The sequence below is a fragment of the Phenylobacterium sp. genome (genome assembly GCF_041913825.1).
Lineage (GTDB): Bacteria > Pseudomonadota > Alphaproteobacteria > Caulobacterales > Caulobacteraceae > Phenylobacterium.
This window is the reverse complement of sequence record NZ_JAYSEO010000017.1, coordinates 54,362-110,600: the sequence shown is the minus strand read 5'-3', so window position 1 is coordinate 110,600 and position 56,239 is coordinate 54,362. Positions and strand designations below refer to the sequence as shown.

General features: G+C 73.1%; 48 protein-coding genes (2 of these 48 cut by a window edge). 25 read left to right on the top strand and 23 right to left on the bottom strand.

From position 1 onward, the window contains the following. A protein-coding gene (locus tag ACE3Q8_RS15425; RefSeq protein WP_374471174.1) for a chemotaxis protein CheX crosses the window boundary here: on the top strand, nt 1-527 show its 3' portion. The gene continues 70 nt to the left of window position 1, outside the view; only the last 527 of its 597 coding nucleotides appear in the window; its start codon lies off the left edge, out of view; the stop codon is at nt 525-527. 4 nt (nt 528-531) lie between these two features. On the opposite strand, the gene ACE3Q8_RS15420 is transcribed toward ACE3Q8_RS15425, so the two are convergent. From ACE3Q8_RS15420 to ACE3Q8_RS15375, 10 genes are all read right to left on the bottom strand, one after another. Next, nucleotides 532-2,808, bottom strand: coding sequence for a PAS domain S-box protein (locus tag ACE3Q8_RS15420; RefSeq protein ID WP_374471173.1), 2,277 nt, complete (start codon nt 2,806-2,808; stop codon nt 532-534). 1 nt (nt 2,809) lies between these two features. Continuing rightward, nucleotides 2,810-3,460, bottom strand: a complete 651-nt coding sequence (locus ACE3Q8_RS15415; protein WP_374471172.1) for a chemotaxis protein CheX — start codon at nt 3,458-3,460, stop codon at nt 2,810-2,812. After that, entirely contained in the window at nt 3,457-3,837 is a 381-nt protein-coding gene (locus tag ACE3Q8_RS15410) for a response regulator transcription factor (RefSeq protein ID WP_374471171.1), read from the bottom strand. The genes ACE3Q8_RS15415 and ACE3Q8_RS15410 overlap by 4 nt, the downstream gene beginning before the upstream one ends. Continuing rightward, complete coding sequence (locus ACE3Q8_RS15405; RefSeq protein WP_374471170.1) at nt 3,834-4,166, bottom strand: hypothetical protein; 333 nt, start codon at nt 4,164-4,166, stop codon at nt 3,834-3,836. The genes ACE3Q8_RS15410 and ACE3Q8_RS15405 overlap by 4 nt, the downstream gene beginning before the upstream one ends. Beyond that, entirely contained in the window at nt 4,163-6,094 is a 1,932-nt protein-coding gene (locus ACE3Q8_RS15400) for a chemotaxis protein CheA (protein WP_374471169.1), read from the bottom strand. The genes ACE3Q8_RS15405 and ACE3Q8_RS15400 overlap by 4 nt, the downstream gene beginning before the upstream one ends. Next, nucleotides 6,091-6,933 carry a protein-glutamate O-methyltransferase CheR gene (locus ACE3Q8_RS15395; RefSeq protein ID WP_374471168.1) on the bottom strand — a complete coding sequence of 281 codons (843 nt, stop codon included), beginning with the start codon at nt 6,931-6,933 and terminating at the stop codon, nt 6,091-6,093. Before ACE3Q8_RS15395 ends, ACE3Q8_RS15400 begins: the two co-directional genes overlap by 4 nt. Next, on the bottom strand, nt 6,930-8,033 hold the full coding sequence (gene cheB, locus ACE3Q8_RS15390) for a chemotaxis-specific protein-glutamate methyltransferase CheB (RefSeq protein ID WP_374471167.1): 1,104 nt from the start codon (nt 8,031-8,033) through the stop codon (nt 6,930-6,932). Before cheB ends, ACE3Q8_RS15395 begins: the two co-directional genes overlap by 4 nt. Beyond that, nucleotides 8,030-9,454, bottom strand: coding sequence for a chemotaxis protein CheW (locus ACE3Q8_RS15385; protein WP_374471166.1), 1,425 nt, complete (start codon nt 9,452-9,454; stop codon nt 8,030-8,032). The genes cheB and ACE3Q8_RS15385 overlap by 4 nt, the downstream gene beginning before the upstream one ends. A gap of 5 nt (nt 9,455-9,459) precedes the next feature. Next, entirely contained in the window at nt 9,460-11,349 is a 1,890-nt protein-coding gene (locus ACE3Q8_RS15380) for a methyl-accepting chemotaxis protein (RefSeq protein WP_374471165.1), read from the bottom strand. A gap of 195 nt (nt 11,350-11,544) precedes the next feature. After that, a complete protein-coding gene (locus tag ACE3Q8_RS15375; protein ID WP_374471164.1) occupies nt 11,545-12,864 on the bottom strand; it encodes an NCS2 family permease in 1,320 nt (439 codons plus the stop codon). A 128-nt stretch (nt 12,865-12,992) separates the two neighbouring features. Here ACE3Q8_RS15375 and ACE3Q8_RS15370 point away from each other — a divergent pair, with 128 nt between their 5' ends. After that, nucleotides 12,993-13,895: a 5'-methylthioadenosine/S-adenosylhomocysteine nucleosidase gene (locus ACE3Q8_RS15370; protein ID WP_374471163.1), complete on the top strand. Its 903-nt coding sequence runs from the start codon at nt 12,993-12,995 to the stop codon at nt 13,893-13,895. Here the strand turns inward: ACE3Q8_RS15370 and ACE3Q8_RS15365 are convergent. Beyond that, on the bottom strand, nt 13,892-14,908 hold the full coding sequence (locus ACE3Q8_RS15365) for an adenosine deaminase (protein ID WP_374471162.1): 1,017 nt from the start codon (nt 14,906-14,908) through the stop codon (nt 13,892-13,894). The genes ACE3Q8_RS15370 and ACE3Q8_RS15365 overlap by 4 nt on opposite strands. Nucleotides 14,909-15,153: 245 nt before the next feature. Between ACE3Q8_RS15365 and upp the strand changes: the two genes are divergently transcribed. Further along, on the top strand, nt 15,154-15,783 hold the full coding sequence (upp, locus tag ACE3Q8_RS15360) for a uracil phosphoribosyltransferase (protein WP_374471161.1): 630 nt from the start codon (nt 15,154-15,156) through the stop codon (nt 15,781-15,783). 4 nt (nt 15,784-15,787) lie between these two features. On the opposite strand, the gene ACE3Q8_RS15355 is transcribed toward upp, so the two are convergent. Next, the gene (locus ACE3Q8_RS15355; protein WP_374471160.1) at nt 15,788-15,943 is read right to left on the bottom strand and encodes a hypothetical protein; all 156 of its coding nucleotides are present in this window, start codon (nt 15,941-15,943) and stop codon (nt 15,788-15,790) included. A 379-nt stretch (nt 15,944-16,322) separates the two neighbouring features. Here ACE3Q8_RS15355 and ACE3Q8_RS15350 point away from each other — a divergent pair, with 379 nt between their 5' ends. The 3 genes from ACE3Q8_RS15350 to ACE3Q8_RS15340 all read left to right on the top strand — a co-directional run bounded on the left by ACE3Q8_RS15350 (nt 16,323) and on the right by ACE3Q8_RS15340 (nt 19,053). Beyond that, nucleotides 16,323-18,167: a transglycosylase domain-containing protein gene (locus ACE3Q8_RS15350; RefSeq protein ID WP_374471159.1), complete on the top strand. Its 1,845-nt coding sequence runs from the start codon at nt 16,323-16,325 to the stop codon at nt 18,165-18,167. A gap of 113 nt (nt 18,168-18,280) precedes the next feature. After that, nucleotides 18,281-18,658 carry a hypothetical protein gene (locus tag ACE3Q8_RS15345; RefSeq protein ID WP_374471158.1) on the top strand — a complete coding sequence of 126 codons (378 nt, stop codon included), beginning with the start codon at nt 18,281-18,283 and terminating at the stop codon, nt 18,656-18,658. Nucleotides 18,659-18,723: 65 nt separating this feature from the next. After that, entirely contained in the window at nt 18,724-19,053 is a 330-nt protein-coding gene (locus tag ACE3Q8_RS15340) for a hypothetical protein (RefSeq protein WP_374471157.1), read from the top strand. A 12-nt stretch (nt 19,054-19,065) separates the two neighbouring features. On the opposite strand, the gene ACE3Q8_RS15335 is transcribed toward ACE3Q8_RS15340, so the two are convergent. From ACE3Q8_RS15335 to ACE3Q8_RS15325, 3 genes are all read right to left on the bottom strand, one after another. Continuing rightward, complete coding sequence (locus ACE3Q8_RS15335) at nt 19,066-19,311, bottom strand: DUF2061 domain-containing protein (RefSeq protein WP_374471156.1); 246 nt, start codon at nt 19,309-19,311, stop codon at nt 19,066-19,068. Between the two features lie 18 nt (nt 19,312-19,329). After that, the gene (locus ACE3Q8_RS15330) at nt 19,330-20,229 is read right to left on the bottom strand and encodes a manganese catalase family protein (protein ID WP_374471155.1); all 900 of its coding nucleotides are present in this window, start codon (nt 20,227-20,229) and stop codon (nt 19,330-19,332) included. A gap of 149 nt (nt 20,230-20,378) precedes the next feature. Beyond that, nucleotides 20,379-20,837, bottom strand: a complete 459-nt coding sequence (locus ACE3Q8_RS15325) for a helix-turn-helix transcriptional regulator (RefSeq protein WP_374471154.1) — start codon at nt 20,835-20,837, stop codon at nt 20,379-20,381. A 174-nt stretch (nt 20,838-21,011) separates the two neighbouring features. On the opposite strand from ACE3Q8_RS15325, the gene ACE3Q8_RS15320 reads away from it, so the two are divergent. Next, nucleotides 21,012-21,293, top strand: coding sequence for a hypothetical protein (locus ACE3Q8_RS15320; RefSeq protein ID WP_374471153.1), 282 nt, complete (start codon nt 21,012-21,014; stop codon nt 21,291-21,293). Here ACE3Q8_RS15320 and ACE3Q8_RS15315 read toward each other — a convergent pair. Both ACE3Q8_RS15315 and ACE3Q8_RS15310 read right to left on the bottom strand, forming a co-directional pair. Beyond that, entirely contained in the window at nt 21,290-21,544 is a 255-nt protein-coding gene (locus ACE3Q8_RS15315) for a hypothetical protein (protein ID WP_374471152.1), read from the bottom strand. The genes ACE3Q8_RS15320 and ACE3Q8_RS15315 overlap by 4 nt on opposite strands. 336 nt (nt 21,545-21,880) lie before the next feature. After that, a complete protein-coding gene (locus ACE3Q8_RS15310) occupies nt 21,881-23,617 on the bottom strand; it encodes a P-loop NTPase fold protein (RefSeq protein WP_374471179.1) in 1,737 nt (578 codons plus the stop codon). Nucleotides 23,618-23,941: 324 nt separating this feature from the next. On the opposite strand from ACE3Q8_RS15310, the gene ACE3Q8_RS15305 reads away from it, so the two are divergent. The 6 genes from ACE3Q8_RS15305 (at nt 23,942) to ACE3Q8_RS15280 (ending at nt 29,881) form a co-directional block, all read left to right on the top strand. After that, entirely contained in the window at nt 23,942-24,154 is a 213-nt protein-coding gene (locus ACE3Q8_RS15305; protein WP_374471151.1) for a DUF4287 domain-containing protein, read from the top strand. A gap of 173 nt (nt 24,155-24,327) precedes the next feature. Continuing rightward, the gene (locus ACE3Q8_RS15300) at nt 24,328-25,098 is read left to right on the top strand and encodes a hypothetical protein (RefSeq protein ID WP_374471150.1); all 771 of its coding nucleotides are present in this window, start codon (nt 24,328-24,330) and stop codon (nt 25,096-25,098) included. Between the two features lie 9 nt (nt 25,099-25,107). Further along, nucleotides 25,108-25,698: a hypothetical protein gene (locus ACE3Q8_RS15295; RefSeq protein ID WP_374471149.1), complete on the top strand. Its 591-nt coding sequence runs from the start codon at nt 25,108-25,110 to the stop codon at nt 25,696-25,698. Between the two features lie 154 nt (nt 25,699-25,852). Further along, a complete protein-coding gene (locus ACE3Q8_RS15290) occupies nt 25,853-26,419 on the top strand; it encodes a hypothetical protein (RefSeq protein WP_374471148.1) in 567 nt (188 codons plus the stop codon). Between the two features lie 293 nt (nt 26,420-26,712). After that, complete coding sequence (locus tag ACE3Q8_RS15285; RefSeq protein ID WP_374471147.1) at nt 26,713-27,987, top strand: MFS transporter; 1,275 nt, start codon at nt 26,713-26,715, stop codon at nt 27,985-27,987. Between the two features lie 64 nt (nt 27,988-28,051). Further along, entirely contained in the window at nt 28,052-29,881 is a 1,830-nt protein-coding gene (locus ACE3Q8_RS15280) for a DUF885 family protein (protein ID WP_374471146.1), read from the top strand. A gap of 47 nt (nt 29,882-29,928) precedes the next feature. On the opposite strand, the gene ACE3Q8_RS15275 is transcribed toward ACE3Q8_RS15280, so the two are convergent. Further along, complete coding sequence (locus ACE3Q8_RS15275) at nt 29,929-30,423, bottom strand: RcnB family protein (protein ID WP_374471145.1); 495 nt, start codon at nt 30,421-30,423, stop codon at nt 29,929-29,931. A gap of 91 nt (nt 30,424-30,514) precedes the next feature. Then, nucleotides 30,515-33,274 (bottom strand): hypothetical protein, encoded by a 2,760-nt coding sequence (locus ACE3Q8_RS15270; RefSeq protein WP_374471144.1) that lies wholly within the window; start codon nt 33,272-33,274, stop codon nt 30,515-30,517. A 327-nt stretch (nt 33,275-33,601) separates the two neighbouring features. Here ACE3Q8_RS15270 and ACE3Q8_RS15265 point away from each other — a divergent pair, with 327 nt between their 5' ends. From ACE3Q8_RS15265 to ACE3Q8_RS15235, 7 genes are all read left to right on the top strand, one after another. Then, nucleotides 33,602-39,619 (top strand): hypothetical protein, encoded by a 6,018-nt coding sequence (locus ACE3Q8_RS15265; protein ID WP_374471143.1) that lies wholly within the window; start codon nt 33,602-33,604, stop codon nt 39,617-39,619. A gap of 144 nt (nt 39,620-39,763) precedes the next feature. After that, nucleotides 39,764-41,266: an AlkA N-terminal domain-containing protein gene (locus ACE3Q8_RS15260; protein WP_374471142.1), complete on the top strand. Its 1,503-nt coding sequence runs from the start codon at nt 39,764-39,766 to the stop codon at nt 41,264-41,266. After that, entirely contained in the window at nt 41,247-41,777 is a 531-nt protein-coding gene (locus tag ACE3Q8_RS15255; protein ID WP_374471141.1) for a methylated-DNA--[protein]-cysteine S-methyltransferase, read from the top strand. The genes ACE3Q8_RS15260 and ACE3Q8_RS15255 overlap by 20 nt, the downstream gene beginning before the upstream one ends. A 101-nt stretch (nt 41,778-41,878) precedes the next feature. Next, nucleotides 41,879-42,100, top strand: a complete 222-nt coding sequence (locus ACE3Q8_RS15250) for a hypothetical protein (RefSeq protein WP_374471140.1) — start codon at nt 41,879-41,881, stop codon at nt 42,098-42,100. A gap of 155 nt (nt 42,101-42,255) precedes the next feature. Next, a complete protein-coding gene (locus ACE3Q8_RS15245) occupies nt 42,256-45,048 on the top strand; it encodes a polar localization protein TipN (RefSeq protein WP_374471139.1) in 2,793 nt (930 codons plus the stop codon). Then, nucleotides 45,045-46,025, top strand: a complete 981-nt coding sequence (gene dgcA, locus ACE3Q8_RS15240) for an N-acetyl-D-Glu racemase DgcA (RefSeq protein WP_374471178.1) — start codon at nt 45,045-45,047, stop codon at nt 46,023-46,025. The genes ACE3Q8_RS15245 and dgcA overlap by 4 nt, the downstream gene beginning before the upstream one ends. Nucleotides 46,026-46,057: 32 nt before the next feature. Then, the gene (locus ACE3Q8_RS15235) at nt 46,058-46,819 is read left to right on the top strand and encodes an aldolase/citrate lyase family protein (RefSeq protein WP_374471138.1); all 762 of its coding nucleotides are present in this window, start codon (nt 46,058-46,060) and stop codon (nt 46,817-46,819) included. On the opposite strand, the gene ACE3Q8_RS15230 is transcribed toward ACE3Q8_RS15235, so the two are convergent. Beyond that, complete coding sequence (locus tag ACE3Q8_RS15230; protein WP_374471137.1) at nt 46,816-47,721, bottom strand: ROK family protein; 906 nt, start codon at nt 47,719-47,721, stop codon at nt 46,816-46,818. The genes ACE3Q8_RS15235 and ACE3Q8_RS15230 overlap by 4 nt on opposite strands. A gap of 121 nt (nt 47,722-47,842) precedes the next feature. Here ACE3Q8_RS15230 and ACE3Q8_RS15225 point away from each other — a divergent pair, with 121 nt between their 5' ends. Both ACE3Q8_RS15225 and ACE3Q8_RS15220 read left to right on the top strand, forming a co-directional pair. Then, complete coding sequence (locus ACE3Q8_RS15225) at nt 47,843-50,800, top strand: TonB-dependent receptor domain-containing protein (RefSeq protein ID WP_374471136.1); 2,958 nt, start codon at nt 47,843-47,845, stop codon at nt 50,798-50,800. Nucleotides 50,801-50,841: 41 nt separating this feature from the next. Beyond that, a complete protein-coding gene (locus ACE3Q8_RS15220; protein WP_374471135.1) occupies nt 50,842-51,252 on the top strand; it encodes a DUF2141 domain-containing protein in 411 nt (136 codons plus the stop codon). Here the strand turns inward: ACE3Q8_RS15220 and ACE3Q8_RS15215 are convergent. Together ACE3Q8_RS15215 and fni are read right to left on the bottom strand one after the other, a co-directional pair. Further along, nucleotides 51,231-52,514 carry a glycosyltransferase gene (locus ACE3Q8_RS15215; RefSeq protein ID WP_374471134.1) on the bottom strand — a complete coding sequence of 428 codons (1,284 nt, stop codon included), beginning with the start codon at nt 52,512-52,514 and terminating at the stop codon, nt 51,231-51,233. The two genes, ACE3Q8_RS15220 and ACE3Q8_RS15215, sit on opposite strands and share 22 nt — an antisense overlap. Beyond that, nucleotides 52,489-53,535 carry a type 2 isopentenyl-diphosphate Delta-isomerase gene (gene fni / locus ACE3Q8_RS15210; RefSeq protein ID WP_374471133.1) on the bottom strand — a complete coding sequence of 349 codons (1,047 nt, stop codon included), beginning with the start codon at nt 53,533-53,535 and terminating at the stop codon, nt 52,489-52,491. Before fni ends, ACE3Q8_RS15215 begins: the two co-directional genes overlap by 26 nt. A 131-nt stretch (nt 53,536-53,666) precedes the next feature. Here fni and ACE3Q8_RS15205 point away from each other — a divergent pair, with 131 nt between their 5' ends. From ACE3Q8_RS15205 to ACE3Q8_RS15195, 3 genes are read left to right on the top strand one after another with little or no spacing between them, the layout of a single operon-like run. After that, nucleotides 53,667-54,533, top strand: coding sequence for a polyprenyl synthetase family protein (locus tag ACE3Q8_RS15205; protein ID WP_374471132.1), 867 nt, complete (start codon nt 53,667-53,669; stop codon nt 54,531-54,533). 9 nt (nt 54,534-54,542) lie between these two features. Next, nucleotides 54,543-55,016, top strand: a complete 474-nt coding sequence (locus tag ACE3Q8_RS15200; protein WP_374471131.1) for a sterol desaturase family protein — start codon at nt 54,543-54,545, stop codon at nt 55,014-55,016. Further along, nucleotides 55,013-55,723 carry a fatty acid desaturase gene (locus tag ACE3Q8_RS15195; protein ID WP_374471130.1) on the top strand — a complete coding sequence of 237 codons (711 nt, stop codon included), beginning with the start codon at nt 55,013-55,015 and terminating at the stop codon, nt 55,721-55,723. Before ACE3Q8_RS15200 ends, ACE3Q8_RS15195 begins: the two co-directional genes overlap by 4 nt. Here the strand turns inward: ACE3Q8_RS15195 and ACE3Q8_RS15190 are convergent. Then, nucleotides 55,720-56,239: the 3' portion of a phytoene/squalene synthase family protein gene (locus ACE3Q8_RS15190; RefSeq protein ID WP_374471129.1), read on the bottom strand. 413 nt of this gene lie beyond the right edge of the window; the window shows 520 of its 933 coding nt (coding positions 414-933); its start codon lies beyond the right edge, outside the window — the gene reads right to left on this strand; it ends in the stop codon at nt 55,720-55,722. The genes ACE3Q8_RS15195 and ACE3Q8_RS15190 overlap by 4 nt on opposite strands.

Genomic DNA, 56,239 nt, shown 5'->3' with positions numbered 1-56,239 from the left:
TCGCCGTGATGTGCCACGAGCCGGTGACCCTGACGGTGCCGGCGATCTCCACCGTCACGCCCGAGCAGGCGGCCGAGATGATCGGCGGCGCGCGGGTGGGCAAGATGGTCGCCGTGGAGCAGGGCTACGTCGGCGACGTCTCGGGCCGGGCGTTGCTGATCTTCCCCGAGGTGAACAGCCTGGAGCTGGTCCGCGCGGTGGCCGGCGAGGACGTCGCCGCCCAGGACATCCCGGCCATCGCGCCGGAAGCCCTGCTGGAAACCGGCAACATCGTCCTGCAGTCGTGCCTGGGCACGCTGGCCAACATGCTGCAGGGGCAGCTCGACATCAGCACGCCCAAACTCGTGGAGGGGCCGGCGCGGGAGATCTTCCCGCGCGTCGCCAAGGACGGGGTGCTGTTCGTCTACATCAACTTCACCCTGCGCGGCCGCCGGATCCGCGGCTACATCGCTCTGCTCATGGAGCTGGCGGCGCTCGGCGCCCTGAAGCGCCTGGTCAGCGAGTTCGTCCGGCGCGAGACCGAGTAGGGCCTCAGCCCTCGATCATCTCCCGCACCTTGTGCGCCAGGGCCTCCATGGCGAACGGCTTGGAGATCATCTCCATGGACGGGCCAAGGAACTCGGCGCGGCGGGCGGCGCCCGCGGCATAGCCGGTGATGAACAGCACGGGCAGGTCCGGACGCCGCTGGCGGGCGATCTCGGCGAGCTGGCGGCCGTTCATGCCGGGCAGGCCCACGTCGGAGATCATCAGGTCGATGCGCCGGCCGGACTCCACCACCTTCAGGGCCGCGTCGGTGTGCGACACCTCGATGGCCTCGTAGCCCAGCTCCTTCAGCACCTCGACGATCAGCAGGCGCACGGAGTCGTCGTCCTCCACGACCAGCACGGTCTCGCCGGCGCCGGTGGGCGCCTCGGCCGCGGCCCCGTCGGCGGCGGCCTCCGCGCCGTCGTCGTGCGCGCGGGGCAGGTAGAGCTTCACCGTCGTGCCGACCCCGGCCTCGCTGTAGATGCCCACGTGGCCGCTCGACTGGCGGACGAAGCCGTAGACCATGGAGAGGCCTAGCCCGGTGCCCTGGCCGATCGGCTTGGTGGTGAAGAACGGGTCGAACACCCGCGCCAGGACCTCGGGCGACATGCCCGCGCCCGTGTCGCTGACGCTCGCCACCACATATTCGCCGGGCTCCAGGCCCTCCACCGTGTCGGTGTAGCTGGCGTCCAGCCGCACGTTGCAGGTCTCGAGCGTGAGCTTGCCGCCTTCCGGCATGGCGTCGCGGGCGTTGATGGCGAGGTTCAGCAGCGCGTTCTCGAGCTGGTTCGCGTCGGTCAGCGTCGGCCAGAGGTCGGCGTCCAGCGAGACCGCCAGGTCCACCTGCTCCCCCAGCGTGCGGCGCAGCAGGTCTTCCATGGAGCCGATCAGCCGGTTCACGTCCACCGGCCGCGGGTCCAGGGTCTGGCGGCGCGAGAAGGCCAGCAGGCGCTGGGTCAGGGCGGCGGCCCGCTCGGCCGAGGCCACCGCGGTGTCGATGAACCGATAGGCCTCCTCGACCCGTCCCGACTGCAGCCGGCGGCGGACCATGTCGAGGCCGCCCAGCACGCCGGTCAGCATGTTGTTGAAGTCGTGCGCCAGACCGCCGGTGAGCTGGCCCACCGCCTCCATCTTCTGGCTCTGGCGCAACTGGTCCTCGAGCTGCTTGCGCTCGGTGACGTCGCGGCCGATGGCGTAGAAGGCCTCACCCTGCGGGATCACCGTCCAGTTCACCCAGCGCCAGCCGCCGTCCTTGGACCGCATGCGCGCGTCGGCGTCCTCCAGGGACGAACCGGGCGCGAGCCCCGCCCAGCGGGTCAGCCCGGCCTCGGCGTCCCCCGGCTCCACGAAGTCGCGGAAGTCGTGGCCGATCACCTCCTCCTCGCCGTAGCCCAGAAGGTCGCGCCAGGCGGGGTTCACCGCCCGGTAGACGCCGTCGGCGCCGACCACGCCGAACAGGTCGCGGGAGCTGTTCCAGATCCGGTCGCGCTCCTGGGTGCGGTCCTCGACCCGCTGCTCGAGGGTGAGGGCGAGTTCGCGCAGCTTGGCCTCGGCGGCCTTGCTGTCGCTGATGTCGTAGATCACCCCGATGAACCGCGCGCCGGCCTCGCCGTCGCGCCGCCGCTCGCCGCGCAGCGCCAGCCAGCGCTCGGCGCCCGTGTCGGCGCGGCGGATGCGCAGCTCGGTCTGCACCTGGCCCTCGAGGGGGCCGACCACCCCGATCAGCGGCGGGTCCTCGGGGTGGACCACGGCGTTGATGGTCCGCACCGGCAGGGCCTCGGCCACGTGCAGTCCGAGCAGGCGGCAGAACTGGTCGGAGACCGTCGCCGTGCCGAAGCCGTCCACATACTCGAAGGTGCCCACGCCGCCCGCGCTCTGGGCGATCCGCAGCCGCTCCTCGACGCGCTTCTGCTCGGTGATGTCCACCAGCACGCCGGAGAAGTGCGGCCGCGAGCCGTCGGCGGGGTGCTCGGCGCGGCCCCGGGCGCTGACCCAGCGGGCCCCGGCCTCGCTGGTGAGCCGGAAGTCGCGGGCGAACACCTCGGCCCCGTGCTGCACGCCGGCGATGGCGATGCGCAGGCGCATCCGGTCGTCCGGGTAGACGCGCTGGAAGAGGGTGTCGACGGGCACGCCGGCGGCCACCTCGGCCTTCGGCAGGCCGAGCAGGTCGGCGAAGCGGCGGTCGCCGCGCACGCGCTGGCCGGCGAAATCCCACACCCAGGCGCCGTTGGCGCCGGCCAGCGCCGCCGCCGCCATCAGATCGTTGTCGGGCCGCCCGTCCACGTCAGGCGTCCGCCGCGGCGTCCGGTCCGACGACGCGCACGATGAACTCGGCGATGAGCTGCTTCAGCGCGTCCAGCGACGGCAGGTCCATGAACACGGCGATGTAGCCGCGGATGTCCCGCTCGCTGATGGCGAAGTTGATGTAGAGGAACAGCACCACGCCGTTCTCGTCGCCCGTCCGGTCGAGGTCGAAGAGCTGGGCGCTCTGGTCGCGCAGGACGCCGGGCAGGGACATCTCCAGCGGCCGCTGCAGCATGTTGGCCATGGTGGCCAGGCAGTTGTTCAGCACCACGTTGCCCGTCTCGGCGAGCGCCTCCTCCTCGAGGTCGGCGACCTCGGTGTCGGACAGCTCGTCGCCGGTCACGGCGCGGACCAGGGCCAGGCTGTTGGCCTCTGGGAAGATCAGCAGGGCCTGGCCGGAGAAGGCGCCGGTGAAGTCCTGGCGCACGGCGACGAGCCGGCCGATCTCGCGCTCGGCCATCAGGGTGGCGGCGGCGCCGCGGCTCAGCACCTCCACGGAGGGCACCGAAAGGAACACCTGGCGGCCGACCATCTGGCGCAGGCTCGCCGCGGCGCGGCTCACGCCGATGTTCACGAGCTCGGTGAGGGCGTCGACCTCCAGCGGCTCCAGGAAGATCGGCGGCGTGCTCATGCGTCGGACGAACGCAGCTTCAGCGCCGCCCCCGAGATGAAGCCGCGCAGGCCTTCCTCGGTGATCGGCTTCGGCACGAAGGTGGCGCCGGCGGCGCGGGCGCGGGCGATCACCTCGTCCTGCACGTTGGCGGTGGCCAGCGCGATCGGCATGGCCGGGTGGCGGGCGCGCAGTTCCTCGGCCAGCTCCAGCCCGTTGCGGCCGGGCATGTTGAAGTCGAGGATCACCACGTCGACGCTCTGGGTCTCCAGGAGCGAGAGGGCCTCGTCGGCGTTGCCGGCCTCGAGCCGGGTCCAGTCCGGCTGCAGGGCCGCCACCGCCTTGCCCACGACGATCCGGGCGAGCTTGCTGTCGTCGACGATCAGTACTGCAGTCAAACCTGGGCTCCTTCACCCGTGCGGCCGCCGGCAAGGGGCCCAGCTTCTTCAATAACGCTCGTGGCGCCGATTGTCGCCCGCGCCGCCCCGTTTCGGGCGCCTGCCAGCGCGGGTGCCAGCCGCTCGCGCAGGAAGGCGTCGGCGGGCTCACCGCGCAGCTCGGGAGCGAAGGCGAGCAGCACCTGGGCCACCGCGGCGTGCAGGGCCGCGCAGGCGGACAGGTCCACCGGCCGCAGCTCGGCCTGCAGCAGGGCGGTCAGGGGCTCGGCCTCCTCGGCCCGGCAGGCGCCTTCCAGGCGGATGATCCCCTCGACCACGCGCACCGTCATCCGATCAGCTCCGGCATGTCGAGCACCATCAGCACCCGGCCGTCGCCCATCAGGGTGGTGCCGGCCAGGCCCGGGACCCGCGACAGCAGCCCGGCCATGGGGCGCAGCGGCGCCTCCAGGCGGGCGCCGAAGGCGTCCACCGAGACCGCCGCCACGTCGTCGCCGGCCTGGACGATCATCAGCTTCAGCTCGTCGCCGCGCGGAGCGAGGCCCGGCAGCCGAAGCAGGTCGGAGAGGTCGAGCAGGGGCACCGGCCGGTCGCGCCAGACCAGCGCCCGGCCGGCGCGGACCGGGGTCAGCCGGCTGGCCGCCACCTGGGCGGTCTCGACCACGGATTCCAGCGGCACGCCGAAGCTCTCGCCGCCGGCCTCCACCACCATCAGCCGGGCGAGCCTTACGCGCAGCGGCAGGACCAGCGCGATCCGCGTGCCCGCGCCGGCCGCCGTGGCGATCTCGGTGCGCCCGCCGAGCGCCGCCACCGCCGCGCGCACCGCATCCAGCCCGACGCCGCGGCCGGACAGGTCGGTGACCGCCTGGGCGGTGGAGAACCCCGGCGCGAAGATCAGCTCGGCCGCCGCGTCGTCGGACAGGGCCGCCAGCGCCGCCTCGTCCATCACCCCGCGCTCGGCCGCCACCCGCCGGACGCGCTGCAGGTCGATGCCGCGCCCGTCGTCGGAGACCTCGATGACCACCTCGTCGCCCATCGGCCGCGCGGCGATGCGCAGGGTGGCGGCGGCCGGCTTGCCGGCCGCGCGGCGGCGCTCGGGCGGCTCGACGCCATGGTCCAGCGCGTTGCGCACCAGGTGCAGCAGCGGCTCGAACAGGCCGTCGGCCACCGACTTGTCCACCTCCACGTCCTCGCCGGAGAGCACCAGCCGCGCCTGCTTGCCGAGACCGTCGGCGGTCTGCCGGACCAGCGCCGGGAAGCGGCGGAACAGCGGTGCGAGCGGCGTCAGCCGCAGACGGGTGACGCTGTCGTGCAGCCGGCCGATGCGCCGGTCGAGGTCGGCCTGGGCGGCGGCGAGCGCGCGCCCGAGGCCGGGGTCGGCGGCGGCCGCCGCCCGGCCGGTGAGGTGGGCGAGGGCGTTCTTGGCGACCACCAGCTCGTCCACGGCGGCGGCGAGCGCGTCGATCCGGCCGCTCTCCACCCGCATGGTCCGCACCGCCTGGGCCGGCGCGGCCGTGGGCTCGGCCTCGGCCGGGGCGGCGACCTCGGCCAGTTCCACCTCGTCGGGCGCGAACCGGAAGGCCTCGCGCACGGCGGCGAGGGGCGCGGCGGAGAGCCCGGTGAGCACCAGGTTGCAGGCGAACGGGTCGTAGGCGGCGAGGTCGCCGAACGGCGCGCGCGGGGCGAGCGCCAGCCGCAGCAGCTCCGGCGTCGCCGCGGCGGTCGCCACCGGGTCCTCGCCGGCGAAGTAGCTGTCGGCCCGCGGCGTGTAGCGGAAGGCGACGTAGGGGCCGGGCGCCTCCGGGGCCGGGGTCAGAAGCGCCTGCGCCCAGCCGGCGTCCCGCGCCGGCGCGGCCGCCGCGGGCGCTGGCCCGGCCGTGGCGTCGTCCGTCGCGGCGAGCGCCGCGGTCAGCGGACCAGCCTCCGTCCCGGCCGGCAGCCGCCCGGTCTGTGCGGTCTCCTGCAGCCAGCGCTCGGCCTGCCACACCGCCGCCAGCAGCGCCTGGGCGAGCCCGGGGCCGAGCCGGAGGTCGCCGCGGCGCACCTCCGACAGCCGGTCCTCGGCGGCGTGGAACAGCTCGCCCATCGGCCCGAAGCCCACCAGCCCCGCCGACCCCTTCAGGGTGTGCGCCGCCCGGAACAGGCTCTCCAGCGCGCCCAGGTCGTCCGGCGCCCGCTCCAGCGCCAGCAGGTCCTGGCCGGCCTGGTCGAGCAGCTCGCGGCCCTCGGTGACGAAGATGTCCAGCAGCTCGTCGCTCACCGGCCGTCCTCCGGCCGCTGGTAGACCACCGCGTCCTCGAACCGGCAGGGGCGGAAGCGGTCGTTGATCCGGGCCATGGACTCGGTGTGGCCGAGGCAGATGAAGCCGCCCGGCGCCAGCGCGGTGAACAGGTTGTCCGCCGCCCGGGCCCGCGCGGCGTCGTCGAAGTAGATCAGCACGTTGCGGCAGAAGATCACCTCGAATGGCCCCTGGCCGGCCAGGGTCGAGCCCTCGATCAGGTTGGCCGGCGTGAACCGCACCGACTCCTTCAGGTCCTCGATGATCTCCCGCTCGCCGTCCTCGGCCGGCTCGAAGTAGCGGTCGGCCACGTCGGCCGGCAGCCTCGCCAGGGCGCGTTCGCCGTAGCGCCCGCGGCGCGCCGCCTCCAGCGCGCCGGTGTCGATGTCCGAGCCGACGATCTCCACGTTGTAGGCGTCCACCATCGGCCAGTTCTCGAGCAGCCAGATGGCGATGGAATAGGGCTCCTCGCCGGTGGAGCAGGGGACCGACCAGATGCGGATCTTGTCGCCCGGCCCCTTGGTGCGCGCGATCGCGGGCAGGATCGAACGGCTCAGCGCCCGGAGCTGGTGGTCCTCGCGGTAGAAGTAGGTCTCGTTGACCGTGAAGGCGTTGATCATCGCCTCCAGCTCGGCCGGCTCGGTGCGCAGCCGATGGAAGTAGTCGCTGAAGCGCGGCTCGCCGGTGGCCCGCATCCGGTCGGCCACCCGGCGCTCGATGTAGTACCGCTTGGCCTCGCCGTAGACCATGCCGGTGCGCTGGTAGAGGTAGTCGCAGAACCGCTCCAGCTCGGCGGGATTGAGCGGCGCGCCGGCGTTCATGCCGCCAGCCCTTCCACCAGCCGCTGGGCCAGCAGTTCGAGCGGCGCCACCACGCTCGCCCCGCCGGCGCGGACCAGCTCGCCCGGCATCCCCCAGACCACCGCCGTCTCCTCGGCCTCGGCCAGGGTCAGCCCCCCGCCGGCCCGCACCCGCGCCAGGCTGGCGGCGCCGTCGTCGCCCATGCCGGTCATCAGTACGCCGGCCAGCCGCTCGGACGGGAAGGCGGCCAGGGCGCTCTCCACCATCCGGTCGACGCTGGGGTGCCAGCGGTGCTCCTGCGAGGCCGGGGCCGAGAGCGCGAACACCCCGTCCGGCCGCGCCGAGACGATCAGGTCGGCGTCGCCGCGCCCGATGTAGACGTGGCCCTTCTCGATCCGCACCGGCTGGGTCACCTCCACCACCTTCAGCGCGCAGAGCCCGTCGAGGCGGCGGGCCAGCGGCCCGGTGAAGGCCCGCGGCATGTGCTGGGCGACCCGCAGCGGCCAGGGGAAGTCGGCGGGCAGGGGGGAGAGCAGGGCGTCCAGCGCCGGCGGCCCGCCCGTGGAGCAGCCCACCAGCACCAGGCCGGCGGGCTCGCCCGGCGCCGGGACCCCGATCGCCGCGCGGGTCGCCGCCGCCTTGCCGGGCTGGCGCGCCGGGCGCGGCGCCGTCGCCGCCGCCCCGGCCAGGGTCCGCACCCGCTCCGCGAGCCGGTGGGTCCTGCGGATGCGCGCGCCGGCGGCCGCGCGGATCTTCTCCACCAGCAGCGGGCCCAGGGTGTCGATCTCCAGCGAGATCGGCCCGGACGGCTTGGCGATCACGTCCACCGCGCCCAGCGCCAGGGCCTTCAGCGTCTCGGCCGCGCCGGCCTCGGTCAGCGACGAGACCATCACCACCGGCGTCGGCCGCTCGACCATGATCCGGTCGAGGCAGGTCAGGCCGTCCATCTGCGGCATCTGCACGTCCAGGGTGATGACGTCCGGCCGGAAGCTCTGCAGCGCGTCCAGGGCCTCCAGACCGTTGCGCGCATAGGCCACCTCGAAGCCCTCCTCGGCCTCGAAGAGCTCGCCCAGCAGGCGGCGCACCAGCGCGGAGTCGTCGACGACGAGCAGGCGGGTCACGGGGCGGAGCGACCCTCGTCTGCGAGGCCGGCCAGCAGGTCCGCCTCGGCGCGGTCGAGCAGCTCCTGCGGATTGACCAGCAGCACCATCCGGCCGCCTGTCTCCAGGCTGGCCACCCGGTCGAACAGCCGGCTGGCGTCGGCGCCCAGCTCCGGCGTCGGGGTCACGCTGCCCTCCGGCGCCTCCAGGATCTCGGTCACCGTGTCTACCGCGAATCCCACCAGGGTCTCGCCCACGCGCGTCACGATCACCCGCGGCTGGCCGGCCGCCGCGCCCTCGACGCCGAAGCGCCGGCGCTGGTCGACCACCGGCAGCGGCGCCCCGCGCAGGTTCATCACCCCGGCCACGAAGGCGGGCGCCTTGGGCAGGCGGGTGATCGTGCGCGGCAGGGTGACGACCTCCTGCACCGCCTCGATGGGCAGGCCATAGCGCTCCTCGCCCAGGCCGAAGATCAGGAAGCGCTGGCCCGAACGGGTCTCGGTCGCGGTGGTCATCTGGCTTCCCTTCTGCCGCCCGTCCTCCAGGATCTGGGCCACCGTCTCGTCGCGGAACAGCCGCTCGGGCGCGAGCACCGAGACGAGGCCGCCCCCCGGCAGGCGCAGCATGGCGTCGATGTGGGCTTCGCCCGCCCCGCGGTTCAGCACCCGCGGCACCGGCCCGATAGCGCTTTCCGGCGCCCGCAGGATCGAGGTGAGCTGGTCCACCACCAGCCCGACCCGGGCGTCGCCGATCGCCGCCACCACCACGCGGGCGCCCGGCGCCGGGCGCTCGGCCGGCAGGCCCAGCAGCACGCGGGTCGAGACCACCGGCAGCAGGCCGTCGCGGAAGTCGGTCACCCCCAGCATGGCGGCGTCGGTGCGGGGCAGGGCGGCGATCGCCGCCGGCAGGGCCACCACCTCGCGCACCTGCTCCAGCGGCAGGGCGTAGGGCTGGCCGGCCAGCACGAAGCCGAGCAGCGCGACCTCCAGGGCGCCCGCCGCCGGCGCGGCGGTGGCCTTGGGCGCGGCCGCCCGCGTCCCGCGGGTGCGGGTCAGGCCGGCGAACTCGGCGTCCAGCAGGGCGTCCAGCGCCAGCACCCGCGTCTCGCCCGCCTCGGTCAGGAGCAGCCCGCCGGGCTCGGCCTGGCCGTGCGCCAGCCCCGTCACCTCGTCCACCGCCAGGCCGAGCGGCGGCGCGCCGTGCAGCACGATCACCCGGCTGCGTTCGGTGGCTTCCGCGTCCCGGCCGTCGAGCACGCGGCCGAGCGCCACCACCGGCGCCACCTCGCCGCGGATGCTCGCCACCCCGGCCAGGCCCGCCGGCGCATGCGGCACGCGGGTGATCCGCGGGCGGCGGACCACCTCGGCCACCTCCTCGGCGGCGACCGCCAGCCGGCGCTCGCCCACGCGGAAGGTCAGGACCGCGCCGTCGGCGGCCGCCATGATCCTCAGGCCTCCGCCGTCTGCAGGGCGTCCGCGAGTTCGGCGATCTCCTCGATGGCGGCGGCCAGGCCCTCGGCGCCCTGCGCCTGCTGCCGTGCGGCGGCGGCCGACTGCGCGGCGGCCCCGCCGGCCTCTTCGGCGGCGGTGGCGATCTGCTGCATCCCGCCCAGCACCTCCCGCACCGAGGCGAGGATGGCGTCGGCCGCCTGCAGGGTCTCCTCGGCGGCGGTGCGGACGGCGGCCACATCGCCCTCCACCAGGCCGAGGCGCTGTTCCACCTGGGTGTTCTTGGCGATCTCGGCGTCGGCGGTCCCGGCGATCTGCTCCAGGTCCCGGCGGGCCTCGGAGATCTGAGCCTGCAGGCCGCGGACCACGTCCTTCACCCGGTCGGCGTTCTCGGCGGACTCCCGGGCGAGCGTGCGGATGTCGCCCGAGACGGTGGCGAAGCCGTGCCCGGCCTCGCCGGCCCGGGCGGCCTCGACGGCGCCCGAGACCGCCAGCATGGTCGTCTGCACGGCGATCAGCGCGATGGCGTCGACCTGCTTGTCGATCAGCCGGCCGGCCTCCTCCAGCTCGCCGGCCCGGGTGACGCTGGCGCGGGTGTCGGCCAGCGCGGCGGCCACCCCCTGCGCCATCTGCGTCATGGCGGCGCGGGAGGCGGACAGGAGGCCCTCCACCGCGCTGGCCTGCTCCAGGGCGTCGGCGGCGGCCTGCCGGGCTCGGCCGGCGGCGCCCTCGATCTGGGCCATGGCCGCGGTCGCCTGCTGGGTGGCGGCCGCCTGCACCTGCGCCCCGCGGGAGATCTGCTCGATGGCCACCAGGATCTCGGCGGCGGCCCCCGACAGCTCCTGCACGGCGGCGGAGAGCTGCTCGGCCGCGGCGGCCACCTCGGCGGCGCGGTCGCGGCCGGCCTGACCGGCTTCCAGGCTCTCGGCCAGGTCGGCCAGCGCATGGGCGGTGCGATCGCTCTCCTCCAGCGAGGAGGCCTGCTGCTCCACGGCCCGCTGCGCCTCGGCGGCGGCGGCCGACTGTTCCTCGGCGGCGCTGGAGATGCTCTCGGCTCCGCGCTGGGTCTCGCGCGCGGCGGCGTCGGCCTCGACCGCCGCCAGCAGGATCGACTGGGCGCCTTCGCTGAGCTGCACCATCCGCTGGCGGATTTCGCCGAGGTCCCGGGTTATGGTCGAGCCGGCCTCGGCCTCGGTGGCGGCCCGCTCGGCGGCGGCACGCACCCGTTCGGAGAGCGCGCGCACCCCGCTGACGATCTGGCCGGCCAGGCCGCCCACCTCGCGCGCCCGCCGCTCGGCGGTCTCGGCGAGCGCCCGGACCTCGTCCGCCACCACGGCGAAGCCGCGGCCGTTGTCGCCGGCCCGGGCGGCCTCGATGGCGGCGTTCAGCGCCAGCAGGTTCGTCTGGTCGGACATGTCGCCCACCGTCCGGGTGATCTCGCCGATCTCGGTCGCCTGGGCCTCCAGCGCATCGATGACCCGGACCGAGGCGAGCTGGCGCGCGGCGTTGGCCTGCACCGCGCCCACCGAGCTCTCCACCTGGGCGGCCGTCTCGGCGGCCAGGGTCTGCAGCGCCTCGGTGCGCCGGCGCGAGCTCTCCGCCCGCTCGCGCGCCTGACCGAAGGCGGCGCCGAGCGCGGTGACGGCGCTCAGGGATTCATGGCTCGCGCCGGCGGCCTCGTCGGCGGCGGTGGCGATCTGTTCCAGCGCCCGGCGCAGTTCCTCCGCGGCCGAGGCGGCTTCCGAGACGCCGCCGGCGAGCTGGTGGGTGGCCGCGCCAATCCGCTCGGCGGCGGTCTGCCGGCGCGCGGCCGGGGCGCGGGTGCGCTTGGGGCGAGGCGCTGGCTGGGCGGTCTCAGCCGTTTCGATCTCTTCGGAAGGCTTGGTCACGGGGCGTCCCCGCGTCGCAAGCGTCGAACGCTTCACCAGAGCCATGGTCGAATTTTGCCCCCAACGCGCGCGAACCCCGCGGCGCCGAGAGGACGCCGCCGGGTGTTTCGCGATCTAGGAGCCGTGGCCGCCCTAGGGCAAGGCCGCAACTCCCCCGACTGGGCCTCTAACGCACGAGCTTGCTTTTTGTTCGTTTCATCCGGCGGACATGTAGGCGAAGCGCGCCAGGAACAGCGCGGCCAGGCCATAGAGCAGCCAGTCGCCCTTGTCGGTGCGCCGCGCCACCAGCTTCAGCACCGCATAGGCCAGCACGCCCATGGCCAGGCCGTTGGCGATGGAGAAGGTCAGCGGGATCGCGATCAGCGTCAGGAACGCGGGGATCGCCACCACCGGGTCCTCCCAGTCGATCTCGGCCAGCGGGGCCATCATCATCGCGCCCACCAGGATCAGCGCCGGCGCCGTGGCCGCCGCCGGGATGAGCTGCGCCCAGGGCGCCACGAACAGGGTGGCCAGGAACAGCACGCCGACCACGACCGCCGTCAGCCCGGTGCGCCCGCCCGACGACACGCCCGACGCGCTCTCGATGTAGCTCACCACCGTGCTGGTGCCGGCCAGCGAGCCGGCGATGGTCGCGCCCGCGTCGGCGAACAGGATCCGGTTCAGGCGCGGGATGGTCCCGTCCGGCTGCATCAGCCCGGCCCGCTTCGAGACGGCCACCAGGGTGCCCACGTTGTCGAACAGGTCCACGAACAGGAAGACGAACAGGATCTCCAGCAGGGCGAAGCCGAACCCGTGGCCGCCGACGCCGAGCGCCGCGGGGATGTCGAGCTGGAAGGCGGTCGAGGTCATCTCGGCCACCGAGTAGGGTTGCGGGTTCCAGGTCGCCAGGCCCAGCGCCCAGCCGAGGATCGTCGTCGCCACGATGCCGATCAGGATGCCGGCGCGCACCTTCAGCACCTGCAGGGCCGCGACGATCACCAGGCCCAGGATCGCCAGCAGGGCGGTGGGGCTCTTCAGGTCGCCGAGCCCGACGATGGTGCCCTCGTTGGCTGTGACGATCCCCGCGCTCCTCAGGCCGATGAAGGCGATGAACAGGCCGATGCCGGCCGCGATGGCCGCGAACAGGCTCTTGGGGATCGCGCTGACGATCAGTTGGCGGACGCCCGCGAAGGTCAGCAGCAGGAAGGCGACGCCGGAGATGAACACCAGGCCCAGCGCCGTCTGCCACGGCACGCCCATGGCGCCCACCACGGTGAAGGCGAAGTAGGCGTTCAGCCCCATGCCGGGAGCCAGCGCGATCGGGTAGTTGGCCAGGAAGCCCATCAGGAAGCAGCCGACCGCGGCGGCCAGGCAGGTGGCGGCGGCGACGCCGGCCACCGGCATCCCGGCCTGGCCGAGGATCGCCGGGTTGACCAGCACGATGTAGGCCATGGTCAGGAAGGTGGTCAGCCCGGCCAGCACCTCGGTGCGCACGCTGGTCCCACGCTCGCTGAGCTGGAAGAATCGGTCGAGCACGCATCCCCCTCGGCGCCGCCTTGCCTGCCCACTTGAGCCGCAGCCGCGCGGCGATGGCAAGCGCGACCCGCGCCCGGGGCTTGGCGCCGGCGAAGGCGCCGCTAGCGTGGCCGCCCCGGAGGATTCCCATGCGCCTGCTGACCGTCCTGATCGCCGCCCTGCTGGCGTTCGCCGCGCCCGCCGCCGCGGCCGGGCGGCTCGACGCCACGCCGCGCACCGCGGTGGTCTCGGCCTATGCGCCGGAGTGGCCGGCCCTGCTGGCGGCGACCACCGACCAGGCGCGTTACACCGTCAACGGCGTGGTCTTCGTCACCGGCCGCATGGAGGGCAGGCCGGTGGTGCTGTTCCTCTCGGGCGTCAGCATGGTCAACGCCGCCATGACCACCCAGATGGCCCTCGATCGGTTCGCCGTAAGCCGCATCGTCTTCTCCGGCGTGGCCGGCGGCGTCGACCCGGCGCTGGGCGTCGGCGACGTCGTCGTGGCCGATGCCTGGGGCCAGCACCTCGAAGGCGCCTTCCTGCGCGAGGGGCCGCAGGGCTTCGTCCCCGGCCCGTGGCCGCCGGAGCGGGTGGCCGGCTTCGGCATGATCGCGGCCGGGCCCGTGGAACTGCCCCGCGGCGACCAGCCGCCCGAGCGCCGCTTCTGGTTCCCCGCCGACCCGGCCCTGCTGCAGGTCGCCGCCTGGATCGCGCCCGCCGTGCCGCTGAAGCGCTGCCTCGCGCCAGGGCGCTGCCTGTCGCACCAGCCGAAGGTGGTGGTGGGCGGGCGGGGCGTGTCCGGCCCGGTGTTCGTGGACAACAAGGCCTACCGCGAGCACGTCGCCGCGGCCTTCCAGGCCAAGGTGCTCGACATGGAGACGGCCGCCGTCGCCCATGTGGCCTACGTCAACCGCACGCCCTTCATCGCCTTCCGCAGCCTGTCGGACCTGGCCGGCGGCGACGAGGGCGCGAACCAGATCGAGACCTTCCTGACGTTGGCCTCGGAGAACTCGGCGGCGGTGGTGCGGGCCTTCGTCGGGGCGCTGCCCTAGTCCGCCTGCGCCACGTAGGCGTCGATGGCGGCGAGGTGCTCCGCCTTCTCGCCCTCGTTCAGGAACGAGCCCTCGAAGCTGTTCTTGGCCAGCGTCACCAGCTCCTCGCGGGTCAGCCCCACCGCGCCCGCCGCCGCCGTCCAGTTCTCGCCGAGGTAGCCGCCGAAATAGGCCGGGTCGTCGGAGTTCACCGTGGCGTGCAGGCCGAGGTCCAGCATCCGTTTCAGCGGGTGGACCTTCAGGTCGTCCACGACGCACAGCTTCAGGTTCGACAGCGGGCAGACCGTCAGCGTCATGCCCTCCTTCGCCAGCCGCGCCACCAGCCGCGGGTCCTCCAGCGAGCGGTTGCCGTGGTCGATGCGGTCCACGTGCAGCAGGTCCAGCGCCTCCCAGACGTACGCAGGCGGGCCTTCCTCGCCGGCGTGGGCCACCAGCTTCAGCCCCCGCTCGCGGGACGCCTGGAACACGCGGGCGAACTTCGACGGCGGGTGCCCCACCTCCGAGGAATCCAGCCCGACCCCGGCGATCCGGTCGAGGTAGGGCTCGGCCTGCCTCAGCGTCGCAAAGGCCGCGTCCTCGTCCAGGTGGCGCAGGTAGCAGAGGATCAGCTTCGAGGTGATCCCGAGCTCCCGCTCGGCCTGCGCCATCCCGGCCAGCAGCCCGTCGGCGACCACGCTGAACGGCACCCCGCGGTCGGTGTGGGTCTGGGGATCGAAGAACAGCTCCACGTGCCGGCAGCCGTCCTGCGCCACCCGCCGGAAGTAGGCCATGGCCAGGTCCTGGAAGTCGGCCTCGGTCAGCAGCACCCGCGCGCCCTGATAGTAGATGTCCAGGAAGTCCTGCAGGTTCGAGAAGGCGTAGGCCGCGCGGACCGCCTCCACCGTCGCGAACGGCAGGTCCACCTGGTTGCGGCGGGCCAGCTCGAACATCAGCTCGGGCTCGAGGCTGCCCTCGATGTGCAGGTGGAGCTCGGCCTTGGGCAGGCCGCGGATGAAGGCGGTGAGGTCTTGCATGGCCCCGAACCTACCGCGCGCCAGCCGGCGGGAACAGCCGCGCCGCCGGCCGGGTTAGCCTCGCATGTGGTTCTTCATGCTCTTCGGATCCCCGCTCGGCTTCCTCTCGATGATGAGCGAGCTCAACCCCGCCCTGCGCAGCGAGGCGGCCGGCGCCGCCGTGCCCGAGGGCCTCGCGCCCTAGCGCTTGCCGCGCGGCCGCATCGGGGGCATCAGCGGAGCGCGGCTTCTTCGAGGGGGATCGGATGCAGGACGTCACGGTCGTCGACCATCCGCTGGTGCGCCACAAGCTCACCCTGATGCGGAAGAAGGACACCTCCACCAACAGCTTCCGCCAGCTCCTCAAGGAGATCGGCGGCCTGCTCTGCTACGAGATCACCCGCGACCTGCCGCTCCAGACCGTGGAGATCGAAACCCCGCTCATGCCGATGAGCGCGCCGGCCATCGCCGGCAAGAAGCTGGTGTTCGCCGCCATCCTGCGCTCGGGCATGGGCATGCTGGAGGGGATGCTGGAGCTGGTGCCCGCCGCCCGCGTCGCCCACGTCGGCCTCTACCGCGATCCCGAGACGCTCGGCTCTGTGGAGTACTACTTCAAGGCGCCGACGGCGCTCGGCGACCGGCTGGTGATCGTCGTCGACCCCATGCTCGCCACCGGCAACACCGCCATCGCCGCCGTGCAGCGGCTGAAGGACGCCGGGGCCCGCGACATCCGCATGGCCTGCCTGCTCGCCGCGCCCGAGGGGGTGGAGAAGTTCCACGCCGCCCATCCCGACGTCCGGGTCTGGACCGCGGCGGTCGACGAGCGGCTCAACGACCACGGCTACATCGTGCCCGGCCTCGGCGACGCCGGCGACCGGATGTACGGGACGAAGTAGGGCTTCAGAACCCTGCCAGGGTGATCTTCAGCACCACCGCGAAGGCGGCCACCGACCACAGCGCCGTGCGGCCGATCAGGCGGCGTTGGTTGGGCGAGGGGCGGAGGGTGCGGGCGGTCATGGCGGCGGCGGGGGCGGGGGGTTGTGCGGTCAAGCTCATATGGGCCATCGAAGCTGAGCTTCAATGAACGGCTATGCATAACGGCCATGCAGGCTGTGCAGGTCCGGCGCCCATCCGGCGCCCGCCACGGCGCCGCTTTTTTGGGCGCCTGCGGATTTCGCCCCGCCGGGCGTCCGACACCGGTTGCCAGCCCCGCCCAACTCCCGCCATTCCTCGGGTGTCCCGTTTAGGGGCGTTTCCTCCCTTTACCTCGGCCGCGCTTCGCAGCGCGGCCTTTTCTTTTGCACCGCGACTGCACGCCGCCTCGCGCGCGGCTGCATTACGGCGAATTATCTTGGCGGGGCGTGGACGCGCGGCCAGATAGGCCCCGCGTGTCGAACCGGCGCTTCGAGGGGGCGCCGCTCATGGAGACCCGTGCTTGATCGCGCTTCTTGCTTCCGCCTCGGTGCTGGCCGCCGGCCCGACGCTTGCCGCGCCCGAGCTGCCGGCCCTGCCGCCGATCAGGCGCGAGGCCCAGATCACCTACGTCGACCGCACCGGCGCGGTGATCGGCGTGCGCGGCGGACGCTTCGCCCCGCCGGTGGACCTGGCGAGGCTGCCCGCCCACGTGCCGGCCGCCTTCGTGGCCATCGAGGACCGCCGCTTCTGGGAGCACACCGGCTTCGACCCGCGCGGCATCGCCCGGGCCGTGGTCGTCGCCGCCAGCGAGGGCCGGGCCCGGCAGGGCGCGTCGACCATCACCCAGCAGCTCGCCCGCAACCTCTACCTCAGCCAGGACCGCACGCTCGAGCGCAAGGCCACCGAGCTGCTCTACGCCGTCCAGCTCGAGCGCACCTATTCCAAGAAGCAGATCCTCGGCCTCTACCTCAGCCGGGTCTACTTCGGCTCCGGCGCCTACGGCATCGAGGCCGCCGCCCAGCGCTACTTCAACAAGCCGGCCGCCAGGCTTTCCATCATGGAAGCCGCCATGCTGGCCGGGATCATGAAGTCGCCGGTCAACTACCACCCGATCGAGGAGGCCGAGGCCAACCGCGCCCGCGCCGCCCTGGTGCTCGACGCCATGGTCGAGACCGGCGCCATCACGCCGGCCCAGCGCGCCCAGGCCTGGGCCTCGAAGCCCAAGGTGTGGAAGACCGCCCCCAACGAGGGCGCCCAGTACTTCGTCGACTGGCTGGACGGCGAGACCCGCCGCATCGTCGGCCGCCCGACCCAGGACCTGGTCATCGAGACCACGCTCGACGCCCAGCTCGAGCGCAGCGCGCTCACCGCCGCGCGAAAGGGCGCCTCGGCCGCCGCCCAGGCCCAGGCCGCGGTGGTGGCGGTGGACGGCGCCGGCCGCGTCCGCGTCATGGTCGGCGGCACGGACCACGCCCGCGCCCCCTACAACCGCGCCGCCAGCGCCAGGCGCCAGGCGGGCTCGGCCTGGAAGCCCTTCGTCTACCTCACCGCGCTCGAGGCCGGCTGGAAGCCCGACGACCCGGTGGTGGACGAGCCCGTCACCATCGCCAACTGGAGCCCGCGCAACTACGACGAGGGCTTCCAGGGCCCGATCAGCTTCGAGCGCGCCGTCGCCACCTCGGCCAACACCGTGGCCGCCCGGGTCGCCGACCTCGTGGGCCGCCAGAACGTCGCCGCCACCGCGCGGCGGCTGGGCATCGGCTCCACCGTCAACACCGACCCGGCCATGGCGCTCGGCACCACCCTGGTCAGCCCGCTGGAGATGACCCAGGCCTACGCCGTCTTCGCCAACGGCGGCAGCCGGGTGCAGGCCTACGGCATCGAGCGGATCCGCACCTCGGGCGGCAAGCTTCTCTACCAGCGCAAGCCCCACGTCTGGACGCCCATCGTCGCCAACCCGGCGCTGGGCAACATGAACCGCGTGCTGCGCGCCGTGCTCACCGCCGGCACCGGGACCCGCGCGGCCTTCCCGGGCTACGACCTGGCCGGCAAGACCGGCACCACCTCCGACTACAAGGACGCCTGGTTCTGCGGCTACACCGGCGGGCTCGCCGCCTGCACCTGGATGGGCCGCGACGACAACGCCCCCATGGGCCGGATCACCGGCGGCGGCGCCCCGGCCGAGATGTGGAAGGGCGTGATGAGCGCCGCGGTGAAGCGCCTGCCGGTCCAGGCCATCCCCGCCGGCCGTCCGGCGCCCGCTCCGCCGCCGCCGCCGCTCGCCGACACCGACATCGCCCAGGCCCCGGATTTCGGCGACGAGCCGGACGAGGACAGCGCCGCCCCGCCACCGGCCGGCGGCTGACGCGCCCCGCCGCCGGATTAAACCTTTGACGCCGCGCCGGCGGCCCGGATCGGCTTAGATGCCCCGTCGCCTCGCCGGGGGTCGGACCCCGCGGGCCATCGCGGAGGATCGTGATGTTCAACCGGGAAGTCGTCGTCGCGGCGGCCATCGCGCTGCTGGTTCCGGCGGGCGCGGACGCGCAGCAGAGGCCCAAGGGCTCCGGCCAGGCCACCTGCACCTGCAGCTGCAGCACCGGGCCCAACGGCATCTATGAGATGACCTACAAGGCCGTCGCCAACTGCAGCGCCTACCAGGGCAAGACCTGCAACGTGGAGGTCTCGCCCAACATCATCCGCTCGGGCACCCTGACGCTCTGTTCCTCCACCCCGCAGAGCAGCTCGCCCGCCGTACCGCGCGGCAACCTCAGCCTCGATCCCGGCAAGCCGCAGAAGCCGACCCGGAAGATCGACGCGGCCCCCACCACGGGCGCGATGGAGGCCCGGCCGCGCTAGCGCCGGACCGCTCGCCGATACCCGTCCGCCTTTCCCCGCCGCCCGCGGCGCGCTAACTCCCGCCCATGGCGCGGACGAAGCACAGCCCGGAATTCGACATCGTGGTGGCCGGCGAGGCCTATGTCTGGCGCCTGCAGCGCCAGCCGGTGTGGTCCTCCGATCCCAAGGAGCGCCGCGGCATGGCCGTCGCCGTGCGCCACGCCGAGGGGCAGCGCGAGGCGGTGCTGGAGTTCCCGCCCGGCCGCGACCCGCGCTTCGGCCTGCGCCAGCTCAACCCCGCCCAGATCCCGCCCGAGCTCGTCGCCCGCGCCATCGCGTCGGCCATCGAGGCCGGCTGGGAGCCGCTCTCCCGCGGCAAGTCTGTCCAGATCCTCGTCGACGAAACCGGCGCCTGAGGCCGGCCCGGCTCACCCGGCCGGCCGCCCCAGCCCGTGCCCGCAGGGGGCGCGACCCGCACGGGCGGGATGAGGCCCGGCCGAGGCGCGCGACCACAGCCGCTCGTGGATCGCGAAGGCGAAGGTCTGGACGATGGGCTCGACGAGCCCCACCGCCAGCGCCACCCGCCAGTCGCGGGTGAGGGCGAAGGCGACCGCGATGGCCACGGTCAGGTGCATCAGCGAATAGGTGCAGGTCTTCGCCAGCGTGCTGTTCATCGCCTTCGCCCCTTGGCCTTAGTGGGTGACGGGCGTCGTCGCCCCGGCCCCTGGGCCGGCGCCCAGGTCGGCGCCGGTAATCGGGTCGCCCGTGGGCGCGGACTCCGTCCGCATCGCCATCTGCTCCAGGATCTTGAGGTCGCTGTGGGGCAGCTTCACGCTGGCGGTGCCGTCGCCGCCGTCCACCGCCACCTGTTCGGCCCGCTCGCTGACCACCTCCCAGTTCTCACCGGCGTTCCAGGGGCCGCTCATGTCGCCGTCGCCCTGGGACATGTTGTAGTAGACGTCCGTGAACTCCGGCTTCCCGGGCAGCTTGCCGGGCGGGAAGTTCGGCTCCATGGCGTAGAGCGCCTTCTCGAACGACTTCTGGTGGGCCACCTCGCGGGTCATCAGGAAGCCCAGCGCGTCCTTGATGCCCGGGTCGTCGGTGATGTTGATCAGCCGCTCGTAGATGATCTTGGCGCGGCTCTCCGCGGCGATGTTCGAGCGCAGGTCGCAGCCGGGGTCGCCGCGGCTGTCCACATAGGCCGCCGTCCACGGCACGCCCGAGGAGTTGGTCAGCGCCGGCCCGCCGCCGTAGAGGATCGCCTGGGTGTGGCTGTCGCCGCCGGCGGTCAGCGACATGTACAGGTCGGCCTCGCTCATCGCCGCCTCGGCCAGCTGGCCCTTGGCGCCCTTGTTGAGCATGGCCACGATCGAGCCGATCACCTCCAGGTGGCTAAGCTCCTCCGTGGCGATGTCGAGCAGCAGGTCCTTGCGGCCGGGATCGTCCTCGGCCAGGCCCTGGGTGAAGTAACGCATGGCCGCCGCCAGCTCGCCGTCCGGTCCGCCGAATTGCTCCAGCAGCAGGCTGGCCAGCACCGGGTTCGGTTCAGCCACGCGCACCGTGTATTGCAGCCGCTTGTTGTGCATGAACATGAAGATGTCTTTCGGAATTCTGCGCACTCCCGTTGGCGCGCAGTGACATCACAACCCGTGCGGGAAGCCGCCGTTCCTATGCTGGCGCTATCTTAATCCAGCAAATGTTCATCTTCCGCGCCACGAATACACAAGCGTCGCCGTCAAAGTCAGCCCGATCGCGCCCGCAGCGTCCGCCCCGCCCGCCCCCGCCGCAAGGCGGGCCCCAGGCCCAGGCCGACGCTGGCCGCCGCGCCTGCCAGGACCGCGACCATGGCCGGCGAGGCCGGTCCGGCGATCAGCACCGCCAGCAGCAGGATCGAGGCCAACGCGGCCCCCACCAGCAGGAAGGCCGCTGCAGAGCGGACGTCGGCCAGGGCGGGCGGAGCCTCCCGTTCGGGCCGCGGCGCCGCCGGCGCGAGCTCCGCGACCTCCGCGACCTCCGTGGCCCCGGGCGCCAGGAACAGCCGGGCGTCGCGGCCGAACGCGCTGGCCAGCGCCTGCGCCGTCTCGAGGCTCGGCGCGCCGCCGTTCTCCAGCCGCTGCACCGTCCTCACATTGACCCCGAGGATCAGCGCCAACTGCTCCTGGGTCCACGCCCGCTCCCGCCGCAACGTCCGGATCAGCATCCGACACCTCCCACGCTTCGCCCGATCCTGCCCGGCCCGCCCGCAACCGACCACGGCATTCTCCCGACACGCGGCCCTTCCGCCTCCGTCGTGGCGCGACGGGGGAGGGGGGCAAGCCGCCGCACCGCCGCGCCGCGGCTTGCGGCGGCGCAAGGCCCCACTAGTCTCGTCCCGATGCCGCCGCCCCAGCCGCCGCCGTCTACGGGCCACCAGCCGACGCCGGCCCAGAAGCGCCTCGCCCTCGGCTACCTGCTCAGCGGACTCGGCTGGCCCGTGGTCCTGGCCTTCCTCTACGTCGTCACCCCCAACCGCGAGCACCCGTCGTTCTGGACGACGATGCAGCACACGCCCGTCAGCGTCGCCGTGGTCTGGGGTGGCGGCGCCTTCGGCGCGCTCCTCGCCCTCGTGGGCGCCTGGATCGTTCGCCGGGAACGGCGCCGCCCCGGCCGGGCCTAGCGGTCCCGCCGGCGCCCCGGCCAGGCCAGCACCGCCGCGCCCGCCGCCATCAGCCCCACCGCCGCCGCCAGCATCCCCGCGCCGGCCAGGAAGGCCGGATGGCCCCAGGCGAACTCGGCCATCGCCGGCCCGCTGCGGCTCGGCAGGAACACCCCGCGCAGGAACACCGGAAACGGAAACCCCAGCGCCGCCCCGAACACCATCAGGAACACCCCCAGCCCCGTCCGCCACCTCGCCCGCTCACCTGCCATCCCCCCCTCAACGCCCAACCCCCGCCTCGGAGCCGAGCCAGGCGATTGGGGGGAGGGCGGACCGCCCTTCCGCCCCCATCGCGGCGCGATGGGGGAGGGGGACCGCCGGCCGAGGCGCAGCCGAAGGGCCGGTGATGGAGGGGGTGGGGCAAGCGGCGGCGCCGTCAGCCCCCGCGGGCGTCCGGAGCGTCCGTTCCGCGCGCCGGCCGCAGGGCCGGCGCCGCGCTTAGCCTCGCCGATAGACTCAGGCCGAACAGCGCTGCGGTGATCGCGGGCGGGGACGGAAGGGCTGATTGCGCGGGCCTCGTCCAAACTACCAACGGGCGTTCACGCCGTTTAGTCCGGGAGAGCGAGGTGGGAGCGCAGCCGCCAATCGACCAGTTTGCGGACCCTGAAGCTACCCTCGGCGGATAGCCCCTCGGCGTGCACCGTCAGCATGTCCGCGACCCGTTGCGCCCATTGGCGTTCAGCAGCGAGATCGGAAAATAAGCGGCCGTTTCCGTACCGGGAACCGAGCGCGTCGAGCATGGCGTACTGGCGCTCGGAGTTCGCCGCCGCAAATAGCTCTACAAAGCGCCCGGGATCCGCCGACGCTAAGACTGGAACGTCGTAGTAGCGGGGGACATTGCCATATCTGAGGGTGATCTCCTGCGCGAAGAGGCGCGGGTCTTCCGCCATTTGGTCGAGTAGTTCTCGCGCGGCTACGGGCAGAATGTCTTGCGCCGCTTGGCTGCGAAGGCGGAGAAGCTCGCTAACAAGGACCTGAAATTCCGGTGTCTCTAGCGCCATGAAGCCAAGCCCGGCGTAACCTGTGCTCGACGGCGAGAAGTCCTGCGGCGGCAGCGGTTCGATCCTGCCCATGGCAGCGAGATCGGCGAGGTAGGTCTGGCATTCCTCCAAAACCTCCTCGGCGCTTAGTCCCGGATAGCGCCCCTCCGCCGCCCCCCAGAGCCGGAGACCAAAGACATGCAGAATCTCCCCGCTGACCGTGTATTCGCGCGCGGCGAACTTCCGTTCCATGGACGCCAATGCGTTTGCGACCACTTCATCCGGAACTCGCAGGTATTCCCACACGATGGTCCATTCGGGGAACTCTCGGGGTGGACGCAGGTGCAACGATTGTTGGAAGGATCGGCGGACCTGATCCTGGTCGACAAGACCTTGCACCATCACTGCGTACAGCGTTCCGTCATCCAGTACGCGATCAAAGAGATCTACGCTTGAATAGCGCTCGGTCGCTTGCGCCATAGGCGAAGGGGCCCCCGAATGAGGACTCATCAGCGCGGCGCGTCGCGCGAAACGCTCTTGCAGGTCCTCGGCTTTAAGGCGGCCGGCCCGCAGTTCGAAGCCGTATACGAGGGTGAGGGCGAGTGCGGCATCCATTGCGGCCGGGTTCTGACGATGATGCTCCTCCAGAACCAAGTAAACCCGCTCGAACTCCCACAGCGACTGCTGCAGCATGCGCAGGTTGTTCAGCCCCGATTGCAGGTAGATCGTGCGGATCAGTTCTCGCCGACCAGAGACAAATTGGCGGGCACCCTGATCGCGCAGGAGGTGGATGAATGCGTCTAGCGCTTCTTCGAAAACCGACTGCACCGCCAGCGACTTGCCGACGAGCTTCTCCCGGATGGTGGCATAGCGTTCGTCTTGGATAGCCATCTCATTGGCGATTAGGATGACCTTTTTGCCGTCGTGTTCAACTAGGGCATTGATGTAGCCGAGAGCCTTGTTGATCGGCATTTCGCAGCGTTCGAGGTCGTCGAAGACGTATACGGCGGCCTTGTCGGTATTCACTATCTGCTCGAGCGTCAGATCGGACCTGATCCGAAAAAAGCTGGCGGCGGCCTTCGCGGCGTGACCGGCGAGAAGCCGACCCTTGCCGCTTAGGATCGGATATAAGGCGTGCGCAAGTGCACGATCGATTTCGTCCACCGATGTCAGGCCGTAAAGGCTTACGTAGGCGTACGGCGTCTGCTCGTCGTAGCGCGCGTCTAGGATGGAGCGGACCAAGTAGGTCTTGCCCACACCCCAGGGGCCGTCCAGCAGTACCGCAAAGTATGGTGCCGTCTCCAGGCCGAGGTAGTGATTGAGGTAAGTGCGGACGTGGACGTTCGGGTCCAGCAGGGGCGTGGCTTTGGACTGTCCGTTCAGATGGTCGCTCCTAAGATTGGGTCCGTGGTGGCGTTGGACTGCGGATGATAGCGATCGACGGCGTAGGTGGACGCCTCAACGCTCAGCGAGATGAGCGGACAAGCGATGGCATGAAACCCCTGAACGTTCACTCTCCGGACTGAAGTTCGCATTGTCTCGAGGCGCTCCGCCGATCCCCCCTTGTCGGCCCCGCCGCTCCTCATCCGTCCTCAGGCCACTACCACCCACCCCCAGGACCCCGCACCCATGTCCGACGACCGCGTCAAAGGCCCGGCCTCCTACTTCCCCTCCATCGAGAAGAAATACGGCCGCCCGGTCGCCGACTGGCAGGCGCTGGTCCGGGCGCGCTATCCGGCCAAGCACATGGAGCTGGTGGCCATGCTGAAGGACGAGCACGGCCTGGGCCACGGCCACGCCAACGCCATCGTCGCCCACACCCTGGCCGAAGACCGCGCCTGACGCCGGGCCGATCCCGCGCACCGCCGCCTCCGCCTCCGCCGATGCGGCCTCGATGACCGCCCCGGATCGACGCATCCAGCGCCTGTATTTTTTATACAGATTTGCTTCGTGATGTTCCCGTTTCGTTCTAGACTCCGCCTGCAGTCAGAGACGCTGCCTTGAGGAGAAGAACGATGGTGGATGTGAGTGAAATCGTGGTGATCGGTCAGCGCCCGTGGCATTGGCCCGACACCGGCCTGCCCCCCGGAAGCATCGCCTTCCAGGACGGCTACTACGGCATCTGGAAGTATCTTCCCGATGGAAACGCGAACCCCGACTACCCCTCGGAGCCGACGACGGACCCGGTGATCAAGTGGTCGATCGACCCGAACACGCCGGAGTCGCAGGCGCTCGCCCTGAAGCTCGGCAACACGCTGGTCGGCGTCCTTCGCGCGGCGCTTGCGACCCCGGACCAGGCGACGATCACCACCAGCGCCGGGACCATGACGGGCGCGCAACTGAGGGGGACGATCACGGCGATCACCAACAACCCGATCCGGGTGGTCTACAACGGCGACATCCCCGGCGCCCCCGGGCTGCCGAACGACGCCGCGGTGGTGTGGGAGAACGGTCAGCCGCACATGTATGTGACGCCGTCGCTGCTGGCGTCGGGGCACTACGGCGACGACGCCGCCTTCCCCAACAACAGCGGCATGAACTTCGTGGTTCTGCACGAGATGGCGCACACCTTCACGCCGGTCCAGCAACAGTGGAACTCGCAGATCGGCGCCTACTATGCCCGCACCGGAGCCTCTGATCAGAGCCAGATGTGGGCCACCGACAGCCAGGGCGAACTGATCCACGTCGAAGCCCGGATCGTGGAGCAGTATGCGAACAACGCCGCGATCTCGGTGGCCAACTACTTCGGCCTGCCGGTATACACGACGCCGAAGTACGGCTCCTAGGAGGTCGCCATGGCTGCGGCGGTTGCACTCGCCCTCGCGATCCTGAGCGCGAGCGCCGCCGAACCCGGCCATGAAGCCCCCACTGGCGCGGCCTATGGCCCCTTCGGGGTCGTAGGCCGCGTCTCCGTGGAGACCAGCATCCCCCGCGCCCCGCTGGGGCGGCTCGTCAATTCCGGGCTGGCCGAGACCCGCGACGGCGCCTGGCTGCGATGGCGGCCGATCTGGCGCCGCGGGCAGGTGGTCGGCGTCGAAGGGATCGAGCGCCTGACGCGTGAGCAGGCGGTGGGGCCAGGCTGGGCGCCTCGGGCCCCCTTGTCGATGCCGGCGCGACCGCCCGGCGAGACGGGCTGCCGGCTGATCGCCACGGCGGCCACGGTCCGCGGCCGGCTGGGCGCATGGAACTGCCGCAGTGCGCCCGGCACGCTCCTGGGGGGACCGGGCCCGGATGGCCGGGTGGTCGTCCAGGCCCGGCTCGACCGGCGCTACCAGGCGATGAGCGCCGAGACGACGCTGCACGGCGGCGCGAGCCGCGTGATCCTTGCGTCCTACGATCCGGGCGCCCGCCGGTTCGACTGGCTGGAACTCAGCCTCGCCCCCTGAACCGCCGGGCCGCGCGCTCGGCCTTCCCGCAGATCGCATCATCGAAAACTTGCGTTCTGGCGGTTTCCGTGTTCTTCTTTTGTTCATGTCCGCCCCCGACGCCGCAGCCCAGGTCCAGGATCGCCATTCGGCGATGCTGGCGGAGCTTGCGTCCATGACGCTGACCCTGGCGCGCGACCTGCAGGTGCGCGCGCTGGAAGCGCAGACGACGGAGGAGGCCGCCCGGCTGGCGCGGGCCTTCCAGCAGGTGTCGCGGGGGCTCCGCCAGACGCTCGCGCTCGAGCTGAAGGTGATCCGCTACAAGGACGAACAGGCCCGCGAGGCCGCCGCCGCCGAGGCCGAGGTCGAGGCCCTGCAGCGCCGCGCCGCCGAGGCGCGCGACCAGGCGGTGGAAAAGCGCCGGCGCGCGATCCGCGACCGGGCCCACCAGGCCATCTGGACGGAGGCCGAGGCCGACGAGTTCCCAGAGGACTTCGAGCCGCCGGAGGACCCGGAGCGGCTCGCCCGCGCCCTCGAGGCCTGGCTGGACGAGGCCGTGCGCCGCGACGACTTCCTCACCGACGACTTCGACATCCTGGTCATCGAGGCCTGCGACGCCATCGGCGCGGACGCCGGCCTGCTCTACGACATCGAGGACCGCCCCTGGTCGCCGCCGGACCCTGCGTCCGCGTCCGCCGAGCCGGACCCCGCGCCCACGCCCCAGCCCGCCGACTCCTCCTGAGGCCCGCGCGGCGCTTCCCCCTCGGTAATCTTCCAAACCTCTGTCATCCCGGTTTCGCGGCGCGCGAAGCCCGGGACCAATGAACGCGGCGTCCTCCCGACAACCCCGCGGCGTCTCCGCCTGCCTCCTTCACGCCGGGCCGGCGCCCATGAGGCCCGGTCTTCGGCTGCGTCGAAACCGGGATGACAGGCGGGGAGGGGCGCCGCGCGCCGCTTTCCGTGCGGTCCGTGTATTCCATGGTTCCTCCTCCCGCCCGCCACGGCTTAAGAACGGACGCCGAGGGGGAGTCTCACATGGCCACACACAGCGCGGGCGGCGCCTCGAACCGCCGGATCCTGGCGGCGAGCCTGGTGGGCACGGCGGTCGAGTTCTACGACTTCTACATCTACGCCACCGCCGCCTCGCTGGTGTTCGGCAAGCTGTTCTTCCCGCCGGCCTCGGCCTCCGCCCAGCTCATGAGCGCCTACGCCACCTTCGCGCTGGCCTTCTTCGCCCGGCCGATGGGCGCGGCCTTCTTCGGCCACTTCGGCGACCGGATCGGGCGCAAGTCCACCCTGGTCGCCAGCCTGCTCCTGATGGGCGGCTCCACCGTCGCCATCGCCTTCCTGCCGACCTACCAGATGGCCGGCTGGCTCGCGCCCTTCCTGCTCTGCGTGCTGCGCTTCGGCCAGGGCTTCGGCCTGGGCGGGGAGTGGGGCGGGGCGGCGCTGCTGGCGGTGGAGAACGCGCCGCCCGGCTGGCGCGCCCGGTTCGGCATGTTCCCCCAGCTCGGCGCGCCGGTGGGCTTCCTGGCCGCCAACGGCCTCTTCCTGATCCTCGGCGTCCTCCTCACCCCCGAGCAGTTCGAGGCCTTCGGCTGGCGCATCCCCTTCCTGCTCAGCGTCGTCCTGGTGGGCGTGGGCCTGTGGGTGCGGCTGAAGCTCACCGAGACGCCGGCCTTCGCCGCCGCGCTGCAGGAGGCGCCGCCGCCGCCCGTGCCGTTCGCCGAGCTGTTCCGCCGGCACACGCTCGCCACCCTCGGCGGCACCTTCGCCGTCGTCGCCTGCTTCGCCATCTTCTACATCACGACGGCCTTCGCGCTGGGCTACGGCACCACCCGCCTGGGCTACAGCCGCGAGACCTTCCTGGGCGTCCAGCTCGCCGCCATCGGCTTCATGGCCGCCGGCATCGTCGCCGCCGGCTACTGGGCCGACGCCACCAGCCCGCGGCGCGTGCTGATGGCCGGCTGCGTGCTCACGGTGCTCACCGGCCTGGTGCTCGGCCCGATGATGGGCTCGGGCTCGCTCTTCCTGATCTGGGCCTTCCTGTCGCTCGGCCTCGTGATGATGGGCCTGGTCTACGGCCCGCTCGGCGCCTTCCTGCCCAGCCTGTTCCCGGCCCGGGTGCGCTACACCGGCGTCTCCATGGCCTTCAACGTCGGCGGCATCATCGGCGGCGGCATGGCCCCGATCGCCGCCCAGTGGCTGGCCGACAGGGGCGGGCTGGAATGGGTCGGCCTCTACCTCGCCGCCGCCGCGCTGATCAGCTTCCTGTCGCTGCTGGCGCTTCGCCCACGGACGGACTTGTAGCGACGCCGCCTCACGCTCTAGCTAGCCGCAGAACGCCGCGGACGCGCGGCCAAGAGGGAACACCATGGATCGCCGCTTCTTCCTGCGCAGCTCGGCCGCGCTCCTCATCGCCGGCGCCGCCGCCCCGGCCTGGGCCCAGGGCCTCACGGGCGAGGACGCCCGGCTGCGCGCCCTGCTCGACGCCTTCTGGGAGGAGGACCTGGACGAGTCGCCGACCACGGCCACCGTGCTCGGCCTCGACGTCGGTCCGCGCGCCGCCCAGCGCAGCCGCCTGGACGACGGCTCCTCCGCCGGCCGCGCCCGCTGGGTGGCCGCCCGCCGCGCCCGCCTGGGCCGGCTGAAGGCCATCGACCCCGCCAAGCTGTCGCCCGCCGGCCGCGCCGACCTCGACGTCGTCGTCTACGCCTATACGACCATCGCCGAGGGCGGGGAGCGCTTCACCTATGGCGAGGCCGCCTCCGGCTTCTCCTACGCGCCTTACTCGCCCTATGTGCTGAGCCAGCTCTCCGGCGCCTACCAGTCGATCCCCGACTTCCTGGACTCGGTCCATCCGGTGAAGACCGCCGCCGACGCCGAGGCCTACCTGGCCCGCCTGGAGGCCTTCGCCGGCGCGCTCGACGCCAACACCGCCGACTTCCGCAAGGACGCCGCCCGGGGCGTGCTCGCCCCCGACTTCGCGCTGGACGCCACGCTCGCCCAGCTCCGCAAGCTGCGCGAACCGGCGCCGGCCGCCGCCGGCCTCGTCACCTCCCTGACCCGGCGCACGGCCGAGGCGAAGATCCCCGGCGACTGGGCGGGCCGCGCCGCCGCCATCATGTCGGGCAAGGTCTATCCGGCCCTCGACCGGCAGATCGCCGCCGTCCAGGCGCTGCGCCCGCAGGCCAGGCCCGATCCGGGCGTCTGGAAGCTGCCGGACGGCGAGGCCTTCTACGCCGGCGCGCTCGCCTTCCAGACCACCACCACCCTCACCCCGGACCAGGCGCACGAGCTCGGCCTGAAGCAGGTGGCCGACCTCGAGGCGCAGATCGACGCCCTGCTGCGCGCCCAGGGGCTGACCGCGGGCACGGTGGGCGAGCGGGTGACCCAGCTCTCCAAGCGGCCGGACCAGCTCTACCCGAACACCGACGCCGGGCGGGCCGAGCTGCTGCAGGCGCTGAACGAGCAGACCGAGGCGATCCGCAGGAAGATGCCGCTGGCCTTCCGGACCCTGCCGAAGTCGCCGGTGGAGATCGTCCGCGTGCCGCCGGAGATCCAGGACGGCGCGCCGAACGGCTACGCCACGCCGCCGACGCTGGACGGCTCGCGGCCGGGCCGCTTCTACATCAACCTGAAGGACACGGCCGAGTGGCCGAAGTTCACCCTGCCGACCCTGACCTACCACGAGGCCCTGCCGGGCCACCAATGGCAGGGCTCGATCACCCTGGAGTCCAAGGACATCCCGCGCCTGCGGCAGCTCGGCCTGGGCTTCGCGGCGCACGGGGAGGGCTGGGGCCTCTACGCCGAGCAGCTCGCCGACGAGCTCGGCGCCTATCAGGGCGATCCGCTGGGCCGGATCGGCTACCTGCAGTCGCTGCAGTTCCGCGCCGTGCGCGTGGTGGTCGACACCGGCATGCACGCCAAGCGCTGGAGCCGCGAGCGGGCCACCGACTACATGGTGGAGAAGACCGGCTTCGTGCGCAGCCGGGCGCAGCGGGAGATCGACCGCTACGCCATCTGGCCGGGCCAGGCGTGCAGCTACAAGATCGGTCACACCGAGTGGGTGCGGATCCGCGAGGAGGCCAAGGCGCGGGCCGGGTCGAGGTTCGACATCAAGGTCTTCCACGACGTGCTGCTGCGCGGCTCGATGCCGCTCGTGGTGCTGGAGCGCACCGTGAAGGAGATGTACCCGGCCTGACGGCCGAAGGCGGCGGCGCGGGAGGGGGCCGCGCCGCCGCCCATCCGCTACCAGCGACGGTAGCGGTGGTGGTCGTTGTCGTTGTCGGCCAGCGCGCCGCCGATGATCAGGCCGATGATCCCGCTGGCGATGGCGGCCATCACCACGTCGCCGTTGTCGGAGCGGTAGTAGCGGTAGCCGGGCCGCGGCGGCGGCAGGTTATAGCGGCGGTAGTCGCTGATGTAGTACCCGCGGTCGCGGTAGTACGGATAGTACTGCCCGGTCCGCCAGCGGCTGGAGCCGTAGCCGTAGTTCGGGCCGTAGCCGTAGCCGCGGCCGTATCGGTAGTCGCGCCGGTTGTCGCGGCGGTCCCACTGGTCGGGACGGCCGTCGCGGTCGCGGTCGCGGTTCCACTCGCGGCGGTCGGGGCGGCCGTCGCGGTCGGAGTCCCGCTCGTAGTAGCCGCGTCCGCCGCCGTAGTAGCCGTAGGGCTGGGCGGCGGCGCTCGCCACGGACCCGAAGGTCATGGCGGCGGCGGCGGCGATCAGAAGGGCTTTCTTCATGGCGATCTCCTCGGTTGCCGCCATCCTGGCTGAACGGCCCTGAACGGAGCGGCGCCGGGTCGTTCACCTGCAGTTCAGGTGCCTGAACGGCTCAGAAGAAGATCTTCCGGAAGCTGAGCCGGACCGTCCGGCCCAGCGGGTCGATCAGGTCGGGCTGGTAGCTGATCGGCGTCAGGCCCTGGGAGTCGCGGACCTCCAGCCGCTCGTCGAACAGGTTGTCCACCGACAGCGTGGCCCGGGCGCCCCGCAGCCAGGTGTGACGCCGGGCGAACGGCTGCAGGCCGAGGTCGGCGAACAGGCGGACGTTGACGGTGGTGAGGTCCGAGAACTCCAGGTCCTCGGCCCCGAACCGGGCGCCGTTCACCTCGGTGCCGCTCTGCCAGCGGGCGGTGACCCGGAAGCCGAGCCCGTTGCGCGAGGCGCCGGCCTGGGCCTCGATCTCGTGCCGCGGCGTGCCGCCGCTGGAGCCGACGGCCGAGCCGTCCAGCAGGTCGAGCTTCGGCACGCCCGGCCGGATGAAGATCTCCTCCTGCAGCCGCCAGGTGTGGAAGAGGGCGAACTGCATGGCCCCCGCGCCCGGTCCGCCGCCGCGCCCGCGGAACCCGCCGCCGCCGCCGCCGGCTCCGCCGCCCGGGCCGCCGAACCGCGGAGGCCCGCCCTCAGGCGGCGGCCCGCCGGCCTCGCCGCCGGCCTGGCCCTGCGCCCTGGCCCGCCGCTCGGCGAAGCGCCGCATCTCCTCGGGCGTGAAGTTCGGCTGCCGGGTCGCCCGCAGCGGCCGGCTGTAGTTGAAGCCCCAGCGGATCTGCTCGCTGTCCTGCCGCTCGAAGTTCACCGGCCGCACGTCCACCTGGACCAGCCGGTCGGTCACCTGATCGCGGACGAACCGGTTCTCCTCGGCGAACGCCGCCTCGATCTCCGCCGACGCCGTCGGGAAGCTGGCGATGACGTTCTTGGTGCGCGAGCGGGTGTAGTCGGCGCGCAGCGTCAGGTCCTGCTCGTCCAGCGGCTTCCAGTTGAAGCCGAGCTTGAAGACCTGGCGGTTGTCGGCCTGCAGGAACGGGTTGCCGCCCTCGATCCGCTCCACCTCGACGGTCTCACCGTACCGGTAGTCGAAGACCCGCACGAACGGCGTGCGGACCTCCGGGTCGCCGAGTTGCTGGACCGTGGGCGCGCCTTCCTCGTCGGTGAACGAGGCGATGATCCGCAGGTCCTCCACGGGCGACCAGTTCACGCCGCCGCCCAGGGTGGTGAGCGTGCCGAAGTCCGACAGCTTCTCGGCCGCCACGTTGAAGTTCGCCGACAGCGTGCCGATGCCGCCCAGGAACTCGTCGCGGCGGGTGAGCGGCACGTCGACGTTGGCCTGCACCCGGCCCACGTCGCGCGACAGGTCGGCTTCGCGCCGCACGCCGCGCCGCAGGCTTTCGCTCTCGAACTTCAGGGTGGAGGCGCCTACGGTGACCGCCGCGGTGACGTCGCCGGCCGGCAGGTCGAACAGCGTGCCGTTGGCCAGCGCCTCCACGTCCGCCGAGGTGACCACCGACTTCGCCTGGTCGGGGGCGCGGTAGAACACCAGGGCCGGGGAGGGCGCGGCGAACGGGTTCACCTGGCCCGCGTTGACCGCCGCCTGCAGGGCGCTGGTGTCGAGGCCCGTCTCGGTGAGCGTCTGGGTGTCCGTGCGGTCGGCGTTGGCCGTCACCGACCAGCGCCAGCCGGAGGTGGCGCCATTGGCGGCGAACCCCAGGTGGGCGTTGATCACGTCTGTGGTGCGGGTCAGCGGGTCGAGCGCGCCGAAGCGCTGCACCTCCACGTCGCGCCCGAACGGCGAGAACGGCGAGCCCGTCGGGACGGTGAGGGTGCTGGTCGGCAGGCCCAGCCGGCTCTGGGTCTCGGTGGTCTCCAGCCGCCCGTTGAACGTTGCGCCGATCCCCTCGCCGAGCGGCCGGGTGAAGACCGCGTTCAGCGAGGCCGAGCTGCTCTCCGACAGCAGGCTCCGGTAGGGCGCCTCGTCGGTCGTGCGCGCCGGCTGGCCGGCGAAGGCCTGCAGACTGGAACCGCTGGTCGGCACGCCCACGACGCTCAGGGGCTGGCCGGCGAGCGCGGTCAGCGCCGGATCGATCTCGCCGCCGAACGGCGCCGCGGTGACATTGCCCACCAGGTCGTACGGCCGCTGGCCCTCGGACCGCAGGATGTCGCGCTCGCTTTCCAGCAGCGGCGTCGAGGCGGAAGCCTTCAGGTCGAGCTGGAAACGCGTGTCGCGCTGGATGCGCAGGATGTTGGCGGTGGCGTCGTAGCTCTCCCGGCCGCCGGCGGTGGCGACACGGGCCCCAGCCTCGGTGGTCAGCGCCCGGAAGCGCGGCCGCAGCACGAAGTTCACCACCCGCTGGTCGGCGCGGTAGCCGTACTTGAGCGCCACCTCCTCCGGCAGGATGTCGACCCGCAGGATCGCCTCGGGCGGCAGGTCGCGGATCTCAGCGAAGCTGGAGATCCGCTGGCCGTTGACGAGGGTGATCGGTCGCCCGCCGCCGCGGCCCCGCGCGCTGCCGAGCTGCGGCGCGAGCGCCTCGAGCAACTCGGTGACCGAGCTGACGCCGAGCGCACGGATCTCGCGCGGTCCGAGCTGGATCTCCGGCGGGATGTCGCCGAGCACCGCGCCCGGCTGCTCGCGGGTCTCGGCGACCACGACCAGCTCCTCGACCACGGCGTCGACGTCGTCTTCCGTCGGCGCGGCGGACGGGGGCGTGGGTGGCGCGGCGGCCTCCTGCGCGGCGGCGGCCGGGGCCAGGGCGGCGGCGGCCACGCAGGCCAGGAGGGCCAGGCGCAGGTCGGCGCGGCCCGTGTTCAGCTCGATCACGCTTTCAACTCTCCTCGAAAGGCCGGGGGAGCGGCCCTCGCGCCCGATGACGCCTCGGGCGCAGAAACTCGCGAGCGGCCGAAGGGATCATGCGAGCTTCGCTGTCGTATGTCCGTGCGTGTCGCCGTGTTGCACGACAGGGGCCGAACGGCGCCCTTTGCCGCACCGGCTCCGCGGCGAGCCTCCCCCAAATGGGGGAGTTCAGCACCCTGACGATCCTCTACTCCCGATGGAGGGCTCGCCCGCGATGGGCGCGGGGCGGCCGACTGATCACCGCGCGCAGCCCGGCCCGGAGAGGCGGGGCGCGCCGCTTCGGGTGGGGGCAAGATGGCGGACTTCGGCACGACGGGCGACGACTCGCTCATGGGCGGCTCGGGCGCGGACACCCTGGTGGGCGACGCGGGCCATGACACCTTGCAGGGCGGTGCGGGCCAGGACCTGCTGCAAGGCGACGACGGACACGACTTCCTGCGCGGCGGCGCCGACAACGACACGCTCGAAGGCGGCGCGGGCGACGACTTCCTCGTGGGGTCGGGCGGCGACGACAGCTTCGTCGGCGGCGCTGGCAATGACCGGGTGGCCTTCGGAGATGCGCCCGGCGGCGTCACGGTGGACCTCACCCAGCACGGCGTCGCGCAGAACACCGGCGACGGCCAGGACACCCTCGATGGCATCGAGCACGTCTCCGGCACCCCCTTCGCAGACCGCCTGACCGGCGACGGCGGGGCCAACTGGATCTGGGGGAACTGGAACTACGGCGGCCAGCCCGGCGACACGCTCAAGGGCGGCGGCGGCGACGACGTGATCATGGTCGGCACGGGCGACCACCAGCTCGACGGCGAGGCCGGAGAGGACACGCTCAACATCTACCAGCTCAGCGACCTGTTCGCCTCGGGGGTGCGGCTCGACCTGTCGCAGCAGGGCGGCGGCCAGGCCACCGGGCTGGGGTTCATGACGCTGAACGGCTTCGAGAACCTCTCCGGCGGCGTGCAGGCCGACAGCCTCACCGGCGACGCGGGCGCGAACCGGCTGTTCGGGGACGGCGGCGACGACAGCCTGCGGGGCGGCGCCGGAAACGACGTGCTGAGCGGCGACGGCGCTCTCGACATCGACTCCTACGAAGGCGGCTCCGGCCCGATCGGTGTCCTTGCCGACGGCCACGGGGACCCGGCCGGGCACGACACGCTTGAAGGCGGCGCTGGCGAGGACAGCCTGCTCGGCGGCCAGGGCGACGACATCCTGCGAGGCGAGGCGGACAACGACACCCTCGAAGGCGGCGCCGGCGCCGACTTCCTTGTGGGCGGCGCGGGCGACGACCGGCTCGACGGGGGCGCGGGCTGGGACCGCGTGGGCTTCAGCCAGACCCACGCGGGGGTGACGGCGACGCTGGCGACCCAGAACGCGCCGCAGACGACGGGCGAGGGCTCCGACACCTTCGTGGGGATCGAGCACCTGTCCGGCACCAACGGCAACGACAATCTCACTGGCGACGGCTCGGCCAACTGGCTCTGGGGCACCGGCGGCTCCGACACTCTGAATGGCGGCGGCGGCGACGATCTGCTGTCCGTCGGCCGTGGAGACCATGTGGTCGACGGCGGCGCCGGAACCGACGTGGTCTCGTTCTACAGCATCACCCTGACCGGGCCGGTGAAGGCGAGCCTCGCCTCCGGCGTGCAGAATACCGGCCAGGGCTCGATCAGCCTGACGGGGGTGGAGGGCCTCACCGGCACGCTCTATGGCGGCGACACCCTCACCGGCGACGGCGGGAACAACATCATCACCGGCTGGGGGGGCTCGGACTCTCTGTCGGGCGGCGCGGGCGACGACTTCATCCTGGGCGACGGCGCGACGCACATCGCCGACGACGGCGCAATCGAGACCTTCGACGACGCGACGCTGAACATGGCCGATCCGCCGCCGCGGAACGACACCATCAACACCGGGTCGGGCGACGACACAGTGCACGCCGGCGTCGGCGACGACCGGGTGATCCTGGCCCAGGGCTCGGGCGAGCAGGCGCTGGTGACGCTCGGCGGCGGGGGCGACGTCCTGGTGCTGGATGAGGGGTTCGCCGGCACGGCCACGATCACCGACTTCCAGACCGGCGCCGGCGGCGACGCCCTGTCGCTCGACGCCTTCCTGGCCGCGCGCCTGACGAACTGGAACGGCGTGGACAACCCTTACCAGAGCGGTCACCTGCGCCTGAGGCAGGACGGCGCCGACACCGTGCTGGAGATCGACGCCAACGGCGGCGGCGACGCCTGGACGGCGCTCCTGCGGTTCGAGGGCGCCACCGCCACCGCCTTCACCGACGCGAACCTCGGCATCGTGGCCGGCACCAACGGCACGTCGGGCGCCGACAGCTTCGCCGGCACGGCCGGGCCGGACGTGTTCAGCGGCCTGGGGGGCGCGGACACCCTCTACGGCGCGGGCGGCGACGACCGGCTGATCGGCGGCGGGGCCAACGACACCCTTCGCGGCGAGGCCGGCAACGACACCCTCGAAGGCGGCGCCGACCACGACCTGCTGACCGGCGGCGCCGGGAACGATCGGATCGACGGCGGCGCAGGCTACGACCGCGCGAGCTTCAACAGCAGTCCCACGGGCGTCACCGTCACGCTCGCCACCCAGGGATCGGCCCAGACCACGGGTGAGGGCTCGGACACCCTGATCGGAATCGAGCACCTGACCGGCTCCGACGGCAACGACAACCTGACGGGCGACGGCGGCGGCAACTGGCTGTGGGGCACCGGCGGCTCGGACACCCTGAGCGGCGGGGGCGGCGCCGACCTGCTCTCCGTCGGTCGCGGGAACCACGTGGTGGACGGCGGCGCGGACACCGACGTGGTCTCGTTCTACAGCCTCACCCTCACCGGCCCGGTGACCGCGAGCCTGGCGGTCAGCGGCGTGCAGAACACCGGCCAGGGCACGATCAGCCTCACCGGAGTCGAAGGGCTGACCGGCACCCTGCCGTGGGGCGACACCCTGACCGGCGACGCCAACGGCAACATCCTGGCGGGCTGGGGCGGCGGCGACTCGCTTTCCGGCGGCGGCGGCGACGACCTGCTGCTCGGCGACGGCGCGACCCATATCGACACCGACGGCACGATCCAGACCTACGTCGACGCCACCAGCGCCGACGCGCCGGCCGGGGCCGACACCCTGGATGGCGGCGCGGGCGCGGACACCCTCCGGGGCTGGGCCGGCGCGGACGTGCTGGTCGGCGGGACCGGCGCGGATATCCTCGACGGCGGCGCGGGCGACGACACGGCGAGCTACGCCGGGGCCACGGCCGCGGTGACGGTGAGCCTCGCCGACGGCACGGCGACCGGCGGCGCGGACGCCGACACGCTGGTCAGCATCGAGCGGGTGGTGGGCTCGGCCCACAACGACGCCCTGCTCGGCGGCGCCGCCAACGACACGCTGAGCGGCGGCGCGGGCGACGACCAGCTCCGCGGCGACGCGGGCGACGACTACCTGGACGGCGGGGCGAACGGCCCGGTGGTGATCCAGGGCGGCTTCGGGGGCGACAGCGCCTCCTACCGCGACGCCACCGGCGGCGTGACGGTCAGCCTGGCGGTCGGCGGCGCCCAGACGGTCGGCGGCGGTCAGGGCGTGGACACCCTGGTCAACATCGAGAACCTGTTCGGCGGCGCGCACAACGACGCCCTGACCGGCGACGGCGGCTCCAACTTCCTGCTCGGCCGGGCCGGCGACGACACGCTCGCCGGCGGCGGCGCCGACGACATCCTGGAAGGCGGCTCGGGCGACGACCGGCTGGACGGCGGCGGCGGGATCGACACCGCGGCCTTCACCGAGGCCACGAGCGGCATCACGGTGAACCTCGGCACGACGACCGCCCAGGCGGTCGGGGGCGGGCTGGGCTCCGACACCCTCGTCAGCATCGAGGCGGTCACGGGCTCCGGCTACGGTGACACCCTGACCGGAACGGCCGCGGCCAATTGGTTCGACGGCGGCGCGGGCGGCGACTCGATCGTCAGCGGCGCCGGCGCCGACACCATCTTCGGCGGCGCGGGCGACGACAGCGTCAGCGCCCAGGCGGGTTCGGGCGAGGTCACCCAGGTGACGCTGAACGGCGGGGCCGACCGGGTGGTCGTTGACGCCGGCATGGGGGGCGCGGTGCGGGTCACCGACTTCCAGACCGGCGCCGGCGGCGACCGGCTGGACTTCACGGCCTGGCTGCAGGGGCGCGTGGCGGCTTGGAACGGAAGCGCGAACCCGTTCGAGGCGGGCTACCTGCGCCTGGTGCAGGACGGCTCATCCACCCTGGTGCAGCTCGACCCGACCGGCAACAGCGGCGTCTACACGACCTTCGCCGTGCTGCAGAACACCAGCAGCCTGTTGTTCACCCAGGAGAACTTCGGGTTCGCGCCGCTGCCGAAGGTGGTCGGCGGCTCGGCCGGCGACACCTTCAAGCTGGACACCACCGTCTTCACGCCGGGCTCCGTGGACGTGAACGGCGATGCCGTGACGGTCGAGGTGGACGGCGGCGGCGGCGACGACGTGGTGGAGATCGTCGCGCCGGCCCTGGTCAGCGCCAACGCCACAGCCTCCATCGCGCCCAGCGCCGACGGCACGGCCCTGCTGCTCGACCTCGACGGCGACACCATCCCCGACGTCACCCTGCGCGGCGTCGAGGAGCTGGTGCTGAACGGGGAGCGGGTGGTGGTGACCGGCGACCTGTCGCGCACCGGGCTTGCGCCCAACACCATCGTCTACAACGGCACGAGCGGTGACAACCTTTTCGACGCCAGCGGCATGCTCTCGGAGGAGTCGGTCCGCGCCTATGGCGAGGATGGGGCCGACACCCTGGTGGGCGGCGGCGATGACGACACGCTCGACGGCGGTTCGGGGGCCGACAAGCTCACCGGCGGCGGCGACAACGACATCCTGGTCGGCGACGCGGGCAACGACGAGCTGGACGGCGGCGCGGGCGAGGACACCGCGGTGTTCTCGGGCCTGAGCTCGGCCTACACCCTGACCGACCTCGGCGGCGGCGTCCTGCGGGTCGCCGGGCCGGACGGCACGGACCAGCTCACCAGCATCGAGCGGCTGCAGTTCGACGACGGCGCCTGGGGCCGCAACACCGCGCCGGCGGGGGCGGACAAGACGGTCTCCATCAGCCCGAGCGGCGGGCGCACGCTGACCGCGTCGGACTTCGGCTTCACCGACGCGGACGGGGACGACCTTGGCGCGGTGACCATCGTCAGCCTGCCGGCCAGCGGGACGCTGCGGAACAACGGCGCCACGGTGACGATCGGGCAGGTGGTCTCGGGCGCCGACGTGGCGGCCGGGCGGCTGATCTACACACCGGCCGGCGTGGGCTCGGCGAGCTTCACCTTCCAGGTGCGCGACGACGGCCTGGTGGGCTGGGGCTCGAACCAGGATGCGACGGCCAACACGCTCACCCTCCAGGCGGTCGATCCGCCGCCGCCGCCGCCCTCGGGCCCGAGCAATGTGATCAGCTCGGGAACGCAGGGCACGGAAGGCGCGGACCTCGCGAGCTTCGGGCCCGGGGACGAGCGGTTCAGCGCGGGCGGCGGCTCCGACACGGTCTCGGCCGGTGCGGGCGCCGACTGGGTGCACGGCAACGGCGGGGACGACTCCGTCTCGGCGGGCCTCGGCGCGGACACGGTGTACGGCGGCCAGGGCGACGACCTGCTGCGCGGCGACGACGGCGACGACTACCTCTCGGGCGACCTCGGGGCCGACAGCCTGCAGGGCGGGGCCGGCAACGATGCGGTGTTCGGCGGGGCCGGCGACGACCGCGTCGAAGGCGGCGACGGCGACAACTACCTGCGGGGCGGCGAGGGGGCCGACATCGTGGTCGGGGGCCTGGGCTTCGACGACGCTCACGGCAACGAGGGCGACGACACCGTCGCCGGGGGCGGCGGCGCGGACTGGGTCGTCGGCGGCAAGGACAACGACCGGCTGTTCGGCGAGATCGGCGACGACATCGTCTACGGCAATCTCGGCGCCGACACCTGCGAGGGCGGCGACGGCGCGGACGTGGTCCGCGGCGGCCAGGGCGACGACCTCGTCCTGGGCGGCATCGGCAACGACTGGCTGTCCGGCGACCGGGGCGACGACACCCTGACCGGCGGCGTCGGCGCGGACACCTTCCACGCGTTCGCCGAGTCCGGCCTCGACCGGGTCGTCGACTTCAGCATCGCCGAGGGCGACCGGGTGCAGCTCCTGCCGGGCGCGGTCTACACGGTCGCGCAGGTCGGAGCCGACACGGTGGTCGACCTCGGCGGCGGCGGCCAGCTCGTGCTGGTCGGCGTGCAGCTCTCGTCGCTGCCGACGGGCTGGATCCTGAGCTAGGGGCGCAGGCGCGGCGGCTCGGCCGCCGCGCCTCGCCTTGGCCGGGCGGGGCGTGCATCGTCCGAAAACCGCCAGCCGCCGCTCATGAATGTCCGAAAACCGCGAGACTTGCGCGGCCGCCCCGCGCATCCTCACGGCATGGACATGGACTTCGAAGCCTGCCGCCGCGCCTTCCTGACCCGGGACCCCCGGTTCGACGGCCGCATCTTCGCGGGCGTGAGGACGACCGGCATCTACTGCCGCCCGATCTGCCCGGCCCGCACCCCGCACGCGCAGAACATGACGTTCTTCCCGAGCGCAGCGGCCGCCCAGGAGGCTGGCTTCCGTCCCTGCCTGCGCTGCCGGCCGGAGTCCTCGCCGGACCTCGGGGCCTGGCGCGGCACGTCGAACACGGTGAGCCGGGCGCTCGCGCTGATCGAGGCAGGCGCGATGGACAGCGGGGATGTGGACGGGCTGGCTGGCCGCCTCGGTGTCGGCGACCGCCAACTCCGGCGGCTGTTCAAGCAGCACCTCGGCGCTTCGCCGGTCGCGGTCGCCCAGACCCGGCGCGTGCTGCTCGCCAAGCAGCTCATCCACGAGACCCGCCTGCCGATGAGCGAGGTCGCCATGGCGTCCGGGTTCGGCAGCGTGCGGCGGTTCAACGAGACCTTCCAGCAGCTCTTCGGCCGCTCGCCGGGCGCGCTGCGGCGCAGCCAGGCGGCGGAGCAGACCGCCGCGGCCGGCGGCATCACCGTCAAGCTGCCCTACCGGGCGCCCTATGACTGGGACGCCATCGTCGCCTTCCTTGCCGCCCGGGCGATCCCGGGCGTGGAGACGGTCGAGCCGCGCCGCTACGCCCGCACCCTGCAGGTGGACGGCGCCTGCGGCCTTGTGGTGGTCACGCCGGGCGCCGGCGATTTTCTTGTGGCCGAGATCCGGTTCCCGAAGGTGCAGGCCCTGCCGGCGGTGATCGCCCGCGTCCGCCGCGTGTTCGACCTGACTGCCGATCCCGCGCTGATCGGGGCGCACCTCTCGCACGACCCTGCGCTCGCGCCGCTGGTCGCCGCCCGGCCGGGGCTCCGCGCGCCCGGGGCCTGGGATGGCTTCGAGCTCGCGGTGCGGGCGATCCTCGGCCAGCAGATCACGGTGGCGGCGGCCCGCAACCTCGCCGCTCGGCTGGTGGAGGCCTACGGCGAGCGGATCGACGACCCGGCCGCCGCCGCGCTCGGCCTGAGCCGCGTCTTCCCGATGCCGGAGCAGCTCGCGGGCCGGGACATCGCCGCGCTCGGGATGCCGCGCGCCCGCGGCGCCGCCCTGGAGGCTCTGGCCCGCACGGCCGCCGCCGACCGGACGATCTTCACCCCGCGCGCCGATCTCGAGAGCGCCATCGCCGCCCTCTCGGCGCTGCCCGGAGTTGGCGAGTGGACGGCGCAGTACATCGCGCTGCGCGAGCTGCGCGAACCCGACGCTTTCCCGCACGCCGACGTCGCCCTGATGCGGGCCCTGATCGGTCCCGACGGCCGGCGGCCGACCGCTCAGGAACTGCTCGCCCGATCCCAGGCTTGGCGCCCCTGGCGCGCCTACGCCGCCCAGCACCTGTGGGCCGCCGACGCGGCCAGCCCCCGAACCTCCGCGAGGACCAAGACCGATGCGAAACGCGCAGCCTGAAACCCTCACTCTCGACCGCCTGGCCACGCCGATCGGCACGGCGCTCCTGGTCACCGACGAGGCCGGCGTGCTCCGCGCCTTCAACTGGACCGACTACGAGCCGAAGATGCGCGCCTGGATCGGCCGGCATTATCCGAAGGCCGCCCTGGTCGAGGGCCGCTCCCCGGTCCGCCCGGCCTTCGAGGCTTACTTCGCGGGCGACGCGGCGGCGCTGGACCGCGTGCCGTGGCAGGCCTCCGGCACGGCGTTCCAGCTCAAGGTCTGGGAGACCCTCTGCACCATTCCGGCGGGCGAGACGCTGAGCTACCGGGGCCTCGCCGAGCGCATCGGCCGGCCGAGCGCGGTGCGGGCGGTGGGGCTGGCGAACGGCGCGAACCCGCTGGCGGTGGTCGTGCCCTGCCATCGCGTGATCGGGGCGAACGGCTCGCTCACCGGCTACGGCGGCGGCCTGCCGCGCAAGCAGTGGCTGTTGGCCCACGAGGGGGCGGCGGCCGGCGCGCTCGCGGCCTGATCGCCACCTTACCAAGAATTCATGCGCCGGACCGTCGCCTTGCAGCGGCGCTTCCCGTATAACCTTGATCGACGGAATCGCATCGCGGGCGGGAGGATCCGATGTCGACATTGACGGACGTGGTCGCCGCCGTGGTTATGCACTCGTCGGCCGTGGCGTTCTCGCACTTCGGCGTCTCGGTGGAAGCGATGCAGCTCGAGAAGCCGCAGCCGCCGGTGGAGCGGGTGATCGCCCGCACGCCGCGCAAGGCCCGGGTCGAGAAGCTGTCCAACTGCCCCGACACGGCCAGGCCGCTCCAGCGCCCGGCGACCTCGCGCGCCTAGGCGAGGTCTTCCGCGCAAGACCTTGCGCGGCTGCGACATTCCGCTCCTGATTCGAGCTTTTCCACAGGCGGTTGTTTGCGTCTGCTCGCCCTGCGGGTAATCCTTCGTGGGCGGAGGTGGGGGCTTCCGCGCGTGAGCTGAAGGGGACGGCGCGGATGAGGATCGGAAGACGCCAGCCGCCGGTGGATTTCGGCGCGTCGAACGACGAGGGCCTGAGCGCCCCGGCCGCGGACGCGCCTGAGCCGGCGGTGAACGATCCCGTCTTCGCGCCCGCCGCCGAGGCCGCGCCGGCGCGGCCGCTCGCCCCGCCGCCGCAGCGCGCCGACGTAGCCGCCTCCGAGCTGCGCCCGCCGGCCCGCCGCGCTCAGGATCTCGCCGACGAAGCCCTGGCGCGGAGTTTCCGCGCGCCGCCGGCCTGGCCGATCTACCTCGCCGCCCTGGCGGTGTCCGCGCTCTGGGCGCTGGGACCCGTCGCCTTCGCGGTCGGCTACCGCAACCGGGTCGCGCCGCTGACCGAGGACACCTTCGCGCTCGCCGTCTTCGCCCTGCTGGCGATCGGCCCCGCCGCGTTCGTCTGGGGCGCCGCCTACATGATCCGCCAGGGCCAGAAGCTCGCCGCCGAGGCGCGGCGCGCCAAGGCCATGGCCGAGGACATGCTGTCGCCTGCGCTCAGCGCCGCCGCCCGCACCGGTCACGTGGTCCAGGGCGTCCGGGACGAGATCGAGGCAGCCGGCCTCGCCGCCGACCAGGCCCGAGAGACCCTGCTGGCGCTGCGCCAGGCCATGGCCGAGGAGACCCTGCGCCTCACCGACGCCACCCGGTCTTCGGTCCGCACCGCCCAGGACCTTGCCGGCGCGCTCGGCCGCGAGCGGGGCGAGATCGGCGCCCTGGCCGACAGCCTCGACGCCCGCGCCGCCCAGGTGGCCGACGTGATCGGCGGCCAGGCGCTGCGGGTCGTGCAGGCGAGCGACGCGGCCGGCGAGCGGCTGCGGCTTGCGGAGGCCGAGCTCGGCGCGACGCTGGACGCCCGGGTGGCCCGGGTCACCGAGGCGATCGGCAACCAGGCCCGCATGGTGGCCGAGGCCGCCGACGTCGCCGAGGCCCAGCTCCGCGAGGCCGAGTCCGTACTGGCCGCCCGCGCCGCCGACCTGGCCGCCGCGGCCGGCGAGGTGGGCGACGCCGCCCGCGTGGCCGGCGAGGACCTGACACGCCACATCGCCCGGCTGGAGACCGCCGGCTCCGGCGTGGCCGACCAGATCAAGGCGGTTGAGGGCGGGCTTTCGGGGCACCGCACGGCGCTCGTCACCCTCTCCCAGGCGCTGCGCAGCGACCATCAGGGTTTCGCCGAGCAGGCTCAGGCCCACGCCGACCGGCTGGGCGAGTTCATCGCGCAGGCCCGGCTGTCCGCCGCCGAGATGAACGAGCGGGCGATGCGCGGGAGCGAGACCCTGAAGGGGCTCATGGCCGACGCCGCCGAGCAGTTCCGCGACCTCGCCGAGACGGCGCGGGCCGAACGCGAGGAGTTCGGCCAGTCCACCCTGCAGTCGCTGGACGCGGTCTCCGCCGCCGCCGCCGAGCAGCGGGCCCAGCTCGAGGCCCAGACCCGGGCGGCCATCGACGCGCTCGCCCGCGCCGCCGAGGAGACCCGCGAGGCCGCCGCCAGCCATGCCGCCACCGCGCGCGAGCAGGTGGACCAGCTCTCCGAGGCCGCCTTCACCGCCGGCCAGAAGGCGAACCAGGTGTTCGAGGCTCGGCTGGAGGAGGCGCGCGCGCTCGTCGCCCAGTCCTCGCAGATGGTCGAGCAGGCCGGCCAGGCCACGGCGCGGCGCCTGGAGGAGGGGGCTGCGGCCGCCCGCGAGGCGATGGCCGAGCTGGAGCGGATGCTGGCCGAGCTGGAGGAGCGCGCCCGACGCCTGCCCGCCGCCGCCCAGGGCCAGGCCGAACAGGTCCGCGAGACTGTCATCCAGGGCATGGACGAGCTGATGGCGGCCGCCCGGCGGACGGCCGACGAGGCGCAGGCGATCGACGCCGCCTTCCAGGAGCGGGTGCGACACAATTTCGAGATGCTCAGCGAGGCCGTGCGCCTGATGGGCACCGTGGCCGCGGCGCCGTCGCCGGCGGCCTCGCCGCTGCTACGCGCCGTCCCGCCGCCGGCCCCGCCCACCTTCTCCGCCTCCGCCTCGCTGACCCAGCCGGCCCGTCCGGCGCGCGCGCGTCCGCCCGAGCCCGTGCTGGAGTCGGAGCCCGAGCCCGAGCCCGAACCGCCGGCGGCGGTCGTCGAGCCCGAGGCCGGCCTGCGGGCGGTGGCGGACGAACTGGCCGACCTGATGCTGGAAGACGTGGCCGAGCCTGCCCCCGCCGCGCCGGAGCCCGCGGCGGCCGAGCCTGCCGCTGAGCCCGGCAAACCAGCCGGGGCGCTCGCCGCCCGGCTTGGCCTGCGGCCGCGGCTGAAGCTGACGCCCACGGCCACGGACGAGGAGTTCAGCCAGGTGTTCGAGGCGGCCGGCGGCCCGCCGCCCGCGGAGACGAAGGGCGAGGGCTGGACCTGGAAGGACCTGCTGGCCTCCGTCGACAGCAGCCCGGCGGCGGGTCCGGACCTGGAGGAGTCCCTGTCGGCGGAGCTCGCCGGCATGGGGGTCGACCCCGAGAAGCTGCTGCCCAGGGCGCGGATCGACGAGATCGCCGCCGCGGTCCAGACCGGCGACCTCGACGGCGCCCGCCAGGTGGTCAAGAAGCTCGCGCCCGCCGCCACCCGGCGAATCGTGCGGCGGCTGTTCACGGACGAGGCGCTGAAGACCCAGGTGGCGGCCTTCATCCGCGGCCACCAGGCGCTGGTGGACGACGCGGTGGTGCAGGACCCCGAGGGTTTCCTGATGGCGGAACTGCTCGGCGGCCGGCCCGGACGGCTCTACCTGCTGCTGGACGCCGCCCTGGGGGACATCGCCTGAGGCGGCTGGCCTTCCGCGACGAGCGCTGGCCGCTGCGGGACGCCTTCGTCATCTCCCGCGGGGCCAAGACCGAGGCCCATGTCGTCGTCGCGGAGATCGGCGAGGGCGATCATGTCGGCCGCGGCGAGGCCGTGCCCTACGCCCGCTACGGTGAGGACGTCGACGGCGTCCTGGCCGAGATCGCCGCCGTCCGCGCCGCCATCGAGACGGGGGCCAGCCGCCCTGTCCTGCAGGGCCTGATGCCGGCCGGCGCGGCGCGCAATGCACTCGACTGCGCGCTCTGGGACCTCGAGGCCAAACAGGCCGGCGCGCGGGCCTGGACGCTGGCCGGCCGCGAACGCCTGGACCCGGTGAAGACCTGCTACACGCTGAGCCTCGACACGCCGGAGGCCATGGCCGAGGCCGCCCGCCTGCACGCCCGCCGGCCGATGCTGAAGTTGAAGATCGGCGGCCCGGACGATCTCGACCGGGTGGCCGCGGTGCGCCGGGCCGCCCCCCGCACCAGGCTGATCGTCGACGCCAACGAGGCGCTCGGCTTCGACGACCTCACCCGCCTGGCCCCAGAGTTCGCCCGTCTCGACGTCCAGCTTGTCGAACAGCCGCTGCCCGCCGGCGAGGACGCCGCCCTGGAGGGATGGGCCAGCCCGGTGCCGCTCTGCGCCGACGAGAGTCTGCACACCCGCGCCGAACTCGCCGACTGCGCCCGCCGCTACGCCTATGTGAACATCAAGCTCGACAAGGCCGGGGGGCTGACGGAGGCGCTGGCCCTCGCGGCCGAGGCGCGCGCCCAGGGGCTGGAGGTGATGGTCGGCTGCATGGTCGCCACCTCGCTCGCCATCGCGCCGGCGCTGCTGGTGGCGCAGGGCGCGCGCGTGGTGGACCTGGACGGGCCGCTGCTTCTGGCCCGCGACCGGGAGCCCGGGCTGCCGATCTCGGGCTCGCTCATCGAGCCGCCGCCGCCGGCGCTCTGGGGCTAGGACGGGGCAGGCGTCGTCTCTAGGGTCGCGCCATGGACCTGCCCCGCAATCCCTTCAAGCACGCCATCGCCGCCGGCCGCCGCCAGATCGGCTTTTGGCTGGCGCTCTCCGACAGCTTCGCGGCCGAGGCCGTCGCCGGCGCCGGCTACGACTGGCTGGTGGTCGACATGGAGCACGCGCCCAACACCCTCGACACCGTGCTTCGGCAACTCCAGGCGCTGGCCGGCGGTGCGGGCTCGGCGGTGGTGCGCCCGGCCTGGAACGATCCCGTCCTTATCAAGCAGGTGCTCGATCTCGGCGCCCAGACCCTGCTGGTCCCCTACGTGCAGGACGAGGGCGAGGCGCGGGCCGCCGTCGCCGCCGTCCGCTATCCGCCACGCGGCGTGCGCGGGGTGTCGGCTGGCGCGCGGGCCAGCGGCTTCGGCCGGATCCAGGACTACGCCCGCCGCGCCGAGGAGGAGCTCTGCCTGCTGGTCCAGGTGGAAACCGCCCAGGCGCTGGAGCGGCTCGAGGCGATCGCCGGCGTGGATGGCGTCGACGGCGTGTTCATCGGGCCTGCCGACCTCGCCGCCAGCCTCGGCCACCTCGGCGAGCCGGGGCATCCGGAGGTCAAGGCGGCGGTGCTCGACGCGATCCGCCGGATCGGCGCGGCGGGCAAGCCGGCGGGCCTGCTCACCGCCGATATCGATTTCGCGCAGGCCTGCCTCGACGCCGGAGCGACCTTCGTGGCGGTCGGCATCGACACCGCCGTGCTCGCCCGCGGGGCCGACGCGCTGCGCCAGCGTTTCGGCTAGGCGCCGCCGTCCCAAAGCCAGGCGGCGCCGCGCACGCCCGAGGAGTCCCCCCAGCGCGCCGGGACGAGGCGCGCGCGCCAGCGATCTGCGAACACCCGACCGGCGACGATCGGGGCAAGGCGGTCGTAGAGCTCCGGCAGGTTGGACAGTCCGCCGCCGAACACCAGGACCTCCGGGTCGACCACGTTGCAGACCATGGCGACGCCGCGGCCGACGCGGTCCAGCCAACGGTCGAGCGCCGCCGCGGCGTCGGCGTCGCCCGCGCGTGCGGCCGCGGCGATCTCGTCCGGCGCGAGGTCCCGGCCGGTCGCCTCGCGGTGCTCGCGCCGGAACGCCGGGCCGGAGATCCAGGTCTCCAGGCAGCCGCGCTGGCCGCACCAGCAGGCCGGTCCCGGATGCTCGTCGGCGGCGGGCCAGGGCAGGGGCGTGTGGCCCCACTCGCCGGCGATGCCGTTCGCGCCCTCGAGCAGGCGCCCGCCGAGCACCAGCCCCGCGCCGCAGCCGGTGCCGAGGATCACCGCGAATACCGAGGCCGCGCTCGCCGCCGCCCCGTCCGTCGCCTCCGAGAGCGCCAGGCAGTTGGCGTCGTTGGCGTAGCGCACCGGCCGGCGGAGCCTCGCGGCGAGGTCGGCGTCCAGGGGCCGCCCGTTCAGCCAGGTGGAGTTGGCGTTGCGGACCAGGCCCGTGGCCGGGGAGATCGACCCCGGCCCGCCGACGCCTACCGGCCCCCCGGCTGCGCCGCACTCGGCCTCCACCTCGGCGACCAGGGCCGCGACGGTCTCGAGCACGGCGGCATAGTCCGGCGGGGTGGGGCGACGGCGCCGCGCCAGCACCCGGCCCTCGGGGTCCAGCGCCGCGGCTTCGGTCTTGGTGCCGCCGAGGTCCACCCCGATCCGGATCATCGCAAACTCCACCAAAAGAGCGTCGTTACGCCGCTCGCGTCTCACCCTGCGGGCCCGCATAGTGACGGAGTCTGATTCACGCCGCCCGTTCGAGAGGCGGTCGAGAGGGGGAGCTCCCGCAATGTCGAGACTTCGCACGAGCCTCATGTCCGCGTCCGCGCTCGCGGGCCTTCTGGCGCTGGCCGCGCCCGCCGCCGCCCAGCAGGCGGAGGTCGGGGAGGTGGTGGTCACGGGTAGCCGCATCGCGCGACAGGATTATGTCTCCGAGAGCCCCATCGTCACTCTGGGCTCGGACCAGATCACCGCCGTCGGCTCGACCACGGTGGAGGATTCGCTGAACCAGCTGCCGCAGTTCACGCCCTCCAACGGCGCCGGCACCAACAGCACCAACTACGTCACCACGCCCGGCCAGGCCTACGCCAACCTGCGGGGCCTCGGGCCCACCCGCACGCTGGTGCTGATCGACGGCCGCCGCGTCGTCGCCGGCAACCCGAACAACGTGGTCGACCTCAACACCGTGCCAACCTTCCTCGTGGAGAGCGTCGAGACGATCACCGGCGGCGCTTCGGCCGTCTACGGCTCCGACGCCATCGCCGGCGTGGTGAACTTCAAGCTGAAGCGCAACTTCCAGGGCCTGCAGGTGGACGCCCAGGTCGGCCAGACCGACCGCGGCGACGCGGAGCAGGGGACGGTCTCGGTAGGCTACGGCCGCGAGATCGCCGGCGGCCGCGGCCATCTCGCGGTCGCGGGGACCTGGGATAAGCGCGAAGGCCTCGTGGCCGCCGCCCGCGACTGGTCGGCCATCGGCTACAATGTGGTCACCACGGGCCTGACGCCCTCGGGCGCCGCCACCATCCTCGAGGGCCGCTTCGATCCCACCGCGAATTCCGGCGGAGCGACCAACCTGCCCAGCCGCGCCGCGATCGACGCCGTGTTCGCCCAGTACGGCATCGCGCCCGGAACGGTCGCGCCGGGCTCCAACCTCGGCTTCAACGCCGACAACACCCTGTTCACCGCCGCGCCGGTGCGCAACTTCCGCGGCGAGCGCCTGCCGGGCTTCTCGGCCGAGAGCTACACCTTCAACTCGGCCGACTACCGCTACCTGTTCCTGCCGCTGGAGCGCTGGAGCGTGTTCGCCAACGGCCGCTACGAACTCACCGACGCGATCGAGGCCTACGGCACGGCGAGCTACGTCACCTACGACGTCTCGCGCCAGCTCGGCCCGGCGTCGGCCTCCGACGGGGCCTTCCCGGGGCCGGACATCCGCGTGCCGGTGACCAACCCGTTCATCCCGCAGGACCTGCGCACCCTCCTGGCCTCGCGGCCGAACCCGACCGCGGAGTTCTTCCCCCGCCGGGCGTTCAGCGAGGTCGGCGGCCGCCTGTCGGAGAACACCTACGAGACCTTCCAGCTCGTCGGCGGCCTGCGTGGCGACCTCGGCTTCCGCGACTGGAAGTGGGACGTCTACGCGAGCTTCGGCCGCATGGAACATATCGAGGACCAGGCGGGGAACGTCAGCCGCGCCGCCATGCGCCAGCTCACCTTCGCCTCCGACGGCGGCGTGGCGATCTGCGGCGGCTTCGACATCTTCGGCGCCGGGCAGGTGAGCCCGGGCTGCGCCGCGTACATCGCCCGCGCCGTGAAGAACGAGACCGAGATCGAGCAGCAGGTCTACGAGGCGAACCTCACCGGCGGCCTGTTCGACCTGTGGGCCGGCGAGGTGCAGTTCGCCGCCGGCCTGCAATACCGCCACGACTACTTCGACTACGACCCCGACCTGCTGCTGCAGGGGCCGGACATCGTCGGCTTCAACCCGCAGGTGCCGGTGCAGGGCACGATCAAGTCCAAGGAGGCCTACGCCGAGCTGCTGGTCCCGCTGCTCGACGCCGAGGCGCACGGCATGGACCTCGACCTGTCGCTGGCCGGCCGGATCTCCGACTACAACACGGTCGGGACGACCCAGGCCTGGAAGGCCGACCTGCAGTTCAGGCCGGTCCCCGGCCTGCTGCTGCGCGGCGGCTACCAGCGCGCGGTGCGGGCGCCGAACATCGCCGAGCTGTTCTCGCCGCCGTCCCTGGGTTTCGCCAGCATCGGCACGCCGAGCGGCACGACCACCGCCGGCGATCCTTGCGACCAGCGCTCCTCGTTCCGCGCCGGGCCGAACGCCGCGGCGGTGCGCACGCTCTGCCTGGCGCAGGGCGTCGCCCCGGGCATCTACGACACCTACCGCCAGGCCTCGACCCAGGTGGAGATCCTCGGCGGCGGCAACCCCGACCTGAAGGAGGAGACCTCCGACAGCTTCACGGCGGGCGTGGTCTGGTCGCCCACCGTCGACCAGCCGTTCTTCCGCCGCTTCCAGCTCGCCGTGGACTGGTACCGGATCGAGCTCGAGGACGTGGTGGGCACGCTCACCGTCCCGACCATCGTCGGCGCCTGCTTCAACACCGAGGGCACCAACCCGACGTTCTCGCCGGACAACTTCTATTGCCAGCAGTTCCAGCGCCGGCCGTCGGGCGACATCACCAACGTGCTGGTGAACCAGGTGAATCTCGCCGCCTGGAAGATCTCGGGCGTGGACTTCCAGATCGATCACGCCTTCGAACTGGCCGACCTCGGCCTGCCCGAAGCCGCCGGCCGCTTCGAGACCAACGTCGTGGTGTCGTACCTCGACACCTTCAAGCGCCAGGCCCGTCCCGGCGCGCCGTACCTGCAGAACGCCGGCACGATCGGCGGAGACCTCTCGGGCGGCGCCTACCCGGAGTGGAAGTGGACGGCGTCCTTCACCTGGAACGCGGATCCCCTGCGGATCATGTTCCGCTGGCGGCACATCGACTCCATGCTCGACTTCCGCAACGTGCCGGTCTTCTCGCCGACCGCCGTCAATCCGCCCACCTACAACGCCTACGATCTCGTCGGCTGGTACACGCTGAACGAACGGGTGACCCTGCGCGCCGGCGTGAACAACCTGACAGACAAGGATCCGCACCTGTTCACCAGCTATTCCAACTCCAACACCGACCCGTCGACCTACGACGTGCTGGGCCGCCGGTACTTCGTCGGCCTGTCGGCGCGGTTCTGACGCGAGGGACCTCCGCCGGCCGGCCCGGCGGAGGCGTTTCGATGCTGCATCTCCTGCTGTTGGCGCTCGGCCTGGGCGCCGCCCCCGCCGCCGGGGCCGCCGAACTGGTGATCGACTTCCCGGCCCTGCAGGGCGGCGGGCAGGTGATGTTCGCCGTCTACTCGGACGCCCAGGGCTGGACCCGGCGGGTCGGGGAGACCGCCGGCGGGCCGCTGCCGGTGCGGGCCGGCGCCGCCCAGGTGCGGCTCGACCTGCCGCCGGGGCGATACGCCGTGATGGCCTTCCATGACCGCAACGGCGACGGTCGGCTGAACACCCTGCCGGTGGGGCTGCCCACCGAGCCCTACGGCTTCTCGCGCGACGCCCGCGGCGCGTTCGGCCCGCCGGGCTGGGACAAGGCGGCGTTCAGCCTGCCGGCCTCGGGCGGGCGTCAGGCCATTCGCCTGCGCTGAGCCACCAGGGCCTCGAGCAGGTCCGCGGCCCGTTCGCCGCCGTCGGCTTCCCGGCGGATCGCCTCACCCAAGGCCCGGGCGCGCTGGGCGAAGGCGGGTTCGTCCAGCACGCGTGCGGCGGCTCTGCGGATCGCGCCGACACCCGCCGAACGCGGCAGTCGCAGGCCCGCGCCGGCCCAGGCTATGCGAGCGGCGTTCTCGGGCTGGTCCCGGCCGGTGGGGATCACCACCACCGGCACGCCGTGCATCAGCGGCCGCATCACCGTGCCGTGGCCGCCGTGGCAGATGACCAGGGCGCAGCGCGGAACGATGGCGTCGTGATCGGCCTGGGCCACCACCTTCACGTTGGCCGCCGACGGCAGGCGCTCGGGCGACAGCGCCGGCCCAAGCGTGACGACGCCCCGCACGGGCAGGTCGGCCAGGGCCTGGATCGTGCGAGCCAGCACCTGCTCCTGGCCCTGGTAGGCGGTGCTGAACGACACCAGCACGTTCGGCCGCTCGGGGTCGATCAGCTCGCCCACGTCGGCGGCGGCCTTCGCCCAGTCCGGCGCTTCCCCCAGGGGGCCGGCGTAGGCGAACGGCGCCGGCGGCGCGCTGACGCCATAGTCGAAGGCGGCGCTCGCGCCGAGCACCACGAGGTCGGCGGCCATGAGCTGCTCCAGCGCCGCGCCGAGCGGCCGCAGGCCGAGGCCCCGCCGGGCGGCGTTCAGGCTCTTCAGCCCCTGATCGTACCAGGCTCCGATCATCCGGCGCGAGGTGCGGTCGCGGCCCGCCTCGAAGGCGTTGCGCGCCGGCGGGAACCCCGGGCCGAAGGGCGGCACGTCCTCCCGCGTCGGAAAGCACCAGACGTTGGACGTGAGCAGCGCCAATGTCGCGCCGGCGTGCTCGGTCGCCGCCATGACGCCGAACAGCAGCTCGTTGGAGACCACGGCGTCAGGCTCGAACCGGTCCATCAGGGCGAGGGTGTCGGCGGCGTAGGCCGCGGCCGGTCCCGCGATCACCGCCTTGCAGACCGAGCGCACCACCGCCGGCGGCCAGCGGGTCCGCCAGTCCTGCAGCGGGTCGTCCTCGGCGCCCAGGGTCGTGCGGTTCGGCGCGCTTGCCCACGTCGCGAACCGCAGGCCGGCGGCGCTGGCCTGCGCGCGGTTCGCCTCGTCGGAGACGAACAGCACCTCGTGGCCACGGTCCTTCAGCCGGCGCGCGACCAGCAGGGCCGGGGGGACGTGACCGCCGCCCTCAAACGTCGTGAAGAGGAAGCGCACGCGGCAGGATCCGGACGGCCTTGAGGTCGGCGAGATGGCGCGCGCCGGTGCTGAAGCAGGCGACGGCGAGCTGCCGCGCCATGATGTCGAAGTGCTGGACGACCGCGTCGGCCGAGACGAGGGCGGCGGCGAGCACGCCGCCGGCCTGACCCACGAGGTCGGCGCCCAGCCGGATGGCCTTGGCCGCGTCGACGCCGTCGCGCACGCCGCCCGAGCCGATGAGCGGCAGGTCCGGGCAGGCCGCGCGGACCTCGGCAAGCGCCCGCGGGGTGGGGATGCCCCAGCCCTGGAACGCGTCGGCCACCTGCCGGTCGGCGCGGTCGGCGATACGCTCGGCCTCGATGGCCGCCCAGGCGGTGCCGCCGGCGCCGGCCACGTCGATCGCGGCGACGCCCGCGTCGTGGAGCCGCCGGGCGACAGCGGCGGAGACGCCGTAGCCCACCTCCTTGACGATCACCGGCCGTCCGAGGTCGCGGGTCAGCCGCTCGATGGCGGGCAGCACGCCGCGCCAGTCGCGGTCGCCGGCCGGCTGCACGGCCTCCTGCAGCGGGTTCAGGTGGATGATCAGCGCGTCCGCCCCGATCATCTCCACCGCCCGGCGCGCCTCGTCGGCGCCGTAGCCCTGCACGAGCTGGGCCGCGCCGAGGTTGGACCAGATGGGAACGGAGGGCGCGATCTCCCGCAGCCGGGCGTCGATGCCGGCCTGGGCGGCGCCTTCCAGCGCGACCCGCTGCGACCCCACGGCGAGCGGGATGCGGAGCTGCTCGGCCGCCGCGGCCAGGTTGGCGTTGATCGCCGCCCCGCGCTCCGGACCGCCGGTCATGGAGCTGATCAGGAACGGAAGTTTGAAGTCCCAGCCCAGGAAGCCGGTGGACAGATCCACCTCGTCCAGGTTCAGCTCAGGGAGCGCACAGTGCTCCAGCACCAGCTCGTCGAAGGCGCTGGGGCCGCCCGCCTGCTGGCGGAGCGCGATGTCCAGGTGTTCGTCCTTCCGGCGGACGATGGCGGACGGCTCGGTCAAGGTCGCCTCGGAACGGAACGGTTGGGCGGCAGCAACATTCTTTCTCGTAGGTGATACAAAATATCGATGGGCTTGTAACCGGGTTCTGACTTAGGCTGCCGGCCCAGGAAACGCCCGCCATGGGGACTCTCGTGACTGAACCCCTCGCCTTGGAGCGGAACCGGCTGGCCGTCCTGCGCGACCTGGTGGAGCGCGGGCTGGAGGAGCTGCTGCCGGACGCCGGCGACCCGCCGCACCGCCTGCACGCGGCCATGCGCTACGCGGTGCTCTCGCCTGGCAAGCGCATCCGCCCGATCCTCGCCCTGCTCAGCGCCCAGCAGCTCGGCTGTCCGCTGGCCGACGTCCTGCCGGCCGCCTGCGCGCTGGAGATGATCCATTCGGCCTCCCTGGTCCTCGACGACCTGCCGTGCATGGACGACGCCGACACGCGTCGTGGCCAGCCGAGCGTGCACGTGCGTTACGGCGAAGACGTGGCGGTGCTCACGGGCGTCGCCCTGCTCAACGAAGCGTTCGCGGTGGTCAGCCGCGCGCCGCACCTGAACGACGCCGCCAAGGTGGCCATGACCGCGCTGCTCTCGCGAACCGTGGGGACCGGCGGGCTGATCGGCGGCCAGGACAAGGACCTGCGCGCCGCGCCCGAGCCGACGCTCGGCTTCCTCAGCCAGCTCCACCACGAGAAGACGGGCGTCCTGTTCATCGCCGCCGTCGAGGTGGGCGCGCTCGCCGCCGGCGCCTCGCCGGGCGCCGTGCAGGCCCTGCGGGTCTTCGCCCGCGAGCTCGGCCTCGCGTTCCAGGCCTTTGACGACCTGGACGACGAGGCGGACCTCGAAGCCGGCCGGGCCGGGGTGAACATGCTGAGCGTGCTCGGCCGTGACGCCCTGCGCGACGAGGCGGCGCGCCGGCTGAGCGACGCCAAGGCCGCACTGGTCGAGGGTGGTCCGGAACTCGCGCCGCTCGGCGGCTACGTGGACCTCCTCTTCCGCCGCGCGACGGCGTAGGATCGACCCATGTCGATGGTGGTGAACACGGCGAGCTTCCTGGCCGGCGTCGTGGCCATGGAAGGCGTGGCCTGGGCCACGCATCGCTACGTCATGCACGGCGTGCTCTGGAACTGGCACCGTTCGCACCACGAGCCCGGCCGCAAGGGGCCGGAGCTCAACGACCTCTTCGGCCTGGTCTTCGCCGGCATAGCCGTCGGTCTCTTCTGGCTCGGCGCCCGGCCGGGCTTCGCGCCGGTCTGGTGGCTGGCCATGGGGATGACCGCCTATGGCGTGCTCTACGCCCTGGTGCACGACGGGCTGGTGCACCGGCGCTTCCCGTTCCCTATCCGGCCCCGGCGCGGCTACCTGCTGCGGCTCGTGCAGGCGCACCACCTCCACCACATCAGCCACGAGCGCGACGGCGCCGTCTCGTTCGGCTTCCTCTGGGCCCAGGATCCCGACCGGCTGCGCGCGCAACTCCAGGCGGGCCGGCGGCCATGAGCCCGGCCCGTCAGGGCGCCGTCGGCCTGGCGCTCGCCGCGGGCATCGTCGGCGGCTGGCTCGCGCTGCACCTGTGGGGCGTGTTCTTCCACCGCTGGAGCGAGGTCGACTGGCTCCGCGTCCCACTGCTGGTGGCCCTGCAGAGCTGGCTGGGCGCTGGCATGTTCATCGTCGCCCACGACGCCATCCATGGCTCCCTGGCGCCCGGCCGGCCGCGCCTGAACGCCGCCGTGGGCCAGCTCTGCGTGGCGCTCTACGCCGGCTTCGGATTCGGCAAGCTCGCCCGCTCGCACCGGCTGCACCACGAGGCCCCCGGCACAGCGCGGGATCCCGACTTCCACGATCCGGCGCCGCGCGCCTTCGTCCCCTGGTTCGTGGCCTTCTTCCGGCGGCACTTCGGCTGGGCGGAGTTCGCCCGGGTGACCGGGGTCCTGGTCCTCTACCTGCTGCTGGGCGCCAAGCCCGCCAACCTGATCGCCTTCTGGGGCGTCCCGGCGATCCTCTCGGCGCTGCAGCTCTTCACCTTCGGCACCTGGCTGCCGCACCGGCACGCCGGGGAGGGCGTCTTCGCGGACGAGCACCGCACCCGCTCGCTGGACTATCCCTGGATCGCCTCGCTGCTTGCCTGCTTCCACTTCGGCCGCCATCACGAGCACCACCTGCGGCCGGAGGTGCCCTGGTGGCGGCTGCCGGAGGTGCGGCTCTAGAGCCGCGACCAGAGCGGCCGGCGCGGCGGCGCCTGGAAGAGCCGCTCGACCCGGCTCCACACCGCAACGAGCGCGCCGCGGGCCACCAGCGCCGCCATCACCGGCTTCGGGACGGACATCCGCGACGCCAGCGCGTCGGGGCCCTTGCGGCGGATGCGGCGGCCGATCTCGCGATAGACGTCGCGGGCCGCCGCGACGGCCAGCGCGCCGCGGAACGGCAGGTCTCGGATCCCGACCCGGGCGGATCGGTAGTAGGCCTCCGCCAGGTCCAGCATCTCCTCCACCACGGTGAAGACCTGATCGTGGTTGAACGGGTTGCGCAGCGCCTCGGGCGTCGCCGCCACGCCCGCCGCGCGCAACGCCTGGGCGGGCAGGTAGACCCGGCCGTTTTCCGCGTCCTCGCGCACGTCGCGGCAGATGTTGCTGAGCTGGAAGGCGAGGCCCAGGTCCTGCGCCCGCTTCAGGACCGCGTCGTCGCGCACGCCCATGATCAGCGCCATCATCACCCCGACGACC

Excerpts from the sequence above, each read along its gene's own strand:
- ACE3Q8_RS15295 (WP_374471149.1), top strand. The coding sequence starts at position 25,108 with ATGGCTGCGGCGGTTGCACTCGCCCTCGCGATCCTGAGCGCGAGCGCC.
- ACE3Q8_RS15285 (WP_374471147.1), top strand. The coding sequence starts at position 26,713 with ATGGCCACACACAGCGCGGGCGGCGCCTCGAACCGCCGGATCCTGGCG.
- ACE3Q8_RS15345 (WP_374471158.1), top strand. The coding sequence starts at position 18,281 with ATGTTCAACCGGGAAGTCGTCGTCGCGGCGGCCATCGCGCTGCTGGTT.
- ACE3Q8_RS15305 (WP_374471151.1), top strand. The coding sequence starts at position 23,942 with ATGTCCGACGACCGCGTCAAAGGCCCGGCCTCCTACTTCCCCTCCATC.
- ACE3Q8_RS15260 (WP_374471142.1), top strand. The coding sequence starts at position 39,764 with ATGGACTTCGAAGCCTGCCGCCGCGCCTTCCTGACCCGGGACCCCCGG.
- ACE3Q8_RS15355 (WP_374471160.1), bottom strand. The coding sequence starts at position 15,943 with ATGAGCTTGACCGCACAACCCCCCGCCCCCGCCGCCGCCATGACCGCC.
- ACE3Q8_RS15230 (WP_374471137.1), bottom strand. The coding sequence starts at position 47,721 with ATGATCCGGATCGGGGTGGACCTCGGCGGCACCAAGACCGAAGCCGCG.
- ACE3Q8_RS15245 (WP_374471139.1), top strand. The coding sequence starts at position 42,256 with ATGAGGATCGGAAGACGCCAGCCGCCGGTGGATTTCGGCGCGTCGAAC.
- ACE3Q8_RS15195 (WP_374471130.1), top strand. The coding sequence starts at position 55,013 with ATGAGCCCGGCCCGTCAGGGCGCCGTCGGCCTGGCGCTCGCCGCGGGC.
- ACE3Q8_RS15300 (WP_374471150.1), top strand. The coding sequence starts at position 24,328 with ATGGTGGATGTGAGTGAAATCGTGGTGATCGGTCAGCGCCCGTGGCAT.
- ACE3Q8_RS15220 (WP_374471135.1), top strand. The coding sequence starts at position 50,842 with ATGCTGCATCTCCTGCTGTTGGCGCTCGGCCTGGGCGCCGCCCCCGCC.
- ACE3Q8_RS15235 (WP_374471138.1), top strand. The coding sequence starts at position 46,058 with ATGGACCTGCCCCGCAATCCCTTCAAGCACGCCATCGCCGCCGGCCGC.
- ACE3Q8_RS15340 (WP_374471157.1), top strand. The coding sequence starts at position 18,724 with ATGGCGCGGACGAAGCACAGCCCGGAATTCGACATCGTGGTGGCCGGC.
- ACE3Q8_RS15325 (WP_374471154.1), bottom strand. The coding sequence starts at position 20,837 with ATGCTGATCCGGACGTTGCGGCGGGAGCGGGCGTGGACCCAGGAGCAG.
- ACE3Q8_RS15250 (WP_374471140.1), top strand. The coding sequence starts at position 41,879 with ATGTCGACATTGACGGACGTGGTCGCCGCCGTGGTTATGCACTCGTCG.
- ACE3Q8_RS15370 (WP_374471163.1), top strand. The coding sequence starts at position 12,993 with ATGCGCCTGCTGACCGTCCTGATCGCCGCCCTGCTGGCGTTCGCCGCG.
- ACE3Q8_RS15365 (WP_374471162.1), bottom strand. The coding sequence starts at position 14,908 with ATGCAAGACCTCACCGCCTTCATCCGCGGCCTGCCCAAGGCCGAGCTC.
- ACE3Q8_RS15225 (WP_374471136.1), top strand. The coding sequence starts at position 47,843 with ATGTCGAGACTTCGCACGAGCCTCATGTCCGCGTCCGCGCTCGCGGGC.
- ACE3Q8_RS15265 (WP_374471143.1), top strand. The coding sequence starts at position 33,602 with ATGGCGGACTTCGGCACGACGGGCGACGACTCGCTCATGGGCGGCTCG.
- ACE3Q8_RS15200 (WP_374471131.1), top strand. The coding sequence starts at position 54,543 with ATGTCGATGGTGGTGAACACGGCGAGCTTCCTGGCCGGCGTCGTGGCC.
- ACE3Q8_RS15315 (WP_374471152.1), bottom strand. The coding sequence starts at position 21,544 with ATGGCAGGTGAGCGGGCGAGGTGGCGGACGGGGCTGGGGGTGTTCCTG.
- ACE3Q8_RS15395 (WP_374471168.1), bottom strand. The coding sequence starts at position 6,933 with ATGAACGCCGGCGCGCCGCTCAATCCCGCCGAGCTGGAGCGGTTCTGC.
- ACE3Q8_RS15280 (WP_374471146.1), top strand. The coding sequence starts at position 28,052 with ATGGATCGCCGCTTCTTCCTGCGCAGCTCGGCCGCGCTCCTCATCGCC.
- ACE3Q8_RS15335 (WP_374471156.1), bottom strand. The coding sequence starts at position 19,311 with ATGAACAGCACGCTGGCGAAGACCTGCACCTATTCGCTGATGCACCTG.
- ACE3Q8_RS15290 (WP_374471148.1), top strand. The coding sequence starts at position 25,853 with ATGACGCTGACCCTGGCGCGCGACCTGCAGGTGCGCGCGCTGGAAGCG.
- upp (WP_374471161.1), top strand. The coding sequence starts at position 15,154 with ATGCAGGACGTCACGGTCGTCGACCATCCGCTGGTGCGCCACAAGCTC.
- ACE3Q8_RS15255 (WP_374471141.1), top strand. The coding sequence starts at position 41,247 with ATGCGAAACGCGCAGCCTGAAACCCTCACTCTCGACCGCCTGGCCACG.
- ACE3Q8_RS15385 (WP_374471166.1), bottom strand. The coding sequence starts at position 9,454 with ATGGCGGCCGCCGACGGCGCGGTCCTGACCTTCCGCGTGGGCGAGCGC.
- ACE3Q8_RS15415 (WP_374471172.1), bottom strand. The coding sequence starts at position 3,460 with ATGAGCACGCCGCCGATCTTCCTGGAGCCGCTGGAGGTCGACGCCCTC.
- ACE3Q8_RS15330 (WP_374471155.1), bottom strand. The coding sequence starts at position 20,229 with ATGTTCATGCACAACAAGCGGCTGCAATACACGGTGCGCGTGGCTGAA.
- ACE3Q8_RS15320 (WP_374471153.1), top strand. The coding sequence starts at position 21,012 with ATGCCGCCGCCCCAGCCGCCGCCGTCTACGGGCCACCAGCCGACGCCG.
- ACE3Q8_RS15405 (WP_374471170.1), bottom strand. The coding sequence starts at position 4,166 with ATGACGGTGCGCGTGGTCGAGGGGATCATCCGCCTGGAAGGCGCCTGC.
- ACE3Q8_RS15275 (WP_374471145.1), bottom strand. The coding sequence starts at position 30,423 with ATGAAGAAAGCCCTTCTGATCGCCGCCGCCGCCGCCATGACCTTCGGG.